We start from the raw sequence: 53,726 nt of genomic DNA on the forward strand, positions 1-53,726 counted from the left end.
GTTGCTGATAAGATCGATCTGCTTTATGAAGCATACGGCGAAATACAGAAGGGAAACCCTGAGCCCCTGTTTTTCCAGATTTATCAGGAAGCTCTGTCCTCGATTATCAAATTCAGAGAAATGCCGTCAGTCTCCTATTTTATCCATGTGATCCTGAAAGAATTGATTGAAGAGGAAACAACCGAGCAGAAACGGATCAAAGAAATTACGACAAATCTGCTTTCTGAAAACAAAGATAACCCCTGAGGCTTCTTCTTGCTTCCATTACGGTTCTCCCCTATCATAGAAAGTGAGATTGAATGTTAATCTGAAAGTTAAGGAGAGTCATAATGGATAAAAGGATACAAAGAGCAGACACTGAACGCATACATGACAAAAAAGGGAAGAATTACGCCCTCCCGATCATCACTTTCGCAATCCTTGCCAATGTCGCCATTTTGCTGTTGTTTTTTGCACCATTTATTGGCTATCAGGGGAAAGTGAACGACGATATTTATATTCTTCCTAAACTTAACGCCGTATTTAACAGTTTTACCTTTATTTTTCTTGTCGCCGCACTTATTGCCATTAAGAAAAAAAGGATTAATCTGCACCGCGGATTTATTCTTGCTGCCTTCACGACAACCTTTCTGTTCCTTTTGTCATATCTTTCCTTTCATTTTATTGCCCCGCCTGCACACTTCGGCGGTACCGGACCGGTTCGCCCGATTTACTTTTTTATTCTGATTACGCACAGTACACTTGCCGCCCTGGTTGTTTTCCTTGCTCCGTTTGCAACGGTCTGGGGCTGGACGATGCAGGTGCGAAAGCATAAACGGATTGTTCGCTGGACCATGCCAATTTGGCTCTATGTCAGCCTGACAGGCGTCGTTGTCTATCTGATGATGGCTCCTTATTATTAAGGAACATTGCTGACCGGCAAACCGCAGACGCCGCCAGAGGATTCGTTTTTCTGATACTTTAAAAAAGCAGCGGCAGCCTTTTTGGCTGCCACTGCTTTTTTATCTGTTTATTCCGCTGTATAGGGAAGCAGGGCCATCTGACGGGCGCGTTTAATCGCTCTGGTCAGCTGACGCTGGTACTTCGCACTGGTTCCTGTTACACGACGGGGCAGGATCTTTCCTCGCTCGGAAATGAACCTTCTCAGCAGATCAACATCTTTATAATCAATATAAGTAATGTGATTTACTGTGAAATAGCATACTTTACGGCGTTTACCGCGAGATCTGCGCATACCCATATCCGTGCACCTCCTCTTTTATTCGTCGGATGCCTGTCAGAACGGCAGATCATCATCCGATATATTGATTGGTTTGCTGTCATTTGCGAAGGGATCGTCAAAAGAAGGGGCATTCTGATCACTGTTGCCATTTTCATTCGGGCGCCTCGCTTGTTGTTTCTGCGAGGCGTAGCCGTTATGATCTCCTGTGGGGGCAGGAGCGGCATTCCCTCCGTTATTAGTACCATTGTGTCTTGCACCCTTGGGTTCAAGAAACTGAACACTGTCGGCAACGACTTCGGTCACATATACTCTCCGGCCTTCATTATTTTCATAATTGCGTGTCTGGATCCGTCCGTCGACACCAGCCAGACTTCCTTTGTTCAGGAAATTCGCCACATTCTCTGCCTGTCTGCGCCAGACAACTACCGGAATAAAATCTGCTTCACGTTCACCCTGCTGATTTGAAAACGGACGGTCCACAGCAAGGGTAAAACTTGTTACAGCCACTCCATTTGGTGTATAACGGAGTTCCGGAGTTTTGGTAAGCCGTCCGACAAGCACGACCCGATTAATCAACAGAATCCCCCCGATTCCTGTTTTATTTTACTTCTTCCGGCTTGCGTTCGTCTTTAATGGTCATAAATCGAATGACATCATCATTGATTTTCACAAGACGATCAAATTCATTAATTGCTTTATTGTCGGCTGTTACAAACAAATCAACATAGACACCGGTATTATAATCATTGATCTCATAGGCCAGTCGGCGTTTGCCCATTTCCTTGACATCATTGATTTCGGCGCCATTATCCGTCAGGATGGAAGCAACCTTTTCCTTAACGGCTTTTTCCTGATCGTCTTCCAGATCCGGACGCAGGATGTACAGTATTTCATATTTGCGCACGATTTTCACCTCCCTTTGGACTAAGCGGCCCCTCAACGGAGCAGAGAGCAAGTTTACTCACTCATAGATTGAAATGATAGCATACTTTATCTATCAATGCAAGAAAAATTGGGCGGTCGATTCTGTCGTGCCGGGTATTCTCATCGTTGTGTTGTTTTGCTGTAAACGGTGCAACCTTTCATATCTCATTTTGTCGTCGTTTTTTACGTGCTTTCTGGTGCTCATGGCAATCATCTCGATGCTTGCCACTATGGATGAGGTATTCGTCCGGAACGAATCAGCCACTGCCTTTACTCAGTGAACCGGTCGGATCGAAATCGGCGACTTCTTCCCGCCACATCTGTGCATTTACACGCAGCATCCGGAGAAACGCCTGCAGGGCAGAGGACAGCCACTTTGATTGATGATAGACGAGCTGGGTCGCCACCGGAACGATATCGTCCTGCCACGGCAGAACGACCAGTCTGTTTTGCCTGATTTCTGATTTCACCGTTACATAGGGCAAGTACGCAATGCCGAGTCCGCACATGACACACTGTTTGATTGCTTCGATATTCCAGAATTCCAGATCGGTCCTGACAGGCGCTCCGCACCGGTTCATGTAACTTTCAAACAACTCCCGATAGCGGCAACCCGGCTCCGTTGAAAGAATGGGCTCTTCCTGGAGATCGGCGGGCCGGAGCCGCGCCGATTTCGTTAACGGATGCTGTGGCGGGGCAATCAGCACCATCGGTTCGCGAACGAGCACTTCCGTGTGAAGATCGGGAAACGTTGCTTCTTCCTGCAGGAGAAAGGCAACATCCAGTTCACCATTTTTTGCTTCCTCTCTCAGTTGCTGGCACATCCCCGGCTTCAAAATGATTTTCACATGGGGATAGCGCCTGCGGTACGCGTCAATCACTGCGGGCAGTCGATAAGCAGCGAGTGATTCCGGGGCTCCGATCACGATCTTTCCGGACGGAATGCCGCTTTCTTTTGTCTGTGCCAGAGCCGAATCGTGCAGCGCAACGATTTGGCGGGCATAAGGGAGCAGCCGCTTTCCTGCCTCAGTCAGTGTAATTTTTTTACCGAGCCGGTTAAACAAAGGTATCCCGATCTCCGCTTCCAGCCCCTGTATTTGTGCCGTTATGCTTGACTGTGCGTAGCCAAGGCTGTCGGCAGCCCGGCTGAATCCCCTGACGTCGGTCACCGTGATAAACGTCTGCAGCTGGCGTATCTCCACGTGATGAGTCCTCCTTCCGCTTGTTTCATCGAAATTATCGATCGTTTTATTCGAAATTATCCGTTTTACCGATTGAAAACCCACTGTTACACTTACTATATTGCGAAAGATGAAAAGGTTCAAGAAAAAACAGGGGGGATGAAAGACATGCGGAAGAAAAAAATCGGCCCGATCCTGCTGAGCGGACTGATCATCGGTCCGATTCTCGGATCCGGCATCATCATTCTTCCACCGCTGATCTTCCGAACGATCGGAGATTACGCGCTCGTAGCCTGGCTTCTGACGATGATCGTCAGTTTTGTGTTTGCTGCCGTGTTTGGCAGATTGTACATTCGGTTTCCAGGTGATTCAGGGGCGGCGCAAGCCGTCGAACAGGCGCTCGGCAAACCGTTTCGAAATCTCGGTGCCATGTTTCTGATCATCGCGGTATGTCTTGGGCCGATTGCCGTGCTGAGCACCGCTTCGGATTATCTCAGCCTGTGGACCGGAAAAGACAGTCCCTTTATCTTATTAGCGTTGCTGATGCTTGTCTATGCGGGCGTTTCGATGAGCATCACGTCGCTGGGCAGGCTTTCGCTGATCCTGTCCAGTTCGATTACCGTACTCCTCGTCAGCGGTGCCCTCCATTCCCTGCTGTTCGCCCGCGGACGCATCGACTTTTCGACGCCGTTCCAGCTGCCGGCTTTTGGCTACAGCCTGCTGCTCCTGTTCTGGTGCCTTGTCGGATGGGAGGTTATCGGCAACTACACCGGAGAAGTCAGACAGCCGAAAAAAACGATTCACCGGGCAATTATATTTAGCTGTCTTGTTATCGCCGTTGTCTCGCTGACCGTCGCGGCGGCTGTGCAGTGGGTGGATCCGGAAAAGCTTCATGTTCCCGTCAGCGGAAAACTGGATCTCATTCTTAGCTCTCTTTTCGGCTCCCGGGCAAAACCGTTGATCGCCCTGATCACGGCCGCGTTATGTTTGAGCACCGTTATAATGGTCATCGGCGGCGTCTCCCGGCTTATCGCTGCTCAAGCCGACAAAGGTATCTTTCCGGCGCCTCTTGCTTATCGGAATAAAAAAGGTGTACCCGTTGCCGCGCTCAGCGTTATGTTCTCCGTCCACCTGACAGTTTTTCTGCTGGCCGAGTTGCGGCTGATCACCCTCGTTCAGATCATCGCCATCGCCAACACATTTTTTCTCGGCAATGCTTTTCTCGGCCTTGTGGCAGCTTTTCGCCTTCTGGAGGAAAAATGGATACGATGGAGCTCTGTTTTTCTTGGTATCGGCCTTCTGTCACTGCTGATCTTCACAGCTAAATGGGTGCTCGTCGCAATCGTCGGAATGACCGTCTGGACATGGCTTCGCACAGTACATGCCAGGCATCCTGCCTCTTCCATCCGGAAAAAAGAACATTAAAAGAAAGGACGGGGTCGTAGCGCTGGCGTAAGCAGAACGACGGATGCCAGCAATCGCTCTATTGTATGAAAATAAGCAGTTAAAAATCAGCCGCCGATAAACATCGGATCGCAACCGGCAATGTCTTTTCTTTTTCGGTTTGTCCCCGACCTTGCAACGACAGATCGATGCTTATTTTCGCCGCGCTTCATCGAGTATCCGCTTTCTTAAACTGGTAAAAACGGGCACGGATGGAAACAGCAGCGGATCTGTTATTGGTCTGCTAAAAAAGTTGACCCGATGTCAGAGAACGAGCGTCCCGTTTTCGAACAGAATCATGAACCCGAGTGCGACGAAAACGACCGGAACGATGAACTTTTCATATTTTTCAACGGTTTCTGAAACGCCTCTGATCGCGGTCAGGCTGCGGCTGAAGGCAAGCAGAACTGCCGCCATCAGATAATAGATCACAATAGTAAGAACGAGATCAAACAAATTTAAAGTGGTAAATAGCGGAATATATACCCCGAGATTATCGCCGCCCGCTGCCAGTGAGATGGCGGTAACACTCAGAGCCAGTTTGCTGAATCTATGGCTTGATTCAATGATTTCCTCTTCTTCGCCTTCGTCGTCTTCCCCGCCGCCGAACCAGACTTTCAGCCCCAGATACATCGGCACGAAGCCGAGCAGGCCGACCCATCGCTGCGGCACATAAGCGAGGCCGAATGCCGCCAGCACGCTGACCACAAGTAAAACAGTAATTCCTGCATATTGTCCGAGCGCGATGTCTCTTGTCGCGCCTTTTTTCTTCTTAAATTCCGAAAAAAGGACGACTAATATAATCACGTAATCGATGCTTGTCGCGATAAAAGAAAAAACGGCCGACAGAATCGTGGACATCACCATGCCTCAGCTCCTCCCAGATTGATTGTGAAAAGCACAGTGGAAAAGGTTTCCGTATCACAGAATTCAGTCATGCAGACTACGTTGATTGTTTGTTATGCCTCCCTTGCAATCGGAACCGGATCAGGCGGCTTACATAAAGGCGCAAGGCCCGACGGACACACAACCATAAAGCGCGCTGGGGAACTGAATGCCCGCCGCCTGTTTTTTGAGACGCATTTCCGGAAAACATGAGATATTTTTCAACGGCTGAATCATCCGAAAGTCCATCGGATAAGACGCACTTTCTTCATTCAGCATTTTCACAGATGCCTGACGGACGTTCTGTCGTCGTCGGTCAGCCGATAGCGGCAGCAGATCCTGTTTTCGTTGTTACCTTTTTGCTCGAGAAGGAAGGCATGTGTCAGGGTTTTCTCGGAATCTCGCATCAGACAGAAGATGAAACTTTCTGAAAATGTACACCCGCCAGATGGCCGGCGCACTGCGCTTACCCCTCCTGAGTCAGCACTTCACGTCAGCCAAACAGGTGCTCTCAGTACCGCGTCAGGTACGTTCAGAGTTTCTCCACCTGTTTGATCCGCTCATCCTCATCCAGCTGGCTTTCATACGTATCCAGTAAGGCCACGGTCTTTCTGATCCTTTTCCCGAATCGCCACGCGCTACTTCAGACATTAAATCTGAAGTTGACGATATCGCCGTCCTGCATCACATAATCCTTGCCTTCCAGGCGCAGGTGTCCCTGTTCTCTTGCTGCCGTTTCCGATCCGGCTGAAATCAGATCATCATATGAAACGATCTCCGCGCGGATAAATCCCCGTTCAAAGTCCGAATGAATGATTCCTGCGGCCTGTGGCGCTTTTGTTCCCCTTCTGAACGTCCAGGCACGTACTTCCTTTTCGCCCGCTGTAAAGTAAGTCGCCAGCCCCAGCAGCTGATAAGATTTCGCAATCAGTCGGTCAAGGCCGGAAGTTTTAAGCCCCAGATCCTGAAGAAAAGCCTGTTTTTCATCGGGATCCAGCTCGGCGATTTCCGATTCAATACGGGCTGAAATAGCAATGACTTCAGCACCGTCTTTTTCTGCATAATCTTTGACTGCCCGGACATGAGGATTCTCATCTGGTTTGGCCACATCGTCTTCTGAGATATTTGCGACATACAGAACAGGTTTTCTGGTCAGCAGGTTAAACGGCTTAATAGCTGCTTCCTCTTCATCCGTTAAATCAACATGACGGGCCGGCTTCCCTGCATCAAAAGCCGCTTTCAGCTTATTCAAAGCGGATAATTCAATGATCGCCTGTTTCTCTTTCTGATTGGCAAGTTTCTGGACCCGGTCCAGACGCTTAGTAATCTGTTCCAGATCCGCCAGAATTAATTCGAGATTGATTGTTTCTATATCATCAATCGGATCGATCTTGCCGGTTACATGTGTAATATTTTTATCATCAAAGCAGCGAACAACGTGAGAGATGGCATCAACCTGACGGATATTCGCCAGAAACTGATTGCCGAGTCCTTCACCTTTGCTTGCACCCTTCACCAGCCCTGCAATATCAGTAAACTCAAATGTTGTTGGAACTGTACGTTTCGGATGATACATTTCCGTAAGCTGATCCAGCCGGTTATCCGGTACACTCACAATCCCGACATTCGGTTCAATGGTACAAAATGGATAATTCGCCATCTCCGCACCCGCCTGTGTAATGGCATTAAACAGTGTTGATTTGCCAACATTCGGCAGGCCGACGATTCCTGTTGTCAAACTCATGAATAGTCACTCCCCGGATCACAAGATCCCTGTTTCATTAATCACGTTCGTCTGTTTCTGACCATTGCACGGTCCTCATCAGGTACAGACCCTGTCTGAAAGTCCAGCCGGTTCCCCATAAAAATGAGGATTAATCTGCATTTTTCTGATTTTCATCGGCTCCGTGTTCCAAAACTTTTTTAATCTTTTTCTGAAACTCTGCTCTGGGCATCATCACACTGTGCCCGCACCCCAGGCATTTAATGCGTATATCTGCACCCATGCGGATGACTTTCCATCGGTTCTCTCCGCAAGGGTGTACCTTCTTCATTTCAACTATATCATTCAGATCGAACGCTATCCTCGGTTTGGCCATAAATTCATTCCTCCTCGGATACAGGATTTCTCCTGTTTCAGAATGCTGTTTTCTCACTGATAAATGAGGCGACATCTTCTATTGGCAGACGCACCTGTTCCATTGTGTCACGATCACGTATCGTCACTTTACCGTCCTCCTGTGAATCAAAGTCATAGGTGACGCAGAACGGTGTTCCGATCTCATCCTGCCGGCGATACCTTTTACCGATCGAACCTGTCTCATCGTAATCAACCATGAAGTCCTTCGCCAGCTGCTGATAAATGGCCCGGGTTTTTTCACCCAGCTTCTTCGAGAGAGGAAGAACCGCTGCTTTATAAGGGGCCAGTGCCGGATGAAAATGGAGAACGGTCCGGCTCTCCTTATCATTAATTTCCTGCTCCTCATAGGCCTCAGTAAGGAAAGCCAGCGTCACACGGTCAGCACCAAGTGAAGGCTCAATGACATAAGGAATGTATCTTTCATTATTATTCTGGTCAATGTAATGAAGATCTTCTCCGGAAACATCCATATGCCGGCGCAGGTCATAATCCGTGCGTGAGGACAGACTCGACAGTTCTCCCCAACCGAACGGAAAGAGATATTCAATGTCAGTCGTTGCATTACTGTAATGCGGCAGTTCCTCTTTTTCATGATCACGCAGCCTGAGGTGATCCGGTGAAACATTCAGTGATTTCACCCATTCATAGCCAAACGTACGCCAATATTGAAACCATTTTTTATCATCACCCGGTTTGCAGAAAAATTCCAGTTCCATCTGTTCAAACTCACGCGTTCTGAACGTAAAGTTACCCGGTGTGATTTCATTTCTGAACGCCTTGCCGACCTGTCCGATCCCAAACGGTATCTTTTTCCTCATGGTTCGCTGGACGTTTTTAAAATTCACAAAGATACCCTGAGCCGTTTCCGGACGAAGAAAAATTTCATCTTTTTGTGTTTCGGTTACCCCCTGAAAGGTCTTAAACATCAGATTAAATTGCCGGATTTGTGTAAAATCATGTTCTCCGCATTCCGGACACTTGATGCTGTGTTCTTCAATCAATCGTTCCATGGTTGAAAAATCCAGTCCGTCAACCGGTCCGGGCAGCTTATCGGCTGGAATATATTCTTCAATCAGTTTATCCGCACGGAAGCGGGATTTGCAATTCTTACAGTCAATCATTGGATCATTAAAGTTTTTGACATGTCCTGAGGCTTCCCACGTTTTCGGATTCATCAGGATGGCGGCATCCAATCCAACATTGTACGGTGATTCCTGTACAAATTTTTTCCACCAGGCCTTTTTTACATTATTTTTCAGCTCCACACCAATCGGCCCGTAGTCCCAGGTGTTTGCCAGGCCCCCGTAAATTTCAGATCCTGGGAAAATGATGCCTCGCTGTTTCGCCAGCTTAACGACTTGCTCCATTGATTCTGCCATCTATTTTGCTCCTTTTCATCAAATATAAATAAGCTCTCATCCAAAGGCCAGTCTGACCCAGGGACGAGAGCTTTTATCTGCTCACGCGGTTCCACCCTAATTGATGCTATGAAAGCACCCACTCTAAAAGAGAAGCGAGACTCAGGAACGCCTTCTCCGGTGCTCTCCAGCCAGGTTCTCACCCTTCCTGGTTCTCTGTATGGATGCTTCTTCCGGATACTCTTTTCCTTCATTGTCTGATATAGATTCAGGGATTTCACCTGATTGTTTTCGATTTATAGTATAGCCTATTTTCTAAAAAAATGATACCCGCTGAATTTTTTCATTGATCATGTATAAGCTTTAAAAATCTGCCGTATACTTTACTACACCAATAAGGAGCGAAAACTATGAATCTGAGAACAAACAGCGCATTCATGAAAAACCGGCAGGAAGCTTTTTGTTATATCCATCCCGATGCCCATGTTTCTCTTGTCTCCGCCATAAACAGGCATCTGCCAAAAGAAGCGGACGCTTATTCTATTGTCATTGTCTGCATCGGGACGGACCGTTCAACAGGGGATGCTTTGGGACCGCTGGTGGGGATGCATCTCCGGCAATATACTCTGAATAATACACATATATATGGCACTCTCGATCAGCCGGTACACGCCGTCAATCTTCAGAATACCATGGAGGAGGTACAGGCGATGCATGATCATCCGTTTATCATCGCTGTCGATGCCTGCCTTGGCCACCGGCATCATGTAGGAAAAGTCTGTGTTTCTGAAGGACCTGTCAGACCCGGATCAGGAGTAAATAAGAAGCTTCCCCCCGTCGGCGATATGAATATCACCGGCATCGTCAACTTAAGCGGGTATATGGAGTATGCCGTTCTGCAAAACACACGACTCAGCCTCGTCATGAAACTTTCCAGGGCGATTAGTCGCAGTCTATATATTGCTCTCTTTTCCCGGGAAAAACGATCGATATTGACAGGCAGGGCGTTTTCCGATGATTCAGCACATTCCTTATGAGGGATGATTGATCAGTTCCAGCAGGCGGTACAGATCGTCTGCTGAGTAGTAGTCCAGTTCAATCTTTCCTTTTTCCCCTGCTCTTGCCGGTTTTATTTTTACCGAGGTACCCAGTCGTTCACGAATTCCGTCCACCTTTTCTTTCAGTTCCGGAGGCATGGTCCATGTTTTTTTCTTTGATGTTTCACGTGAAACATGATGATTGAGTTTTTGAATCAGTGCTTCAAGCTGACGCACATTTAATTGCTCTTTAAGGACTTTATTGACAACCGGAATCAGTTGCTTTTTATCTTTCAAACCGACAAGTGCCCTGCCATGGCCCATGGAGAGTTTTCCTTCCTCAAGTAATTTCTGAACTTTCCCATCCAGTTGCAGCAGGCGCAGCTGGTTGGCCACATGCGGTCTGCTTTTACCCAACTTTTTTGCCAGTTCTTCCTGTGTCAGCTTCAATCCATCGAGCAGTTTCTTGTACGCTGTTGCTTCTTCAATTGGATTCAGATTTTCCCGCTGCAGATTTTCAATCAGGGCAATCTGCATCATCTCATTATCTGATAGTTCTTTAATGACGACAGGAACTTTCTTGAGGTCTGCACGTTTTGCCGCGCGAAAGCGGCGTTCTCCGGCAACGATGTCATAACCTTTGATACTTTTTCTGACCACAAGCGGCTGAATGATTCCATGCATTCTGATCGACCGGGCGAGCTCATCCAGTCCCGCCTCATCAAATTGTTTTCTTGGCTGGTATGGATTGGGTCTGAGATCTTCCAGGGCAACACTTTCCACTGCATTGTCCAGATCACCTGAAAATGCAGTGGGGAAGAAGGCATCAAGTCCTTTCCCCAAAGCTTTAGTCACCAGTCATCACTTCCTTTGCAAAATCAAGATAAACCTCTGCACCTCTTGAGCGGGAATCATAGATAATGATCGGCTTGCCATGACTGGGCGCTTCACTCAGGCGGACATTACGCGGGATAATTGTGTGAAAGACATGATCCTGAAAGTACTTTTTCACTTCCTGGATCACCTGCAGTCCCAGATTAGTTCTGGCATCCAGCATAGTCAGCAAGACGCCTTCAATGGCCAGATGATGATTCAAATGTTTCTGTACTAACCGTACGGTATTCAGCAGCTGACTCAGTCCTTCCAGCGCATAATATTCGCACTGAACCGGAATGATGACTGCGTCCGAAGCAGTCAGGGCATTAATGGTCAAAAGACCCAGAGAGGGTGGGCAATCTATGATGATGTAATCATATGTATCTTTTACTTTATCCAGCGCCTTTTTTAACCGAACTTCGCGTGAAATGGTCGGAACAAGTTCGATTTCTGCTCCGGCCAGCTGAATGGCTGAAGGAAGTACATCCATATTCTCAATGGCCGATGGCTTCACAACACCCGCCACTTCGGTTTCTTCAACAAGGACATCATAGACACATTCATCCACTTCCCCTTTGTCCACACCCGAACCGCTTGTTGCATTTCCCTGAGGATCAGTATCAACAAGCAGGACCTTACAGCCAAGTGTCGCAAGACAGGCGCTCAAATTAACAGCTGTAGTGGTTTTGCCGACACCGCCTTTTTGATTGGCAATAGCCAGAATTTTACTCACACTTACACCTACTCTCAAATCTCGATTGCTATCTTTTATTTTACCATGAAAAGATCAATCGATGATCATTATTATTGAATCACAAAAATATCCAGCAAAGGGCTCGTCAGAATCTTTGCCGGATCACTCATTGTTCACTATTCAGTTCACAGATTCATCGTTTGATCAGATGTTCATTTATTTTTTGGAATTTTGATTGTAAATTGATAAAAGTCGCCCATATCCTCTTCTTCCGTATTAATTGGCATACCCGAACGGGTCACCATGTGTACGGATTGACGGATTGTATTTACGGCGATTCGGGTATCCCTGCTCAAGGATTGTCGCCTTTGTTTGCGGTTTTTCTTCTCGTTCTTTCCTTTACCTTCTTCAAGAAGCTTTCTTACACGAAATTCTGTCTGTTTGACGTTCAATTGTTTCTCCAGAATATCTTTCAGAAGCTTTTCCTGTTTCTCCGGATCTTTCAGAATAAGTAAAGCACGGGCATGACGTTCTGTAATCTTTTTTTCTAATATAGAGCTTTGAACGGATGAAGGTAATTTAAGCAACCTTAATTTATTGGCAATGGTGGACTGCCCCTTCCCCAGTTGCTGAGCCAGTCCCTCCTGTGTTAACCCGTTGATATCCATTAATCGTGCATAAGCCATTGCTTCTTCTATAGCTGTCAGTTCTTCTCTCTGGAGATTTTCTATTAATGCAATGGAAGCCGTCTGGTCTTCGTCAAGATGCTTAATGATGGCGGGAATCTTTTCCCACCCCAGATAAGAGACCGCACGCCAACGTCTTTCTCCTGCGATAATTTCAAAATGATCCCCTGAAGGGCGCAACACAATGGGTTGTATGACACCATGTTCCCTAATGGTAGCTGCCAATTCCCGCAGTTTTTCTTCATTAAAAATGGAACGCGGCTGATACGGATTTGGAACAATTTTATTTATTTCTATTTCCTGTACGTGGGTCTCATCATTTTCACTGTGAGTGAATGTAGCACTGTCTTCATGATCCTGATTAAAAAGATGAGATAAAGAATGTTTCATTTTGACACCACCCTTTTACGGCCGCCTTTTATCTATTTCGGCTGCACAGCTTTGAATTCCTTCCGGCAATTAACCCCAATGTTTCACGTGAAACATCACAATGGCTTCCTGGAAGGCGTTCCAGGCTTTCTTGGGTATTTTACAGGCGTTGTGCCTGTTTTTTTAATAAAAACAAGGGTCCTCTTACCGGCAAGATCAGGCAGATCCAGAGAAACGGATCGCTGAAGTGTTCCGCCGAGCTCATGGAGAGCATGGTCAGAACTGGAGATCTCCTGACTGGCATTTGCTCCTTTAAGAGCAATGAATGTCCCCCCTGTCCGATTGAGGGGCAGACAATATTCACAGAGTACAGAAAGAGGCGCCACCGCCCGGGCAGTCACAATATCAAAAGACTCACGAATACCCCTCCTGTGTGCAAACATTTCTGCACGGTCATGGTAGAGCCGGACATCATTCAGATTCAGTGTCCCTGTCAGTGATTCAATGAAAGACAGCCTTTTTTTCAGGGCATCAACCAGGGTCAGTTTAAGCCCGGGGTACATGATTTTCAAAGGAATCCCGGGAAAACCCGCCCCCGAACCGACATCACAGAGTGTCATGCCGCTACTGAAGGGAAAATAAAAGGCCGGTGTCAGTGAATCATAAAAATGTTTCACCGTGACCTCTTTTTCTTCGGTAATTGCTGTAAGATTCACTTTCTGATTCCATTTTACAAGTTTCTGGAAATACAGGTCAAATTGTTTTTTCTGAACTTCAGAAAGCTGCAATCCCTGATTTGACAGTATTGATTCGAGATATTTCATTTGTTCCTCCAAGAGCTGTCAGCCGGTTGTTTTCGCCAGTCTGCCCTGTTCCAGATAAACCAGCAGAATGGCAATATCGCTCGGATTCACGCCGGAAACCCGTGAAGCCTGACCTACCGATATCGGACGGACTTTGCTTAATTTCTGTCTGGCCTCCGTAGCCAGCCCGTCAATTACCTCATAGTCGAGATCCTGAGGGATCTTTTTCTGTTCCATGCGTTTCATTTTTTCTACCTGCTGCAGTTGTTTATTAATATAGCCCTCATATTTTATCTGAATCTCGACCTGCTCACCAACTTCTTCGGGAATCTGGTTCCCGTCATCCGGCAGCAGAGTGACCAGATCATGGTAATCGAGTTCCGGTCTCTTTAACAGTCGGTCAGCTCTGATGGGTTCCCGAATTGCTGTTGCACCTTTTTTCGCAAGCAACGCATTCACTGCTTCAGAAGGTTTGACAGTCAAAGAAGCAAGGCGTTTTCTTTCGTGTTCAATCATCTGTTTCTTTCTCAAAAATCTCTGATACCGTTCTTCAGGGATTAAACCAATTTGATGACCGAGCTCCGTCAGACGCAGATCTGCATTATCATGACGGAGAAGCAGGCGATATTCTGCACGTGAAGTCAGTAAACGATAAGGTTCCTTTGTCCCTTTGGTGACCAAATCATCAATTAGCACACCGATGTAAGCCTGCGAACGGTCAAGAATAATCGGATCCAGACCAGATGCTTTACGTGCTGCATTAATGCCGCCCATCAGCCCCTGCCCGGCTGCTTCTTCATATCCGGATGTCCCGTTAATCTGACCAGCCGTAAAAAGTCCTGAGATTTTTTTTGTCTCAAGCGACGGCCACAGTTGCGTCGGAACAAGAGCATCGTATTCGATAGCATACCCCGGACGCATCATTTCCGCGTGTTCCAGCCCGGATATGGACTCCAGCATCTTTCGCTGAATCTCCTCCGGCAGGCTCGTCGACAGACCATCAACGTATACTTCTCTTGTTTCCCGTCCTTCGGGTTCAAGAAAAAGCTGATGACGGCTTTTATCACTGAAACGGACAATTTTCGTTTCAATTGACGGACAGTATCTTGGTCCGGTACCGACGATGGCACCGGAGTAAATGGGAGAACGGTCCAAATTATCATGGATGATCTGATGAGTCACAGGATTGGTGTACGTCAGCCAGCAGGGAATCTGATCTTTGACAAATTGCTTGGTATCATAGGAAAATGCAAGAGGCCGCTTATCACCGGGCTGAATTTCCGTTTTGGAATAGTCAACAGTCCGTCCATTAACACGCGGCGGAGTGCCTGTTTTAAACCGGACCAGATCGAATCCCAGTTCTCGCAGACAGTCCGACAGCTTGACCGAAGCCTGCATATTATTCGGACCACTCTCATATTCCAGATCACCGATAATAATTTTCCCTTTCAGATAGACGCCTGTTGTCAGAACAACCGTTTTTGCCAGGTACTTTGCTCCGGTCGCGACTACAACTCCCCTGCAGACCCCGTCTTCCACAATCAGTTTTTCTACCATGCCCTGACGCAAGGTCAGATTTTCTGTTTCTTCAATAGTCTGCTTCATGGCACGCTGATAAAGCTGTTTGTCTGCCTGAGCACGCAGCGCCCGGACGGCAGGTCCCTTTCGGGTGTTCAGCATTCTCATCTGAATATACGTTTTATCTATATTGTGAGCCATTTCACCACCAAGTGCATCGACCTCCCTGACCACAACACCCTTGGCCGGGCCGCCGACAGACGGATTGCATGGCATAAAAGCGACGCCTTCCAGACTGATCGTCAGCATCAGTGTCTTCGCACCCATCCTTGCTGCTGCAAGGCCGGCCTCAACACCAGCATGTCCGGCACCAACGACAATCACATCATACGTGCCGGCCTGATATGTTTTCATAACTGTTCCACCCTTTTTGATTGATTTAAAAATATCTATTCAAAGGCGCTTTCTTATTTTCCAAGGCAAAACTTCGAGAATAATTCATGAATCAGACTGTCTGAAACCGTGTCTCCCACAATCTCACCCAGAATTTCCCATGTCCTTTTCACATCAATCTGAGCCATGTCGACAGGAATACCCTTCTCTGAAGCGCGGATCGCGTCAGTGATTGCCGCACGTGCCTTTTTCAGCAAAGCAATATGCCGCGTATTAGAAACGCAGACCTCTTCATTCTGTGAGAGGCCCCGTTCAAAGAACAGCGAAGAGATTTTGTTCTCCAGTTCGGAGAGTTCCTGATCCTGAGAGAGGGATGTCCGGATAATCGGATTTCCCTCTGCCAGCCGATTGACCTCTTCCAGTGAAACACCGCAGGAAAGATCCGTCTTATTCAGTATGATAATCGCCGGTGTTCCCTTAATCAACTGAAATAGTTCTCTGTCCCCCTCTGTCAGGCTCTCGTGATAATTAATCAGGAGCAGAACCAGATCAGCTGAACGAAGGGCCTTCCGCGACCGCTCTACGCCAATCTTTTCCACCACATCCTCAGTCTTACGAATGCCTGCTGTATCAATCAGTTTCAGTGGTATACCGTTGATATTCACATATTCTTCTATAATATCACGTGTCGTTCCCGGTACATTGGTCACAATTGCTTTATTTTCATGCACCAGCTGGTTAAGAAGAGACGACTTACCCACATTCGGCCGACCGATAATTGCTGTAGACAGCCCTTCTCTCAGAATCTTTCCCTGTCTGGCTGTTGCCAGAATGTGATCAATTTCCTTCCTGACTTTCTTTGAGCGGTCATCGAGCATTTGATTGGTTACGATTTCCGCATCATCATATTCCGGATAATCAATATTTACTTCAACCGAAGCCAGAATGTCCAGCAGCTGCTGCCGCAGTTTACGGACCAGTCTGGATAGTTTACCCTCCATCTGATCCATCGCTGTATTCATTGCCCGGTCTGTTTTCGACCGGATCAGATCCATAACCGCTTCAGCCTGAGATAAATCAATGCGCCCGTTCAGAAACGCCCTTTTCGTAAATTCACCGGGTTCTGCCATTCGCACGTCCTGGTCAAGAATCAGTTCCAGAACACGGTTTACACTTGTCATGCCGCCATGACAGTTAATTTCTACAACGTCTTCCCGCGTATAAGTCTTCGGTTTTTTCATGACCGAAACCATTACTTCATCGACGACGCGTTCTGTGTCCGGATCGATTATTTTACCATAATGAATCGTGTGCGAAGGAACTGCTGTCAGTCTCTTTTTTCCTTTATACAGCCGATCTGTCGCCTGAATAGCATCAGGTCCGCTCAATCGGACAATACTGATCGCTCCCTCACCGGCAGGTGTTGAGATGGCCGCAATGGTATCATAATCCAATTTTATCACCCCAATTCTGATAAGTCTCTCTCCCGGATGCAGGTTAGCTGATCCTGTTTCAAGAGACCACACTACGGCTATGCAAACAGAATCTACACGTCTAAGAACACTTGCCGACTGGCAGGACGCGGGCGCTGCCAGAGGCAACGTTTTTTCAACTCTTTTTTCCTCAAAAAATTTTATAGTGAGAAAAAAGCGCGCTGAATGCGTGCTTTTCCCCGAAAACTCTATAGATCTACCCTTGCGGTTATTTTTTCTTCTTTCTGGAGCCTTCAGCCGGTTTCTCTTTGTCATCATGCTTCTCGTAAATAATATACGTCTGGAAGATCATGAAGATATTACCGACAACCCAGTAAAGGGCCAGTGCTGATGGGAAATACAATGCCGGAATCGCAATCATCAGCGGGAAGACGTAAAGCATCATGGCCATCTGCGGATTCGCGTTCCCCGTTCTGCCCATCATGATCTTCTGCTGCAGGAAGGTTGTCGCTGCAGCAATCACAGGCAAGATGTAATAGGGATCAGGGGCACCGAGCTGGAACCACAGAAAAGACTGTGTTTTAATCTCCGATGTGCGCATGATGGCCTGATAAAAGGCAAACAAAATAGGCATCTGAATCAGGAGAGGCATACACCCGGCGAGCGGATTGATGTGATTTTCCTGAAAGAGTTTCATCTGTTCTTCCTGAAGCTTGCGCTGCGTATTCTGATCTTTGGAACTGTATTTCTCCTGAAGGGCTTTAATTTTCGGCTGCAGCTCCTGCATGGCCTGAGAACTTTTGACCTGCTTGGCCATCAATGGCAAAATCACGAGTCGAACAATCAACGTGGTGATAATGATCGCAATGCCATAGCTGTTCCAGAATATCTTGGCCACTTCAATAATAAACCATGAGAGAGGATATACGAAATAATGACTCCAGAAACCCCCACTCTCTGCGGTAATCGGTTCATTCAAATTCGTACAGCCTGTGAGCAGCACGACAATCAGAACAAGCAGTCCCGCACCAATTAATCGTTTACGCAAAATGTTACCTCCTCGGTCGATCCGAACGAAATGTTATCATACCTGTATGTCTGTGTCCGGTTTTTTTTTCCGGCACAGGATCAAAGCCTCCCGGATGAAAGGGCTGACACTTCAGGAGCCTCCTGACTGTCAGCCATCCACCGCGAATAACGCCGAACCGCGAAAAGGCCTCCAGCGCATATTGTGAGCAGGTTGGGTAAAACCGGCATGAAGGCGGCGTGAAAGGTGATATAAATTTCTGATAGATGCGGATCAAAAATATAAAAATATATTTCATTATAACTCGTCCTTATGTTCGGCTATTACGCCTGCTTTTCTGAGAACATGCATCAGGCTGCCCTGCATTTCATGATAGGACATGGTTCGTACCGGACGTCGAGAGATAATAATGTAATCATTTCCAGGCTCCAGTCTGTCTGCCATATCCCGAAAGATTTCCTTGATACACCTTTTTATATGATTCCGCATGACAGCATTGCCCATCTTTTTACTCACGGACAGACCCAGCCGTGAACAGGGCTGACCGGGATGCCGAAGTACGTAGACAACAAACTGTCTGTTGGCGAATGATTTCCCTTTTTTAAAAACAACCTGAAAATCTTCGTTCTTCTTTAGTCTCTGAATTGTCTTCATTTTGTCCCTCCAGTGGGACATCATTTTACCCTGTGTAGCATATTAATCATAGATCATCGAACTAAGAAATAACTGTCACCTCATTGCGTTATTGCCTGTCCCGCATGACCTGATGAAGAAAAACCGGCCCGCAGGCAAGCCCCTGACGCATCCGGGGGGTTCAGTTTTTCAACCCTTTTTCTTTTCGTAAAAATTTCAAACTCTATTATAGTGTGAAAAAAACCACTGCAATGCTGACAGTGGCTTTACGCAGACAAAACTTTCCTTCCCTTGCGCCGGCGGTTTGCCAGAATCTTGCGGCCCTTTGCTGTCGCCATTCTCGCACGGAAACCATGCACTCTTTTTCTGCTGCGTTTATTTGGTTGATAGGTACGCTTCACTTTCATACACCTCCCATACAAATCGATAAATAAAATCGGTGCCTCGTTCAAACATATAGGTCGGATCTCATTTTATCCATTCATTATTCTCTAATCAAAACCAGTCTGACTTATTATAATTATTTTTTTTGTGAAAGTCAACCGTCCTTCCAGGACGCCACCGTCCTGAAATGCGTCCCCACCTTCTGTGGATAATTATTTCTCCTCCTTCGATTTTTTTCACGTTTTATCGACATGTACCTAACAAATTACCAGGCTGTGTACAACGCCCATGTGCAAAAGTTATTCACTGTGGATAACTTTTGGCGATCATTGCTTTATCGGTGCTTTTTTGATATGATCATAGTACTTGAATCCGTCGAAAAGTCCGTTAATGCACAGATTTATCCACTGCCTGTGGATAAATCTTCAAGACGTTTAGCACAGATGTTAGTTGTTTTATCCACAGGTTGTTAACATCTGTTGATAACTTCAATCTGTTCGACAAAATACGCATTTTTCAACTGCACATTTTGTGGATAAGCAAAAAAAGCAGGGTATACAGGTGAAAGCAGTGAATCGTCCGCAGGCTGTGTGATCATCCAGTCTGACTGTTGGCGTTTGCTTTTTTTATGTATTTCATCAGACAAGGGGGGGCCGCAAAGCATTGAACAACCTGAAAGAAATATGGGATCAGGCACTGATCATCATTAAAAAGAAACTTAGCAAACCCAGTTTTGAGACATGGCTTAAAGAAACTCAGGCACAGGCTGTAAACGGACAAAACATGATTATCAGCGTCCCGAATGAATTTTCACGCGACTGGCTGGAAGAACATTATTCCCGTCTGATTTCAGATATACTTATGGAAATAACTGGAATTCGCTACAGCATCCAGTTTGTTATCCCGCAGAAAAATAAAGGGAGCCTCGGTCATAAAAAGGGAAACAGCACAACTCCAAAAAGAAAGAGTGAGCCGGCGAACTTCAGTCAGAGAAACAGCCCCGGGCACCCTGTTGAGCGTTCCGGTGCAACTGATCGAAGAAGTCTCGATGAGATTAATAACAGTATGCTGAATTCAAAAAATACATTTGAAACCTTTGTCATCGGATCCGGAAACCGTTTTGCTCATGCCGCTTCTCTGGCAGTCGCCGAAGCGCCGGCAAAAGCCTATAACCCGCTTTTTATCTACGGCGGGGTCGGACTGGGAAAAACGCACCTGATGCATGCGATCGGACACTATGTAATCGAACATAATCCGGCCGCTCGCGTTGTTTACCTGTCTTCTGAAAAATTCACTAATGAATTTATTAATTCCATTCGTGACAATAAAACGGTGGAATTCCGTAATAAATACCGGAACGTTGATGTCCTGCTCATAGATGATATTCAGTTCCTCGCCGGAAAAGAACAGACACAGGAAGAGTTTTTTCATACATTTAATGCGCTCCATGAAGAATACAAACAGATTGTCATCTCAAGCGACCGGCCGCCGAAAGAAATTCCGACACTGGAAGACCGTTTGCGTTCCCGGTTTGAATGGGGGCTGATTACAGATATCACCCCGCCTGATCTTGAGACCCGTATTGCTATTCTAAGAAAAAAGGCAAAAGCAGAAGGTCTGGATATACCCAATGAGGTCATGATCTATATCGCCAATCAGATCGACACCAATATTCGTGAACTGGAAGGCGCCCTGATCCGTGTCATCGCTTTTTCATCACTGAACAATGAGGATATCAGCGTCGATCTTGCGGCAGAAGCGTTGAAAGATATTATTCCTTCTGCCCGGCCGAAGCAAATCACGATCCAGGATATTCAAGTGGCTGTCGGTGCTGAATATCATCTGCGTCTGGAAGATTTTGCAGCAAAGCGCCGGACTAAGTCCATAGCCTTTCCAAGACAGATTGCCATGTATCTTGCCCGTGAACTGACGGATTATTCGCTTCCGAAAATCGGTGAAGAATTCGGGGGCCGTGACCATACTACGGTTATTCATGCTCATGAAAAAATCACAAAACAATTATCTGTCGACCGTGAACTTCAGAAAAAAGTCAATGGCTTAATTGACCAGCTGAAATCTCCAGCAAGAGTCCAATAGCTTGCGGATGGGGTACCAGTCATACACAGGACTGTGCATAACAGTAAATAACAGTATTCATTTTATCCACAGTTTATGAACAGGTGGATAACTGTGCTTTTCACGGTAGAAGCCATTTACCCACAAATCCACAGGTCTTACTACTATGATTACTGTATCTTATTTCTTATAACATATTGGGGGAAAGAATCATGCAAGAAATGCAAGACACGAATCAGGGCACAACACTGACAATGCATGTCAGTGTTCAGAAAAACAGGCTTGCTGAAGCCGTAAGCCAGGTGATGAAGGCTGTCTCATCAAAAACCACCATTCCTATACTCACAGGCATTAAAATTTCAGCAGATCCTGACGGCATTCGACTGACAGGAAGCAATTCCGATATTTCGATCATGTCCTTTATCCCTGCTGAAGATCAGGATCAGGAAGCAGCTGTTATCGATACGCCGGGAAGTGTCGTTCTTCCGGGACGTCTTTTTTCCGAAGTGGTTCGTAAATTCCCCAATGATAAAATTCTTATAGAGTCAGACAGCCGCCAGATTACTAAGATCACCTCAGGTTCTTCTGAATTTAACTTAAACGGACTTGATCCGGAGGAATATCCGAATCTGCCGGTCATCAATGAGAAAAAAGTCATCAGTATCCGAAAAGACCTTTTACGTGACGTCATCAGACAGACCGTTTACGCTGTATCCGTATCAGAAACGCGCCCGGTTCTGACCGGTGTCAAATGGAGTCTGAAAAACGGGAGACTGGCTTGTGTCGCAACGGACAGTCACCGCCTGGCACAGCGGTCTGTCCCGGTTGCATCCGGAAGCGCAGCTGAGGAATCCAGAGATGTTGTCATCCCCGGCTCAAGTTTAACTGAACTGGTAAAGCTTCTGGATGATAACGATGACGAAAATGCAGACCTTGTAATGACATCAAATCAGATCCTGTTTCAATTGAATAATGTCCAATTCTACTCCCGGATCCTGGATGGAAATTATCCGGATACGTCGCGGTTGATTCCTCAGGACAGTAAAACGACGCTCACCCTTCCAACCAGAGGACTATACCAGGCGATCGAACGGGCTTCCATCCTGGCTAAGGAGGAACGGAACAACATTGTGAAACTCCGGGCGGAGGATGGACACGTTGAAATTTCTTCCCAGTCCCTGGAACTGGGCCGCGTTTTTGAAACGTTACAGGTTGAAGAATTTGAAGGAGAGCCGATGCGTATTGCGTTCAGTGCCAAATTCATGATGGACGCCCTGGGGAAAATTGATGACAGTAATGTACGTATTTATTTTGTCGGTCCCATGCGTCCGATTATTATCCGTCCGATCGGCGATGATAATATTCTGATGCTGATTCTTCCCATCAGAACTTTTTAACCGTTGAGGAAAAAAAGTGAGGCGAAATGATGAAAACAGTCAGACTGAAGGTCAATGAGGCCTTCATCACACTGGGTCAATTGCTTAAACTTGAAGGCATCATTCAAACAGGTGGCGAAGCCAAATATTTTCTCTCATCGACAGAAGTTTATGTCAATGGAGATCATGAAATGCGCCGCGGGAAGAAATTAAGGGATGGCGACCTGATCAGAGTGCCCGGAATGGGTGAATTTGTCATCAGTCGTTCATGAGGGGGATTGCCCCGCGATGATACTTAAATCAATTGAATTAACAAATTTTAGAAATTATGACAGGCAGAAACTGTCTTTTTCGCCAATGGTCAATGTTTTTCTGGGAGAAAATGCACAAGGGAAAACCAACCTTCTTGAAGCTATATATGTTCTCGCCCTGGCCAAATCCGTGCGCACCTCCCATGATAAAGATTTAATCAAATGGGATGAAGATTATGGTAAAATAAAGGGAAGAGTGGCCAGGCGCGGAGATATTTTCCCCCTTGAACTGATTATTTCCGGAAAAGGCAAAAAGGCGCGTGTCAATCATCTTGAAAAAAGGCGTCTCAGTGAATATGTCGGCAATTGTAATGTTGTCATGTTTGCCCCTGAGGATCTGAATCTGGTCAAGGGCAGCCCTTCTGTCCGCAGAAGATTTATCGATATGGAAATGGGACAGATCGCTCCCGTCTATCTACATCTCCTCAGTGACTACCAGAAGGTGCTGCAACAGAGGAATGCTCTGCTCCGGGATGAGATGCGGCAGAAAAAAGGCCGGGATTCACTGCTGGATATTCTGACAGAGTCCATGATAACCCTGGCGTCGGAAATCGTCAGGCGCAGGCTGAGCTTTGTCTCCCGGCTGAATAAATGGTCTTCGGCAATTCATTCGGAAATCAGTGACGGGCGGGAACAGCTGTCACTTGTTTATGAGTCTTCCGTCCACGACGTATCAATAGACAGCGAACAGTCAAAAATAGAAGAAGCTTACAAGAACAGTTACCGGCGTTTAAAACAACGTGAGCTGGACAGAGGATCTACCCTGTTCGGTCCGCACAGAGATGATCTGCAATTCTTTGTCAACGGGCGTAACGTACAGACATTCGGTTCCCAGGGGCAACAGAGGACGGCCGCCCTTTCTGTCAAGCTGGCAGAGATTGAGCTGATTAAAGAAGAAGTGGGCGAGTACCCGCTTCTTCTTTTGGACGATGTACTGAGTGAGCTGGATGATGTCAGAAAGACACATCTTTTGAGTGTGTTCAGGCAGAAAGTCCAGACCTTTGTAACGACTACATCCATTGATGGTCTGGATCAGAGCCTGCTGGACAGGGCGACACTTTTCAGCATCAGCCAGGGGAAAGTGGAACCCATGCACAAGTAACGCTATGGCATTCAGCACCGGTAGTGGTGACAGATTTTAAGAGATTATGTGTCGGATGGCACCAAGTTAGGTGGGTTATCATGAGTGATCAGCAGAATGTAGAAGAACAATCGTATAATGCGAGTGAGATTCAGGTCCTCGAAGGGCTTGAAGCTGTCCGTAAAAGACCCGGAATGTATATTGGCACAACCGGGGTCAGAGGCCTGCACCATCTGGTCTGGGAAATTGTCGATAATTCAATCGATGAAGCGCTGGCCGGTTTCTGCCACCATATTCAGGTCATTATTGAGAAAGACGGCAGCATAACTGTAATGGATGACGGCCGCGGCATTCCTGTCGACATTCAGAAAAAGGTCGGCCGGCCGGCGGTCGAAGTCATTATGACTGTACTTCACGCCGGAGGAAAATTCGGAGGCGGCGGATATAAAGTATCCGGCGGTCTGCACGGCGTCGGCGCTTCAGTCGTCAACGCACTGTCGACAACGATGTGGGTAAAAGTTTATCGAAACGGTCATGTATACTATCAGGAATATCACCGTGGCAAACCGGTTGCGGATCTGAAGATTATCGGTGATGCCGACCGGACAGGAACAACCACCCACTTTATTCCGGATCCTGAAATTTTCAAGGAAACGACTCATTTCGATTATGATACACTCAGAGTCCGTGTACGTGAACTTGCCTTTCTTAACAAGAATATCCGCATTTCGATTGAAGACCGACGTGAAAAGGACAGAAAAGAGAGTTTTCACTATGAGGGCGGAATCCGTTCGTATGTGGAGTATCTCAACCGATCAAAAGAAGTGCTGCACGAGCCCATTGATCTTGACGGGGAAAAAGACGGCATCAAGGTTGAAATCGCCATGCAATATCACAGCGGATACTCCGGTCAGATTTATTCATTCGCCAATAATATTCATACGCACGAAGGCGGTACGCATGAATACGGTTTTAAAGTGGCTCTGACACGCGTGGTTAACGATTATGCAAGAAAGAATCAGCTGATTAAGGGAAATGATCAGAATCTTTCCGGTGAAGATGTGCGGGAAGGTCTGACCGCGATTATATCGATCAAACATCCGGACCCGCAGTTTGAGGGACAGACGAAAACCAAACTCGGGAATCCGGAAGTCCGTACGATTACAGATAACCTTTTTTCTGAGAGTTTTTCCAGGTTTCTTTATGAAAATCCGGATGTTGCCCGGATGATTATTGATAAAGGAATTGTCGCCTCACGTGCCCGGACAGCTGCCAAAAAAGCCCGTGAACTGACCAGACGTAAAAGCAGTCTGGAAAGTACGTCACTGCCTGGAAAGCTCGCCGATTGCACATCGCGGGATGCCTCTGTCTCCGAGCTGTATATCGTCGAGGGGGATTCGGCCGGCGGCTCGGCCAAACAGGGCCGTGACCGGATGTTCCAGGCCATCCTGCCTCTCAGAGGGAAAATCTTAAATGTTGAGAAGGCGCGGCTGGATAAAATTCTGTCAAACGCTGAAATCCGGGCGATGATTACGGCACTGGGAACCGGTGTCGGAGAAGATTTCAAACTGGAGAAAGCCAGGTATCACAAAATCATTATTATGACCGATGCCGATGTGGACGGCGCACATATCCGGACGTTATTGTTAACGTTCTTCTATCGCTTTATGCGCCCTCTTCTGGAGAACGGATATGTCCTGATTGCCCAGCCTCCCCTCTACCGGGTTCAGTACGGAAAGACACTTCGGTACGCTTATAATGATCGCGAGCTGGAAAAAATTCAGAAATCACTTCCTAAAAATGTAAAACCTGCCCTGCAGCGATATAAAGGTCTTGGTGAAATGAATCCTGAACAGCTCTGGGAGACCACCATGGATCCGCAGAATCGTGTGGTGCTGAAAGTCAATCTTGAGGATGCCATGGAAGCAGACCAGATTTTTGAAATGCTGATGGGAGACCGCGTTGAACCCAGACGCGATTTTATTCAGGAGAACGCCCATTTCGTTCAGAATCTGGATGTGTAAAACAACACCCTCATACTCAGACAGGAAACAGGTGACGTTTGGAAGCATACGGATTTTACGTTTATCACAATCATCGGGAAAAGGTTCATCCTGTGAAATAAGCATGAATCCGCCCGGTAAGGAGGAAAAAAGATGACAGATCAAGATGAATCAAGAATAAAACCCGTGGACATCGGGCATGAAATGCGCACATCATTTCTTGATTACGCGATGAGTGTCATCGTCAGCCGCGCCCTTCCTGATGTGAGGGACGGTCTGAAACCGGTTCACAGGCGGATTTTATACGCCATGAATGAACTGGGCATCACGTCTGATAAAGCTTATAAGAAATCGGCACGTATTGTCGGTGAAGTTATTGGTAAATATCATCCCCACGGGGATACGGCTGTCTATGATACGATGGTACGCATGGCGCAGAACTTCAGCCAGCGTTATGAACTCGTTGACGGTCATGGTAACTTCGGATCGGTCGACGGAGATCCGGCCGCAGCGATGCGTTATACAGAAGCAAGAATGTCAAAAATATCGATGGAAATGGTCCGCGATATCCGGAAAGATACAATCGATTTTCAGCCTAATTATGATGGATCGGAGCAGGAACCTGTTGTCCTGCCTTCACGTTTTCCAAATTTGCTTGTAAACGGTGCGTCCGGTATTGCAGTCGGGATGGCAACGAACATCCCCCCTCATCAGCTGGGTGAAGTGATCGACGCTGTACTGGCTCTGAGTAACAATCCCGATATAACAACAGAAGAAATCATGAAGTATATTCCAGGACCGGATTTTCCAACCGGCGGTCTGATCATGGGACGCGAAGGTGTCAAGCGGGCTTACCGGACCGGTCGCGGGTCGATTATCGTCCGGGCAAAAGTTAATATTGAACAGCAGGCAAGCGGAAAACAAAGCATTATTGTTACCGAACTCCCCTATCAAGTCAATAAAGCCAAACTGATCGAAAGAATTGCCGATCTGGTAAAAGAAAAAAAACTGGAAGGAATCACTGATCTGCGTGACGAATCCGACCGCCGGGGAATGCGGATGGTGATTGAGGTTCGCCGTGACGCCAATGCAAATGTCCTTCTGAATAATCTGTACAAGCACACGGGTCTGCAAACCAGTTTCGGTATTAACCTGCTGGCTCTCGTCGCCGGCAGACCGAGAGTGCTGACTCTTAAAGAGTGCCTGCATTACTATCTGGCGCATCAGGAAAATGTCATTCGCCGGAGAACAGCTTTTGAATTAAAGAAGGCAGAAGCAAGGGCTCATATTCTCGAAGGTCTGCGCGTCGCACTGGATCATCTGGATGAAGTCATTTCCCTGATCCGTCACTCCAAGACCGCCGATATCGCCCGCACGGGACTGATGAATAATTTCTCACTGACTGAAGTTCAGGCACAGGCGATCCTTGATATGCGTCTCCAGCGACTGACAGGACTTGAGCGTGAGAAAATTGAGCAGGAATACGCGGATCTGGTCAAACGCATTGCGGAACTGAAGGCGATCCTTGCCGATGAGCAGAAAGTACTGCAGATCATCCGTAAAGAGCTTGGAGAAATTAAAGAAAAATTTAATGACGAAAGGCGGACAGAAATCACCTTTGGATCCGATTTGCTGGAAGATGAGGATCTGATCGAAAGAGAAGATATCGTCATTACGGTCTCCCACAATGGCTATATTAAGCGGATGCCCGTCAGCACTTATAAAAATCAGAACCGCGGTGGACGTGGCATTCGAGGCATGGGGACAAATGAAGATGATTTTGTAGAGCATCTTTTCCAGACAAACACGCATCATCATGTCCTCTTTTTCACGAACAAAGGACGGGTTTATCAGCTGAAGGGCTATGAAATCCCGGAACTGGGTCGCACAGCTAAGGGCATTCCGATCATCAATCTGATCCAGATTGATAAGGGAGAATATATCACTGCCTTCTTCCCTGTCGAATCATTTGATGCGGATCATTATCTCGTCTTTTTAACAAAGAATGGAATTATGAAGCGATCGCAACTGAGTGATTTTTCCAATATCCGTAAGGCTGGACTGTATGCCATTACAGTCCGGGACGAAGATGAACTGATGGCTGTACGCCTGACCAATGGAAAAAGTGATCTCATTGTCGGGACAAAGAAAGGGATGGCGATCCGTTTTGACGAAAATGCTGTCCGTCCGATGGGCCGGACAGCTGCCGGTGTGAAGGCGATTTCCCTGGATCCCGGCGATGAAGTCGTTGGCATGGGGATTGCAGGCGATCAAAACGATGTGCTGATTGTGACAGAAAAGGGATTTGGCAAGAGAACGCCCTGCAGTGAATACAGAAGACAGACAAGAGGCGGAAAAGGACTGAAAACCTGCAACATCACCGAAAAAAACGGTGAACTGATTGCCATGCGAACCGTCGATGAAGATGAGGATCTGATGGTCATCACAGCGCATGGTGTGATCATCCGGATGCCGGTTTCAGGCATATCCAGGCTGGGAAGAAACACGATGGGGGTCACTCTGATTCGTGTCGATGAAGGAGACAACGTATCGACTATTGCCCGTATCCAGAAAAATGATGATGATGAAGATACGGAGGAAGTATCCGATAAAGAATAATTTAAGATCTCTGAGGAGTGAGGAGAGAGGATGCTGGTAAAAACGGATAAATGCAGGCCGGGTGACGTATTGAGAAGGGACGTCTTCTCAAAATCGGACAAACCGCTGATCAAGGCAGGAACAGTTCTTGAGGACATACATTTTGCTGTTCTCCATGCCTTTCTGATTGACCGTATCGATGTCCGGACAGCGGGAAAAAAGAAGAATACAGATCAGACTTCCGGACAACATGCCCGTCTCGCAGCAGACGCCCCTTCCTCTGCAAAGACAGACAATTCCCTGCTTGATGCCGTATTCGCACAGGCTGTTTCCTCTTATCGTTTCTTCTTTAAGCAGTGGCAGTCCGGTGAACCGGTGAACATCGGCTTATTCAGGAGAGATATGATGCCACTTTTGAAGCGCGGTCTGGCGGATCCCGTCTGGTTTGCCGGTTTTCTGTTACACTTAACTTCCCTCCACAGTTTTGAAGCGCGTTGTGTAGCAATGGGCTTGGTCTCTGGCTTTCTCGGGAAGAAGGCAGGACTTGATCCGGGCAATGTTTATCAGATGGGTCTTGCAGGGATGCTTGCTGACTGCGGCATGGCCAGACTTCCCCCTTCTCTTGTGAGGCGGGCAGATGATGTTCCCGGACAGGCACACGCCCTTTATGAAAGGCATGTTCTGGACAGCTATAATATGCTGAAAGGTGTCCCGACCTTGCGGGAATCACTGATACTCGCAGTTATTCAGCATCATGAGCGTGAAGACGGGAGCGGCTATCCCCTGCACCTGCGTGGAGAAAGGCTCAATATATACGGAAAAATCCTTGCTGTCTGTGACAGTTTTATCAGTGAAAAAGATAAAGCAGGCGCAGCAGGCTGGCCCGTCCGCCACCTTGATCATCTGGCCCGCTGCGCTTATGGCAGATTATCGGGATATGTCTTTGCTAAATTCTGTTACGCCGTGATGACTCTGTTTATCGGGATGAATGCCCGGCTGTCGAATCATCAGCACGGGGAAATTACCTTTGTACCGGATCATCAGCCGACTCGTCCGATGATCCGGCTTGATAACCAGATGATTTTTTCATTATCTGATCATCGGGAGATCACGATAGATCAGATTGACTTCAAATAAACGAACCAGGTTCACCATGCTTCATGTGGATTGGAGCGAAAGATGCAGGCTCCTGCCGGAAAGGCGAGCCAGGCCCGCAGCTCATGAACGGGGAAGCCTGCGGATCCCCGCAGAAAGCGGGCATGCGGGTCGGAAATCAACAGACGCTTGAAAAAAAGCGAATAAGTAAGGGTTCTGTGTCCCTTGACGGTTTCCGGCCCTGACCACGCCTGTGATTTAGAAAAATAGAATTTCAATGCGGATTCTTGACAGGTGCCTGGTGAGTTGTTACGCTAGCATTAAAATTTTCGGAAGCAAAAATCCAAAAATCAATTATCTCATGGAGGTAAATCATGTTGAGGGAAGACAAGTTTGCCAAGGAGTCGCTGACTTTTGATGATGTGCTGCTCATTCCGGCCGCTTCAGATGTCCTGCCACGCGATGTATCGGTAGGAACCAGGCTGACCGAAACCCTGAAACTTAATATTCCTGTTATCAGTGCGGGTATGGATACGGTGACAGAATCACAAATGGCGATTGCCATGGCAAGACAGGGCGGCATGGGTGTCATTCACAAGAACATGTCTATTGAAGAACAGGCGGAACAAATTGATAAAGTCAAGCGTTCCGAGAGCGGAGTAATTACGAATCCGTTCTTTCTGACCCCGGAAGATCAGATCTTTGATGCAGAACATTTGATGAGCAAATATCGCATTTCCGGAGTGCCGATTGTTGATAATCATAAAGATCAGCACCTGGTGGGTATCCTGACAAACCGGGATATGCGTTTTGTTAAAGACTATTCGGCTAAAATCGGAGATATGATGACGAAGGATCATTTAATTACCGCCCCTGTTGGTACCAGTCTCAAGGAAGCTGAAAAAATTCTGAACCGACATCGCATTGAGAAACTGCCGCTGGTTGATCAAAACGGTGTGCTGAAGGGACTGATCACAACAAAAGATATTGAAAAAGTGGTTCAGTTCCCCCATTCAGCAAAAGATGAGCACGGCAGACTCCTGGTAGCCGCTGCAGTCGGTGTTACGGGTGATGCTCTGATCCGGGTTGAAAAACTTGTTGATGCCGGAGTGGACGCACTGGTCATTGATACCGCTCACGGTCACTCCAAGGGTGTTCTGGAAAAAGTAGCTGAAATCAGAAATAAGTTCCCGAATGTCAGTCTGATTGCTGGCAACGTCGCGACACCTGAAGGCACAAAGGCGCTTATTGACGCAGGTGTTGATGTGGTTAAAGTCGGGATCGGACCGGGTTCCATCTGTACAACCCGTGTCGTTGCCGGAGTGGGTGTCCCGCAGATCACGGCGGTTTATGATTGCGCAAATGAGGCAGACAAGCATGGAGTAGCCGTGATTGCCGATGGCGGGATAAAGTATTCAGGTGATGTTGTTAAGGCGCTTGCTGCAGGAGCCAGTGCCGTCATGCTCGGTGGACTGCTCGCCGGAGTGGATGAAACCCCGGGAGAGAAAGAAATATATCAGGGGCGTCAATTTAAGGTTTATCGTGGCATGGGATCAGTCAGCGCGATGGAGCACGGCAGTAAAGACCGTTATTTTCAGGAGAACCAGAAGAAACTTGTTCCTGAAGGGATTGAAGGACGGGTTCCCTATAAAGGCAAACTGGCCGATACCATCTATCAGCTGGTCGGTGGTCTCAGATCCGGCATGGGTTACTGCGGTGCCCATACCATCAATGAACTGCGTGAAAATGCCAGATTTACTAAAATTACTAACGCCGGATTACTTGAGAGCCATCCGCATGACGTTCAGATAACCAAAGAAGCACCGAATTACTCTACTAAATAATGCCTTTCGCATTCATAATGATTATGCATAGTATAAATCTTTCCGGGCGCGGAATCGTCCGGATTTGTTTCTGTCATAAACAGGCTGAAACAGGAATTTTTTTCGGGGGTGTAGGGGTTGAATTTCAGGAAATCGCTGCGTTTTCTTGTAGCAGCAAGTCTGGCTTTAGTGCTCGTCGTCGCACTGTCTTTTCAAAATCAGCTGACACCAAAGGCACAGGCTGAAGACACAGTGGGAATAAAAGCAAAATCTGCTATTTTGATTGATGTAAACAGCGGACAGATTTTGTATGAAAAAAATGCAGATCAGGTGTATCCTCCGGCCAGTATGACAAAGATCATGACCGAATATCTCGTCATGCAGGCGCTTAATCAGAAAAAACTGACCTGGGATACAAAAGTGTCAATCAGTGATTACGCCTATCAGATTTCTCAGAACCGTGAGTTTTCCAATGTTCCATTAAGAAAAGATTATCAGTATACGGTCAGGGAACTGTATGAAGCGATGGCGATCTATTCGGCTAACGGTGCGACCATAGCTCTCGCTGAAAAAATAGGCGGATCTGAAAAAAACTTTGTTGATCTGATGAACAAGACCGCAAAAAAGCTGGGCATGACCCACGCATCCTATATTAACAGCAGCGGGCTGGAAAATATTGATCTTGGAGATTTTGCCCCCTACGGCGATGAAAAAGACAGTAATCTGCTGTCTGCGCGTGATCTCGCCAAATTAGCTTATCACATGGTCAGGGATTATCCGGAGGCACTGACGATTTCCAGTATCCCTCTGAAGAATTTCACAGCAGGTGTTGATTCACCCGTTCAGATGGTGAACTGGAATTACATGCTTCCGGGATTTGGCGCCAATATGAACCAGTATAAGTATGAAGGTGTTGACGGTTTAAAAACCGGACATACGGATCTGGCCGGATATTGTTTCACCGGTACGGTTAACCGCGATGGACATCGCCTGGCCAGTGTCATCATGGGGACGCCATCCGAAAATGAACGTTTTGGGCAGACACGGGCCCTGTTTGATTACGGCTATCAGCAATTTTCAGAGAAAACGATTGCCAAAAAAAATCAGGTCGTGAAAGGTCAGAAGGCTGTTAAAGTCAATAATGGCAAAAAGGATTCTGTCAGAGCGGCATTTGGTCAATCTGTGAATCTGACTGCCCGGAATGGCGAAGAGTCAAATCCCCGTTTCAAAGTGACGCTCAACAAGTCACTGCTGAATAGAGACGGACAGCTCGAAGCTCCGGTTAAAAAGGGCCAGAAGATAGGCTATGCGACGCTTTCTGCAACAGACGGTGCATACGGACATCTCTATAAGGAGAATAACCAGGTACCGGTTGTCGCTGCCGAAGGGGTGGAAAAAAGCAGCTGGATTGTACGTATGTTCCAGGGTATCGGAAACTTTTTTGCAGGGATCTTTTCATGGATCGCCGGACTTTTCTAAGGCGAAACGGGTCATAATACAGAGCCAGCAACCTGACCGGGACTGGCTCTTTTTCTTACAGTCGTGTGCCGGCCTGTTCAATTGGCAGATGCCCTGCATCATTTGTAATACACACGAAAACACAGTGGTTTACCAGAGATAACAGTAGCCTTATAATAGCTAATAAACAATAAAGATTTCAATGGAGGGTTAGTCATGGGCCAAAGGGGAACAGAAAAAGTAAAAAGAGGCATGGCTGAAATGCAGAAAGGCGGCGTGATCATGGATGTGGTCAATGCCGAGCAGGCCAAAATAGCGGAGGAGGCAGGAGCAACTGCGGTTATGGCACTTGAGAGGGTGCCCTCAGATATCCGAAAAGCCGGCGGAGTCGCAAGGATGGCAGATCCGAAAATTGTCGAAGAGGTTCAGCATGCGGTGACGATTCCGGTGATGGCCAAAGCGCGGATCGGCCATATTGTTGAGGCGCGCGTTCTCGAATCAATGAAAGTGGATTATATCGATGAAAGTGAAGTGCTGACACCTGCAGATGATGTCTTTCATATAGATAAAAAAGCATTCACCGTCCCATTCGTCTGCGGTTGCCGTGATCTGGGTGAAGCTGCGAGAAGAATCGGAGAAGGCGCAGCCATGCTTCGGACGAAAGGCGAACCTGGAACCGGAAATATTGTGGAAGCGGTACGGCATATGCGTCTGGTTAACAGTCAGGTACGTAAAGTTGTTGGCATGTCTCCGGATGAGATTATGGTTTATGCGAAGGAACTGGGTGCCCCTTATGAAATATTATTGCAGATCAAAGAAGCCGGGCGTCTTCCGGTCGTCAACTTTGCTGCCGGCGGTGTGGCAACACCTGCCGATGCGGCGCTGATGATGGAACTTGGAGCAGACGGTATCTTCGTCGGATCCGGCATATTCAAGTCGGAAAATCCGGCTAAATTTGCACGTGCCATTGTCGAAGCAACCACTTATTATCAGGACTATGAACGGATTGCCGAGCTGTCAAAAGGTCTGGGTGCGCCGATGAAGGGCATTGATATGGGCACGCTTCAGCCGGCAGACCGCATGCAGGATCGCGGAGAATGAGGTGAAGGTCCATGACATTAAGAATTGGAGTTCTCGCGCTTCAGGGGGCCGTCAGTGAACATATCCAGGCATTGAAGGAGTCCGGGGCGGAAGGCGTATCCGTCAAAAATACAGAGGATCTGAACGGGCTTGACGGTCTGGTGCTTCCGGGCGGAGAAAGTACAACGATGCGCCGGCTGATGGATAAATATGGTCTTTTTGAAGCCATAAAAACGTATGCTCAGACCCGGCCTGTTTTCGGTACGTGTGCCGGTCTGATTCTGATGGCCAAAAAAATTGAAGGGCGTGAAGGTCCCCATCTGGGGCTTCTCGACATTGACGTGAAAAGAAATGCTTTCGGCAGACAGGTGGACAGTTTTGAAGCGGAATTGAATATTAAACACGTCGGTGAACATTATAACGGCGTATTTATCCGGGCTCCCTATATTAAAAGTGCCGGGGATCAGGTGGAAGTGCTGTCCACTTATAAAGGACATATTGTTGCCTGCCGGCAGGGGCGCTTTCTGACCTGTGCTTTTCACCCGGAACTTACCGACGACCGAGGCATGCATCGATATTTTGTCAATATTGTGGAAGAATCTCGGTGAATACTTGCATTTTTACAGGGTTTATTGTAAATTCTTAGTAAGTAAACATACGCAGACTTGATGATGGGAATTAGTAGTGGTTATCATCCTTTTTCAGAGAGCCGCAGGAGATGAGAAGCGGTAAAGGATGACTCATGAATCCATCCCTGAGAGTGAAGCAGGCGTAAGATGCCTGTGCGGATCAAATCCGTTATCATGATTAAGGTGGCTGAATGAACGTCAGCGTTCAATTCAGCAATTTGGGTGGCAACGCGGGTTAAATCCCGTCCCTGATTTTTGGGACGGGATTTTTATTTATCAGGAGGAAAAACACATGCTGGACATGAAAGTTTTACGTGATCACTATGATGAGATTAAAAAGAAGATGGACAAACGCGGAGAGGATCTCGCTGATTTCAGGAAGTTTCCGAAGCTCGATAAGAAGCGGCGGGATCTGATCAGCCGGACAGAGGTATTAAAGGCAAAGAGAAATGAAGTATCGGCCCAGGTAGCTGCCAAAAAAAGGGCCGGGGAAGACGCTTCAGATTTAATTACCTCTATGCGCAAAGTCAGCTCGGAAATTAAGCAGCTGGATGGGGAACTGAATCAGGTGGAAAGTGCCCTTCACGAAGTCATGCTCTCCATACCGAATATTCCGCATGAGAGCGTTCCGGTCGGTAAAGATGAGCATGACAACAAGCCTATCCGCTTCTGGGGGGAACCGAGAAAATTCAGTTATGAGCCGAAACCGCACTGGGATATCGCAACCCGTCTTGATATTCTTGATTTTGAGCGCGCAGCGAAAGTGACGGGCAGCCGGTTTGTCTTTTATAAGGGGCTCGGCGTCAGACTGGAACGTGCGCTGATCAGTTTCATGCTGGATCTTCATGAAGATGAACACGGCTACACGACGATGATGCCGCCTTATATGGTTAATCGTAACAGCATGACAGGTACCGGGCAATTGCCGAAATTTGAAGAAGATGCCTTTAAGATCGCTGACGAAAGAGATTATTTTCTGATCCCTACAGCTGAAGTTCCTGTGACGAATTATTATCGTGATGAGATTCTGAGCGGAGACCAGCTGCCCATTGCGTATGCGGCATGCAGCGCCTGCTTCCGTTCCGAAGCGGGATCAGCCGGCCGTGATACGCGCGGGATCATCCGTCAGCATCAGTTCAATAAAGTCGAGCTTGTCCGCTTCGTCAAACCGGAAGACTCTTACAATGAACTGGAAAAACTGACCGGTCATGCCGAAGATGTATTGAAAAGACTGAACCTCCCATACCGGGTTGTCAGCATCTGTACCGGCGATCTTGGTTTTACTGCTGCCAAAAAATACGATCTTGAAGTCTGGATTCCGAGTCAGCATACGTACCGTGAGATTTCTTCCTGCAGCAATTTCGAAGATTTTCAGGCGCGCCGGGCCAATATCCGCTTCAGGCGTGCGCCAAAAGCAAAACCGGAATATGTGCATACGCTGAATGGTTCAGGACTCGCCGTCGGACGCACCGTTGCAGCCATTCTTGAGAACTGCCAGCAGGAAGACGGCAGTGTGGTCATTCCTGAAGCCCTGCGTCCCTACATGAGAAATCATGATGTGATCAGGCCTGTGAATTAATTCCATGTCCGGGAGGTTTTAAAACATGCCCTTTCATCAGAAAGTTGATACTGAGACCAGACTGACACGAATGATCGAGGATATGGGGATTACCCTCCATCCGAAAAAACCAGAGCAGGAAATGACGGCAAAGAAAAAAGTGAAAGAAAAAGCCAGCAGCAATAAAAAATAGACCATGAAAAAACGCGGGAGCATAAATGATGATCCCGCGCTTTTTGTACTTATCAAAAGGTATAAAATTTCAGCGGTTCACCGCCCCGCTGGTCAGTTTGTCTTTAATCAGGGGAATGATGCGGCTGAATGAATTGGGATCCCCGACGAGATCATAATCGTCAATATCGATCTGAAGCACCGGGCAGAAGTTGAAATGACTGATCCACTTTTCATAGCGCTGATGCATCTCGGTCCAGTAACTTACCGGCGTTTCTTTTTCCAGCCCCCGCCCGCGTCTGTTAATTCGCCGGATTGTCGCATCCAGTGATCCGCGAAGGTAGATCAGAAGGTCCGGATGATGAAAGTAAGGCGTCATGACCATCGCTTCAAACAGGCTGGTATATGTACGATAGTCTGCCCTGGACATGTTCCCCTTTTCATAGTGCATTCGGGCAAAAATATCGGTGTCTTCATAAATCGAACGGTCCTGGACAAATCCGTATGGTGATTCTTCGATTCGTCTCGACTCCTTGAATCGCTCCCCGAGGAAGTAGATCTGAAGTTGGAAAACCCATCGTTTGAAATCCCTGTAAAAGGCATCAAGATATGGATTGCCGTCCACTTTTTCGAGTGAAGTATGGTAATGCAGTTTATGGGCAAGGGCCTTAGTGAACGTTGTTTTACCAATACCGACCATTCCGGCAACGGTAATCAGGCATTTTGACGGTACACGCGTTTCTTCCATAAAAAATCAATCGCCTTTCTGAAATAAAAATAGCCGTCAGGAAGCGGCTGCTTAACAAGATCATTTACATTTCCATTAAGTCTATCATGACTGAAGTGGTTTGAAAAGCGAACAAAAATTAAAAGAATTCGGGTCAGTGAATAAAAAATAATAAAGCGGGTAAAATGGAACTGGTAAAAGCGGATGAAAGCATCATATCGTAAAATCGCGATATAGAAGGTTCGTTTCCGCTTTCAAATGATCCTGTAAAGCTTGACACTTTATGGGAGATGTGTTATATTTTAATAAACCATTTTACTACTTAATATAAGATCTGGACGTAAGAATGAAGACCCTTCCCTGAAGTGTAGTAGTTTTTACTTCTGGAGGGGTCTGTTTTCATGTAATCTGATTATGTGTTAGATGGTGGATGGTTTTATTTCACGCGCGGGCAGCGCAAGGTTTTAGGGAGGCAGCTATACTATGGCTCAGAACGGTAAAGTAAAGTGGTTTAACGCAGAAAAAGGGTACGGCTTCATTGAAGTTGAAGGCGGAAATGACGTATTCGTACATTATTCTGCAATCGAAGGCGACGGTTTCAAGACGCTTGAAGAAGGTCAGGAAGTTGAATTCGACATCGTTGAAGGCAACCGCGGACCTCAGGCAGCAAACGTTGTAAAACTGTGATCTTCGGCCATAGCCGGTGATACGGAAGCAGTCCTCTCTAAAAAAAGGGCTGCTTTTATTATGCACTGTTTTTTTAATAAAATTCTCAATAGAGGATGGCCTGGCCCCTGTTCAAAGCCTTCATCTTTTTGTATAATATAGAATGTCGCTTAAAAAGGCGTTAGAGTTTTGGCTCTGTAGCTCAGTGGATAGAGCGTCGGTTTCCTAAACCGTGCGTCGAGGGTTCGATTCCCCCCAGGGCCATTAAAAAATGCTTTTAAATCAAGGGATCCGATCAAACGATCGGATCCCTTTTGTTGATCTGGCATGATAGCTGGTGCCTGAATGGTGCCCTTAGTTTGAAAAAGCGATTATAACGGGTAAAAGATGCAACGATCGATCGGAAATGCGATGGCTCAAATTTGAGTACACTTTTTTTAGAGCGAGGGGACACGGCAAAATTGCCGACTTCCAGGCTTTCAGAATAAAGCCGTGCAGAAAGCGCCGGATGTAAAATTATTCCCCTGCCCTGAAGATGGCTGACGGAGAAAGCGAAAAAGTCTGTATACGGGCACATATGTTACACGTGGAACCTTCTGCCGAAAAAGAAGATTTTATACAGGTTACTGATCTGTGAAAATGCTCGAACAGGCGGGGATGAATCCGTATCTTCAGAATCCGTCAGTTTATCGACACAGCCTGACCGGTGTGCTATGCTCGTAGAAAGTCGAAAACCCGGATTTTTTTGATAAACAGGCGTCTCTTCCTAATTGCTTATAAAAAGCCCGTACATACTGTAAAGGAGCACGGACAGTGTGGATGGCATAGTCATTAGTGACTGAACATGAGAATAAGCTGGTGAGCATCATGAAATACGGATGGATAGTCTATTCCGAATCCGTGGTACATAACAGATATGGCAATAACGCGTTTGACTGGATGAAAGAGGAAGCAGGGACACATCATATTGATCTGGCGGTTATCTTTATTGAACAGCTGGTCATTGATATGGGACAGGAACAGGTTTTCTATTATCAGGGGAGGAAGCTGCAAAAGCCGGATTTTGTCGTGATGCGCTGTTATAACCGGATTGTCGGTTCGCAGCTTGAGCAGTCCGGAATTAGAGTCATCAATAAAACCCTGGCCATGTTTCAAGCCCGGAATAAGGTAGTCACCGCGCAGATCCTCAATCGGGCGGGAATTCCCACACCCGGGATGATCTATATGATGGAAAAAAATTATCCGTTTCTCCGTAAACAGTTTGACGGAAAGCCGTTTGTAATGAAGGCAGTTGAAGGCTCACAGGGAAAGAACGTCTTTCTGGTCAGAAACGAGAGTGATTTTGACGAAGCCTGGTCAAAGACTCAGGGATACTTTCTGTGTCAGGAGTTCATCAACAAAAGTTTCGGCAAAGATCTCCGGGTTTATGTGCTGGGCGGCCGGGTACTGGGCAGTGTCCTGAGAAAATCCGTCTCCGGTTTCAGAGCAAACTATGCGTTAGGCGGACATGCTGCACTTTATAAAACAACGGAAGAAATGATTTCCCTGTGTACCCGCACGGCAAAAGTGCTGAATCTGGAGTTCTGCGGCATTGATCTTCTGTTTACAGAAGATGGGCTTACGGTTTGTGAAGTCAATGGTAATGCGGGGTTCAGAACAATTTCAAAGGTATCGGATGTGGATATTCCCAGAGAGTTATTTAACTATGTGGCCACTTCCGTTTATCATGAGGTGCATGAACCGACTGTTCAAAAATAGTCAGTACGAACAAAATAATGTACTAACAGGGTAAAATCCGTTCTTCAAAAAAACACAGCTGCAAACAGCCTGCTCAGGCAGAAATTTTGGCGGGGCGGATTTTTTTTCAATAAAGCAGGCAGGTTTTCTTATCATGAACGGTATGATCAGGGGGAAGCGCAGTGAAACCATACAGCACATTATTTTTTGATGTAGATAATACCTTGCTGGATTTCCGGGCAGCGGAAGATCAGGCCCTGCATAAATTGTTTGCCAGTCAGCATGTCCCACTGAACGACGGGATCAAGGCCCATTACCGGAAGATCAATCAGGGCATCTGGCAGGCCATAGAGCAGGGAAAAGCGGATCGGGATTCGCTTCTGAATAAGCGCTTTTCCCGTCTGTTTCGACATTATGGCAAGAGGGTTGACGGACCGGCTATGGAAAAGAAATACCGTGAGTATCTGAGTGAAGGACATCAGCTGGTTGACGGAGCTCTGGAGATGATCCGCCTGCTTCATAACCGGTATAATCTGTATGTGATCACAAACGGTGTCCGAAGCACACAGCTCAGACGACTTCGTGACTCTGGTCTTCTGCCGCTTTTCAGGAAGATCTTTGTGTCAGAGACGGCGGGTTATCAGAAACCGATGCGGGCTTTTTTTGATTATGCCTTTGCGCGGGTTCCTGATTTTTCAAAAGACCAGGCACTGATGATCGGGGATTCACTGAGTTCAGATATAAAAGGCGGGTATCTGGCCGGACTGGACACCTGCTGGTTTAATCCGGACGGTGTGCAGAACACGGGTCAATACGCTCCGACTTACCAGATGAAACGTCTGGTCGAGCTGAAAGGGATTCTGGGCTGACCTGGAGGGGATCCGAAATTTCGGGATTTATGATGAAAGTCTTTTTCCCGATCCTTCAAAATTTCTGCGCTTCTGTGAAGAAAAAGTGTGGATTGGTCGCGGAGATCTCCGGCGTTATCACTCTCTTTCCATGTATGCTATTATGGATTCATAAAGAAATACCGGACAGCGTTTTTTCAGATGACTGCCTGATATGAATGACAGATGTTGCACACAGAGGAGGAAGAAACATGTCTTCATTTTTTATCCCGTATGTTATTGAACAGTCCAATCGCGGTGAGCGTTCGTACGATATATACTCTCGCCTTCTGAAGGACCGGGTGATCTTCCTTGGATCGGAAATTAATGACGAGTTGGCCAACAGCATTGTTGCCCAGCTGTTGTTTCTTGCTTCCGAGGATTCAGAAAAAGATATATCGATTTACATTAACAGTCCGGGCGGCTCCGTAACAGCCGGATTCGCTATTCTGGATACAATGAATTTCGTTAAGCCGGATATTCAGACGATCTGTGTCGGTATGGCGGCCTCTATGGCTTCCATTATTCTTACTTCAGGAACAAAAGGTAAACGCCTCTCCCTGCCAAATGGGGAAGTCATGATTCACCAGCCGCTTGGCGGCGCCAGGGGACAGGCGAGTGATATCGAAATCACTGCCCGGCATATTATGAAGACAAAAGAAAAGCTGAACAAAATTCTGTCCGAAACCTCCGGACGGTCTCTGGAACAGATTGAGAAGGACACGGACCGTGATCACTTCCTGACCGCTGAGGAAGCCAGATCCTATGGATTTGTTGATAAAATCATTCATTCACTGTGACTGATCACTTGGGTGCGCAAAGGACGCACCCGTTTTTTCTTGATCCGGCACGTTTTCTACAGTAGGATGAGTTTAAGAGAGAGAACGGGGAGTGGATGACAATTAAAAGAATACTGCTCATTGCCATTGGAAGCCTTCTCATGATTGGGTTACTTGTCGTGGCGGGTTATATTTTTTTTCAAAAGCAACAGACAAATGAAGTGCGACACCAGGTTACGCAAAAAATGCTGGAGGAAATTAACGCGGCAGATCCTGACGACAAAACCAATCCCTTTGGAGAAAATAAGGTGATCAATGACCTGACAGATGAGGATATGCAGATGCTGATACATGAAATGTCTCATCAGAAAATAAAGGCAGATCAGAAGTGGGGATTTATTCAGATAACGAAAGCCCGAATCAACTGGCTGCAGGAAGCACTTGGTCAGAATGAGTTCATCAATGAAGCGGTTTATCAGGAAATAGTGACGCGCTGGGAAAAAGGCGACTTTTCCCGTGCGGACAAGGATCATAACGCCATCTGGGAGCTGCAGGGCGGAACAGTGGGTAAGGCTGAAGGGCTTCTGACGAAACAGGAGGAAAAGGATTATGTGGCTTCGCAGCTGAAGAAAAAATAGGGTCCATCTGCCGTGTCGGCAGGTGGATGTTGCCTGTTCGTAAACCATTTTTTGTCCCGTGTGTATATTTTTACAGTGCAGAAGCATAATAAGACCACCCTTTCAGAGAGGAGATTTTAAAAAATGACGGATCGTCCGGGAACAACCTACAGCGTTCAGAATGAAAATGAGCTATGGCCGGGAGCAAAAGAAGAGCACGCGTCGAAACGTGCAGAGGGTTCAATTAAGGACCGTCCGGCTGAGCGTATGTTTTCTGCGCATCGTAATGATCAGCGCAAGTAACGAATCACCAGCACGCGGAGGGATGATCGTGAAAAAGGAACCGGTTATTAACGGCAACACAAATGATCTGTTTCAAAAATCCCATGCTACGCATTCGTCAGTCCAGGTTAATGGCGAAACGGAAATGACGCAGGCGGGAAAGATTCTGAAAGTGAGCGCAAGGCGCCGTCAAAAGTAAATCCTTGATGGAAGGGCAGGAAAAAGCGGTTCTCTGATTAGAGGGACCGCTTTTTCATACTTAAATTATTTTGTTTTTTCCGACGGTAAATGTATAATGAATATAAGCTTGTTAGAAGTGATCCATTTTAAAGTATAAACCTCTGCTTAAAATGGAATTCTGTAAAAATACTCTGGCTTTGGAAACTTTGATGGTGACATATACGTAAGTGATAACAGGATAAACAGGAGGGTATCTGTTATGGAAACATTCACAAGTCGCACGTTACGGAAGCCTTATTCTAAACTGTTTGGGGTCTTCTTCACCGGTCTTCTGGCCACAGCTGTCGGTCTGTATGCCGGGCAGTACCTGCCTGATGCACTGAGGCTGCCGCTCTGGATTGCGGAAATCGGTCTGATTGTATTAATGATGTTTGTCAGAAAACGTCAGTCGGTCGGCTATATGCTGATGTATACTTTTATGTTCATTTCCGGCCTGGTTCTGTATTCGGCGGTTGCCTTTTATACCGGTTTACTCGGAGGGACTCTTGTCCTTCAGGCGTTTACTGTAACGACCGCTTCATTTGGTGCGATTGCCGTCTATGCGATGGTCAGCAAACGTGATTTCTCTTTTCTGGGAGGATTTCTGTTTCTTGGCCTGATCGCTCTGATTCTCGTCGGACTCGTTGGCATTTTTGTTCCCTATTCAAGTACGACCATGATGGCCTTTTCAGGCTTTGGCATTCTGATTTTTATCGGCTATACCCTGTTTGATTTCAGCAGACTGACTATACACGGGTTCAGTGATGAAGATATTCCAATGATTGTCGTATCGATTTATCTGGACTTCATCAACCTGTTCCTTTATATCCTTCAGTTCATCGGCATTGGGTCGAAGAACTGACTGATCTGAATAAGTCACCTGCAACAGGAGGTATTCGATTGGATATCTCTTTTTTTTTGCCCTTTTTTGCCTGCCTGTAATCGGGTATACTAGACAGGAAAAAATAAATATGGGGGGATTGAACGTGTCGCAGCGCGAGATTCAGGTAGATGAAAAGCTGCCGCTGCTCGAAAGTATTCCTTTAAGTTTTCAGCACTTATTCGCTATGTTTGGTTCAACCGTTCTGGTTCCGATTATCTTCAAAGTCGACCCGGCAACCATACTGCTGATGAACGGGATTGGTACACTGATTTATCTTTTCATCTGTCGGGGAAAGATTCCGGCTTACCTCGGTTCCAGTTTTGCTTTTATCTCCCCTGTGCTCTATGTCATCGGAGGCAAAGGTTATGAGGCGGCGCTCGGAGGGTTTATTGCCGTTGGACTGGTCTTTATTATCATTTCACTGATTGTTCACCTGGTCGGGACAAAATGGCTGGATGTTGTCTTTCCGCCGGTAACGATGGGATCGATTGTCGCCATTATTGGCCTGCAGCTGATTCCGACGGCAGCGCAAAGCGCCGGACTGATTGCAGCCGCCGGGCAGAAATGGTCACCCGACGCGGCGACGTTGATCACATCGATGCTGACTGCGTCGATTACGCTACTCGGCTGGGTGCTGTTCAGAGGATTTTTCAAGATTATTCCGATTCTAATTGGCATGGTCTCCGGTTATGTCATTGCCATAGGGGTCGGACTGGTGAATTTCAAACCGGTTGCTGAGGCCGGATGGATTTCCCTGCCGACGTTTTATCAACCGACCTTCGATTTTTCAAGCATCTCAATTATTCTTCCGGCCGCCCTTGTGGTGATTGCCGAACATATCGGACACCTGATTGTGACCGGGAACATTGTCGGCAGGGACCTGATGAAAGACCCGGGGCTTGACCGTTCCATTTTCGGTAACGGAATCTCCACGGTGATTTCCGGGTTTGTCGGTTCCACTCCGAACACCACCTATGGAGAAAACATTGGTGTTCTGGCAATCACACGTGTTTATTCAACATGGATCATCGGCGGTGCGGCGGTGATTGCCGTCCTGCTGTCCTTTATCGGAAAGCTGTCCGCACTGATTACAACCATTCCTTCGGCCGTTGTCGGCGGTATTTCGCTGATTCTGTTTGGGGTAATTGCGACGAACGGTTTTCGAATTTTCGTTGAATCAAAAGTTGATTTTGCAAAATCCCAGAACATTATTTTAGCCACCGTTATTTTTGCGGCGGGTATCAGCGGGGCGACGATCCAGATCGGTCTTGTTCCATTCAATGGTATGGGGCTTGCAACGCTTGTCGGCATTCTGCTCAGCCTGTTCTTTGCCTTAATGAACAAGCTGCACTGGTCAAACGAAGAATAACAGTATGTCGTGTGAATGATTCTATAAACGGGCATCCGGTTTACGGATGCTTTTTTGTATGGTGGACAGATGTTCGCTATACTTTAATCAGGCAGGAAGGGAGGTCGTGCAGATGGCAGCTGAATCAGATGAACGGTTTATGAGGCTTGCGATTGTCGAAGCGAAGAAAGCGGAGACCCTCGGTGAGGTTCCGATCGGTGCGGTGATTGTCAAGGACAATCAGGTAATCGCGCGTGGACATAACAGACGCGAGCAGTTGCAGGAGCCTACCGCTCATGCCGAATTACTTGCGATTATCGAAGCGAGCCGGAAACTTAGCTCGTGGCGACTGACCGGATGCACGCTGTATGTCACGCTGGAGCCCTGTCCGATGTGTGCCGGGGCGATTGTTCTGGCGCGTGTGGACCGCCTGGTCTACGGGGCACCGGATCCGAAAGCAGGCTGTGCCGGAACATTGATGAATCTCGTGCAGGAGGCGCGTTTTAATCATCGAGCGGAGGTGGAAAGCGGCGTTCTCCGCGAAGCATGCGGCAGGCTGCTGTCTGATTTTTTCCAAAAACTGCGCAGCAGGAGAAATCATTCCTGATCCGTGAAGCGTCGGGGGATTGAATTATTATGGCAGTCCGGGTATGATAGGAATACAGCTGAGAACAGAACAGTTCAGTTTGAGCAGAGTATAGAAGAGCAGAGTTGAGAGAAGTAAAGAATACGTATGAAACAGGGTTCAGTGCGAACCTCTTTTTCCCCTTTTCTTCATTCTGAATAACCATGCTCTTCTGTATAAAATCTTTTATACAGGAGGACCGTAAATGAACTTTTTCTCACGGGAAGACCACAAGCAGAAGACTGTCGTCTATTCGGCAGGTGCCGGCCTTGAAATCACGCGTACTCAGATCCCCGTTTCAGCCGATCAATCCCTCTTAAATTTAATTGATGCCCTTGATGAGCACAAAGGGGCTCTTTACTCCAGTACGTATCATTTTCCAGGACGCTATTCCAGATGGGACGTTGGTTTTCTCAATCCGCCTATTGAACTGACAGCAAAAAAGGATACCTTTGTGATTCGATCACTGAATGCCCGCGGACGGCTTATCCTGACTTATTTGGAGAATAATCTGAGCAGTCCTGCCTTTTCTATTGAAAAACAGGATCCGGACTGTCTGTCGGGCACCATAATGAAAAGCAGAGCACAAACCATCCTGAAGGAAGAGAACAGGACCAGGCAATCCTCGCTGTTTACCCTGTTGAGACAGATTCAGAGCCTCTTCCGGACTGACGATGATTTTCTTGGATTATACGGAGCGTTCGGATTTGATCTGATCCTGCAGTTTGAATCGTTCCCGCTCGCAAAGGGTCGGGATCCCGGGCAGAATGATCTTCAGCTTTATCTGCCGGATCAGTTGATTGTTGCCGACCGGGAAAAGAATGAAGCATTCCGCATTTCCTATGAATTTCGTGTGGGCGGGAGGACTACGGAAAACCTGGCACGGGAAGGAAAAACCTTTCCGTTTCATCCGGATGGCGCGAAGGCGCAGTCAGCAGATGCTGACAGAAAAGGAGATTATGCCGCTATGGTGCGGAAAGCCAGGCAGGCCTTCAAACGGGGCGATCTGTTTGAAGTCGTTCCCAGTCGGTTGCTCGTACAGCCTTGTCAGAGCCGGCCATCCGAAGTTTTCCGGCGCCTTCAGAAGATTAATCCGAGTCCGTACGGCTTTCTGATACACCTGAATCAAGGAGAGTTTCTCGTCGGCTGTTCACCGGAGATGTTCGTTCGGGTGGATGGGGCGACGGTCGAGACCTCTCCGATTTCCGGAACAATCAGAAGGCGCGGATCGGTGATCGAAGACGCCGAGCAGATTAAAACGCTGCTGGGTTCGCCTAAAGAGGAGTCCGAACTGACGATGTGCACGGATGTGGATCGTAATGATAAATCACGAATCTGTGTACCGGGATCCGTCGAAGTCGTCGGACGCAGGCAAATTGAAGCGTACTCCCATCTTTTTCATACAGTGGATCATATCAAAGGACTGATTCGGCCGGAATTTGACGCCATCGATGCCTTTATCAGCCACATGTGGGCAGTGACGATTACCGGAGCACCGAAACTTGAAGCGATCAAGTGGATCGAACATCATGAGAAAACCCCACGGGGCTGGTATGGCGGCGCGGTCGGCTGGATCGGTTTCGACGGCAGAATGAATACAGGGCTTGCACTCCGGTGCCTGAGCCTTCAGAAAGGGATAGCCAGAATTCGTGTCGGGGCGACCCTGCTGTATGATTCCGATCCGGAGAGGGAAGAGCAGGAAACACTGACCAAGGCGGCGGCACTCCTTGAAGCGCTCAAACCACAGGGGGAGCCTGCAGGGCCAGTCATTAAGGAGAAAAAGAAGGTGCCGGGCCGAAATCTTCATCTGCTTTTTGTCGATCATGAGGATTCATTCGTCCACACGCTTTCAGGTTACTTCCAGTATCTTGGCGCTGATGTTACCGTGCTTCGCAGTTCTGCCGCCCGCCGGATGATTAAAGCAGGCGGTGAACCGATTGATCTGGTCGTTCTCTCGCCGGGGCCGGGCAGGCCGGAACGCTATCATATGGATGAGACGATCCGGCTCTGTCTTGAGCGGCGGCTGCCGTTATTCGGTATCTGTCTTGGTCTGCAGGGACTGGTCAGCTATTTTGGAGGCAGTCTGGACCTGCTTCCGGCTCCCGTGCACGGCAAGCCGTCTGCCATTATCACTGCTCCTCATTCGATGCTGTTCAGGGGAATCCCGCATACGTTCACAGCCGGGCGGTATCACTCGGTTCATGCGCGCGTGGTATCCGATCCGCTGAAAGTGACGGCTGAAACGGAAGACGGGATTGTGATGGCTGTGGAACACAGGAGTTTGCCTGTAGCTGCTGTGCAGTTTCACCCGGAGTCGATGATGACAATGGGAGGAAATGTCGGTATGAAGATTCTGGAAAACGTCATTCGGATGGTCAGCGCCCAGCCTGTATGATGGCGCGGCAATGAAAACAAAGTGGACGCCCGCTGCCGGGTGCGGTCTCATCTGGTGCTTGTATCGGGTATCAATTTATGTTAAACTAGTTCCCGTTACGGATTTAATCAGTGGAGGCGTACCCAAGTGGCTGAAGGGGACTGACTCGAAATCAGTTAGGGCGTCGTTCGGCGCCGCGGGGGTTCAAATCCTCTCGCCTCCGCCATTTGTTATGTTATCAAATTAGCCGTGCTAGACGGGGAGGCAGCGGTGCCCTGTAGCCCGCAATCCGCTATAGCGGGGTTGAATCCCTTTTCGAGGTCTGTGCACTGTAAGGCAGCCTTAAGTACGTGGTGTTGACGTTCAGGTCCTGCGCAACGGAAACTCGCGAACCCTGTCAGGTCCGGAAGGAAGCAGCAGTAAGTGAGACCTTTCGTGTGCCGCGGGGCTACCTGGGCTGAGCCGGCGGCTTAAGAAACGCTTATGGCGCTCTCATCGACAAAAGGTGCACGGCGTTAAAAATATCAGCAGGAGCTGTTGGAAATCTTCCGGCAGCTCCTGTTTATTATTGACATCTTTTTACTTCATGCTCTGAAATATGGCACAGCAGCACTATTCAATTAGACGGAATCATGTTATCGGCTTAAAGATAATAATCCCGTTTCTTGTTCAACTTCTTCTACTATTGCATTGGCGAACTTCACGTTATCCAATGTTCTATTAATAGAAATGGCTTTGTCAATTAATGATTGACCTTCTTTAATCAGACCCAGCTGAATTAAAATTATTCCCTTTCGTTCCAAAGCTATTGTAATTAAATCAATCCATTATTATACTATTCACAACAATTTGATGAAAGTGATCGGCTCATTTTCTATGAAAAAATGAGAGATCGACAAGGACTTAAGCTGTTACCTCAGTACGTTAATGGCCGATGCCCTTCCGTCAGAATTTAAAAAAGATTGACTAATAAAAAGATTGGGAGAATGGTAGCATGCTCAAGCTTTTTAAAAAGGATCGGGACTTATTTTATTTGATGGGTTCGGTTATTATCTCGCAGCTTGGTACCTGGTTTACCTATATGCTGATGATTGTAGCCGTCTATAATCACACACAGGATGTACTGGTGACGATGATCCTGACGGCTGCCGAAATGATTGCAGGACTGATCGGCGGCCAGTTTTCCGGGATCTATATCGAACATAGAAACCCTAAAAATATATTAATTGCGGCAGACTGGTTAAGTGCGTTAGTTATTTCGCTTGTTATTTTCTTCCCCCTGAATGTTTGGCTGTACGCTCTTGCCGCTTTTTGGATTGCCTTTATCAATGCGTACCGGGACCCCGCTTTTCAAAAATACCTTGTCGCTTCTGTTGAAGAGGAGAACAGAATGACGGCTAATTCTTCTTTCCAAATGGCAAATGAATGTGTCAAAATTATCGGGCCGATGTTGGCCGTTTCCGTTCTGGCATTGCTGCCCGATCATCTTAAGCGTATGGGGTTTCTCATTGATGCTGTGACCTATGTACTCGGTGCGCTGATCTTGATCAAACTGGCAGATCAGGGAAAATTAAATGAATCGGGGAAGCAAATGCATGGCGGGTTTAAGAACAAATCGTTCTATCAAATATGGCAAGAAGGGATGTCCCCGCTTCGCGATAGCGTGATGGTCAATCTGCTTGTTACTTTTCTTTTGATTTTGTTCGGCGTGGCGGGCGCAGATGTGATGCTGACGGCACACATAAACGATGCCGGGTTAAACACGTATTCCGTCGGCTATGTCGTAGGCGCACTGAGCCTCGGAATCCTGGTGACGAGTATGTTTGCCGCAAGATGGGTTGTGAAATGGCCCCTGAAAATACAATTAGGTCTCTCCGGTTTGGTTCTCGGACTATGCTACGGTATGATCGGCATCGGCCATTCGATCCTGTCAATGTGCGTTGCCGCCTTCCTGACGGGCGTTGCAAATGCCGTGTTTAATATGTCTTCATCAACATTCTGGCAAAAATATATTCCCTATAATCAGCTTGCCAGATTTATTGGATTAGTGGGTAGCCTGGCTTCAACCGCCACATTAATCGGTATGGGAATCAATGGGATTTTAAGTGAGTGGCTGACGGCGGGATACACAATCATGCTTTGCGGTCTGCTCATTGCCGTCGCCGGAACGTTCTTGACGATAAACTTATCCGTTAAGAAGAAGTATAAAGAAAATGCCGGCATAAGCACCGGGCAGAGTGAGAATCAGGATATGAGATGACAGCGGGTCCGGCTGAGAGCGACGAGGTCCGTACCCCCTCTGACCGAGGGACTGAGAAAAACTTGATACATACAGTGATGAGGTTGCAGTTCACTTCACGGCCTGATACCGTTATAATGAATTTATGATCTAAAAGAGCCGGAATACGGCAGCGGAAGGAGGGGCACTTTTGGCTTATCAGGCTCTTTACAGAGTATACCGGCCCCAGACTTTTCATGATATAGCCGGACAGCAGCATATCACACAGACACTGCAGCACGCCCTGGTCAAACAGCAGTTTTCACATGCCTATTTATTTACCGGGCCACGCGGGACCGGGAAAACCAGTGCTGCAAAGATTCTTGCCAAGGCCATCAACTGTGAGCATGCGCCGGTCGCTGATCCCTGTAATGAATGTGCAGCCTGCCGCGGCATCACGGAGGGCCGTATTTCTGATGTCATCGAAATTGATGCCGCATCAAATAATGGGGTCGATGAAATCCGTGAGATTCGTGACAAGGTTAAATATGCACCAAGTGAAGTGCGTTATAAAGTCTATATTATTGATGAAGTGCACATGCTGTCGACAGGGGCGTTTAATGCACTGCTGAAAACACTGGAGGAGCCCCCGGAACATGTGGTGTTTATATTGGCGACGACAGAGCCGCAGAAAATACCGCTGACGATCATCTCGCGCTGTCAGCAGTTTGATTTCCGCAGAATTCCCTCGGCGGCGATTGCCGGACGTCTGGAGTTCGTTGCACATGACCAGCATATCGAGGCGGAAGACGCGGCATTACAACTGATTGCCAAAGCAAGTGAAGGTGGTATGCGTGATGCGCTGAGTGTTCTGGATCAGACAGCAGCCTACAGTGATGGGAAAATTACTGTTCAGGATGTGCTTGATGTTACGGGAATGGTATCCGACCAGCTGATCTGCGAACTGGTCGAAGCGCTTGACCAGCAAGATGCGGCTCGGGCAATCAGCAAGACAGGTGCCCTGCTTGATCAGGGCAAGGATCCGCTCAGACTGATTGAACAGCTGCTTCTCTATTACCGGGATCTTTTGCTGTATCAGACCTCGCCAAGTCTGGAAGATATACTTAGCCGGCCGCGGGTAGACGACGCCTTCCGGAAACAGGCGGATCAAATACCTGCCAGTCGGCTCTACACGATGATTGATCAGCTGAACAAGGCTTTTCTGGAAATGAAGCGGACCAACCACCCGAGGATTTTCCTCGAAATGGCCATTGTTAAACTGTGCCGGGCGCCGGCAGATCAGGCGACCGGACCTGCGCCCGACCTTGTTCCTCTGGAGAAAAGAGTGACGGCGATTGAAAAGAAAATGGACAGTCTGTCTTCATCGCCTGCCGGTACAGCACATGCCGCACCGGGCGGATCACGCAGGCGGACATCGTCGCACGGCAATCTGAAACTTCCAGTGACGCAGTTGAATCATGTACTTGATACAGCAACCAGAGACGATCTCATGGAGCTCCGGTCGGCGTGGGGAGAAGTGATGGCGAAAGTCCGTGCCAAAAATGTGGCGGCACATGCCTGGCTGCTTGAGAGCCGACCCGTCGCCAGTTCTCCGGAGGGCTTCATCCTGTCCTTCAAATATGATTTTCACTGTCAGATGGTCATGGATAAAAAGAGTCATATACCTGAACTGGTGCAGTCGGCCCTGCAGCAAGTCATCCATAAGCAGAAAACCATGTACCCGGTTCCGGAAGAAATATGGAAAAAGTTAAAAGCAGAATATATTCAGCGGTCGAAGGAGCAGGGAGAGGACAACGACCAGAAACCTGCAGAAGACCCAATGATTGAGGAAGCAAAAAAAATAGCAGGTCCCGATCTTCTGGATATACGGGACTAAGCAGGCAAGATTAATCAGGAGGCGATCAGAATTATGCGTGGAAATATGAACAATATGATGCGTCAGGTACAGAAAATGCAGAAACAGATGGCCGAAGCGCAGGAAAAACTGAAAGACGAAATAGTGGAGGGTACGGCGGGTGGCGGTGTCGTGACAGTCAAGGCCAACGGTCATAAACAGATTGTCGATGTGGCAATCCAGCCTGAAGCAGTGGATCCGGATGACGTAGATATGCTGCAGGACCTGGTCCTGGCCGCGGTTAATGATGCACTGACAAAAGCGGATGAACTGACCGCTCAGCGCCTTGGAAAATTCACAAAAGGGATGAATTTACCGGGTTTCTGACGATCAGTGACGAAACAGGCTGAAGCGGCGAATTCCGTAAACCGGTGGATCATCGGATCGCGGGATTCGCTGCTCATTCTTTATCCGGATTTTCCAGGGAGGAAAATGTATTATGCAATACCCTGAACCGATTGCAAAATTAATTGACAGTTATATGAAGTTACCGGGAATAGGGCCGAAGACTGCTCAACGTCTTGCCTTTTTTACCGTGGATATGAACGAAGAAGATGTGATGTCATTTGCCCGTTCACTGGTTGATGTGAAAAGGAAACTGGTTTACTGTTCTGTGTGCCAGAATATCAGTGACCATGATCCCTGTTCCATTTGTGACGACTCTTCCCGCGATCATTCGACCATTTGTGTCGTACAGGATCCGAAAGATGTCGTCGCACTGGAAAAAATGAGGGACTACCATGGTCTGTATCATGTGCTCCACGGCGTCATCTCACCAATTGACGGGATCGGGCCTGAAGATATCAGGATCGCCGAACTGATCAGGCGGCTTAAAGATGAACAGATTAAGGAGATTATTCTGGCGACAAATCCGACAGTCGAAGGCGAAGCGACGGCGATGTATATCTCCAGACTGGTCAAACCGATCGGTGTGAAAACCTCAAGAATTGCCCACGGTCTGCCTGTCGGGGGGGATCTGGAATACGCTGATGAAGTGACCCTTTCGAAAGCCCTTGAAGGTCGCAGGGAATTGTAGCCCCTTCAAATTGCCCTGCTCGAAAAAAAGACTGATCAGAATTGGGGAGGATTGACCATGTTTGGAAAGAAGAAAGGGCTGCTTCGAAAACAAATGACCGACGCCCTGATTGATGCCCTGTATCGATGCAAAGATGACTGGATGAATAAGAAGCGGGTGATTGAAGCCAGTATAGATCCTTCTGATGAAGTATTGTATCAGCTTAAACTGTCAGAAGTCAGATACCTGTTTCTGTTAAAAGAAGTACGTGAACAGCATGTGCGGATAAACAACCGGTAAAGGTTCTTAAATGGACAGGTCTCCATATACTTTTATAACAGGTAAGAGAGGAGGTCTGTTCTGATGCAACAGTTTTTACTTATTGCCGGTTGTGCTGTTGTTCTTTTTTTGCTGATGCTTGTCCTGTCGGGATCCTTACGTCCGTTAAGATGGCTGGGAAAACTGGCTGTCAGACTGACAGTAGGGGTATTTATGCTCTTTCTTCTTAACGTGATCGGAGAATCATTTAATCTGCATATACCTATTAATCTTGCTACAGCGTCGATAAGCGGAATTCTTGGACTGCCTGGCGTAGCCGCACTGGTCTTCATTAAATTATCCGGCTGAAATGAAGGTTCAGGTGTTGACGGATAGAGTGCGGGGTGTTAATATACTCATTGCCGCATTTTTTCAGGATAAAGAAAAACCTGCTGACTGGTAAGCAGGCGCTACCCGAGAAGGCATCGTTTTTCTGAAGGCTTTTTCTTCAAAATCTGCAAAAAAGTTCTTGACAGAATGTCGGTATGATAATATAATGGTTTTTGTCGTCGAAAAAGACGAAAAAAGTTATTGACTTTCTTGAAACAACATGATATACTTTAAAAGTTGCAGTCGAGAAAGGCAACACGGAATGTTCCTTGAAAACTAAACAAAAGCCAAGCGTGATTTGAGGGGTTTATCCCCTGATCAATTCAATTTGCTATGGATCTTATGAACGAAAAAAGTCTGACCCGGATGCCGAAAGGGATCTGGAAGAAGCAATACTTTTTTGGAGAGTTTGATCCTGGCTCAGGACGAACGCTGGCGGCGTGCCTAATACATGCAAGTCGTGCGCACAGAGGGGAGCTTGCTCCCTGAGGTGAGCGGCGGATGGGTGAGTAACACGTGGG

Annotated in this window: 54 protein-coding genes, 2 tRNA genes, 1 rRNA gene, 1 other RNA gene and 1 other annotated feature (1 of these 59 only partly in view); of the genes, 39 read left to right on the forward strand and 19 right to left on the reverse strand. The window is 47.3% G+C overall.

The annotated features are described in order from the left end of the window. Both EWH91_RS03185 and EWH91_RS03190 read left to right on the forward strand, forming a co-directional pair. Positions 1-246 carry the final stretch of an HD domain-containing protein gene (locus EWH91_RS03185; protein WP_129928564.1) on the forward strand. 402 nt of this gene lie to the left of the window's left edge, so 246 of the gene's 648 nt are visible here — the last part of the coding sequence; its start codon lies beyond the left edge, outside the window; it ends in the stop codon at positions 244-246. Positions 247-329: 83 nt separating this feature from the next. Beyond that, positions 330-902 (forward strand): DUF420 domain-containing protein, encoded by a 573-nt coding sequence (locus EWH91_RS03190; protein WP_129928565.1) that lies wholly within the window; start codon positions 330-332, stop codon positions 900-902. A 107-nt stretch (positions 903-1,009) separates the two neighbouring features. Here the strand turns inward: EWH91_RS03190 and rpsR are convergent, their stop codons facing one another. The 4 genes from rpsR to EWH91_RS03210 form a co-directional block, all read right to left on the reverse strand. Then, positions 1,010-1,240, reverse strand: coding sequence for a 30S ribosomal protein S18 (gene rpsR, locus EWH91_RS03195; RefSeq protein ID WP_129928566.1), 231 nt, complete (start codon positions 1,238-1,240; stop codon positions 1,010-1,012). Between the two features lie 36 nt (positions 1,241-1,276). Continuing rightward, a complete protein-coding gene (ssb, locus tag EWH91_RS03200) occupies positions 1,277-1,798 on the reverse strand; it encodes a single-stranded DNA-binding protein (RefSeq protein ID WP_129928567.1) in 522 nt (173 codons plus the stop codon). Positions 1,799-1,820: 22 nt separating this feature from the next. Further along, on the reverse strand, positions 1,821-2,126 hold the full coding sequence (gene rpsF / locus EWH91_RS03205; protein ID WP_129928568.1) for a 30S ribosomal protein S6: 306 nt from the start codon (positions 2,124-2,126) through the stop codon (positions 1,821-1,823). A 277-nt stretch (positions 2,127-2,403) separates the two neighbouring features. After that, positions 2,404-3,348, reverse strand: coding sequence for a LysR family transcriptional regulator (locus EWH91_RS03210; protein WP_129928569.1), 945 nt, complete (start codon positions 3,346-3,348; stop codon positions 2,404-2,406). Positions 3,349-3,495: 147 nt separating this feature from the next. Here EWH91_RS03210 and EWH91_RS03215 point away from each other — a divergent pair, with 147 nt between their 5' ends. Next, entirely contained in the window at positions 3,496-4,752 is a 1,257-nt protein-coding gene (locus EWH91_RS03215) for an APC family permease (protein ID WP_165364221.1), read from the forward strand. A gap of 282 nt (positions 4,753-5,034) precedes the next feature. Here the strand turns inward: EWH91_RS03215 and EWH91_RS03220 are convergent, their stop codons facing one another. Further along, entirely contained in the window at positions 5,035-5,637 is a 603-nt protein-coding gene (locus tag EWH91_RS03220) for a CadD family cadmium resistance transporter (protein WP_129928571.1), read from the reverse strand. Between the two features lie 305 nt (positions 5,638-5,942). On the opposite strand from EWH91_RS03220, the gene EWH91_RS14415 reads away from it, so the two are divergent. Beyond that, positions 5,943-6,086: a hypothetical protein gene (locus EWH91_RS14415; protein WP_165364222.1), complete on the forward strand. Its 144-nt coding sequence runs from the start codon at positions 5,943-5,945 to the stop codon at positions 6,084-6,086. Positions 6,087-6,298: 212 nt separating this feature from the next. Here EWH91_RS14415 and ychF read toward each other — a convergent pair whose 3' ends face one another. From ychF to EWH91_RS03235, 3 genes are all read right to left on the reverse strand, one after another. Then, entirely contained in the window at positions 6,299-7,399 is a 1,101-nt protein-coding gene (ychF, locus tag EWH91_RS03225; protein WP_129928572.1) for a redox-regulated ATPase YchF, read from the reverse strand. A gap of 130 nt (positions 7,400-7,529) precedes the next feature. Continuing rightward, a complete protein-coding gene (locus tag EWH91_RS03230) occupies positions 7,530-7,754 on the reverse strand; it encodes a DUF951 domain-containing protein (protein WP_129928573.1) in 225 nt (74 codons plus the stop codon). 37 nt (positions 7,755-7,791) lie between these two features. Then, positions 7,792-9,174: a glycine--tRNA ligase gene (locus EWH91_RS03235; protein ID WP_129928574.1), complete on the reverse strand. Its 1,383-nt coding sequence runs from the start codon at positions 9,172-9,174 to the stop codon at positions 7,792-7,794. Between the two features lie 389 nt (positions 9,175-9,563). On the opposite strand from EWH91_RS03235, the gene yyaC reads away from it, so the two are divergent. After that, positions 9,564-10,190, forward strand: a complete 627-nt coding sequence (yyaC, locus tag EWH91_RS03240; protein WP_129928575.1) for a spore protease YyaC — start codon at positions 9,564-9,566, stop codon at positions 10,188-10,190. Here the strand turns inward: yyaC and EWH91_RS03245 are convergent. The 10 genes from EWH91_RS03245 to rpmH all read right to left on the reverse strand — a co-directional run bounded on the left by EWH91_RS03245 (position 10,185) and on the right by rpmH (position 19,023). Beyond that, positions 10,185-11,045, reverse strand: a complete 861-nt coding sequence (locus tag EWH91_RS03245) for a ParB/RepB/Spo0J family partition protein (RefSeq protein ID WP_129928576.1) — start codon at positions 11,043-11,045, stop codon at positions 10,185-10,187. The two genes, yyaC and EWH91_RS03245, sit on opposite strands and share 6 nt — an antisense overlap. Further along, complete coding sequence (locus tag EWH91_RS03250; protein WP_129928577.1) at positions 11,038-11,799, reverse strand: ParA family protein; 762 nt, start codon at positions 11,797-11,799, stop codon at positions 11,038-11,040. The genes EWH91_RS03245 and EWH91_RS03250 overlap by 8 nt, the downstream gene beginning before the upstream one ends. A 173-nt stretch (positions 11,800-11,972) precedes the next feature. Beyond that, positions 11,973-12,836 (reverse strand): nucleoid occlusion protein, encoded by an 864-nt coding sequence (gene noc / locus EWH91_RS03255; protein WP_129928578.1) that lies wholly within the window; start codon positions 12,834-12,836, stop codon positions 11,973-11,975. Positions 12,837-12,931: 95 nt separating this feature from the next. After that, positions 12,932-13,639, reverse strand: coding sequence for a 16S rRNA (guanine(527)-N(7))-methyltransferase RsmG (rsmG, locus tag EWH91_RS03260; protein ID WP_129928579.1), 708 nt, complete (start codon positions 13,637-13,639; stop codon positions 12,932-12,934). Between the two features lie 18 nt (positions 13,640-13,657). Next, positions 13,658-15,550: a tRNA uridine-5-carboxymethylaminomethyl(34) synthesis enzyme MnmG gene (gene mnmG, locus EWH91_RS03265; protein ID WP_129928580.1), complete on the reverse strand. Its 1,893-nt coding sequence runs from the start codon at positions 15,548-15,550 to the stop codon at positions 13,658-13,660. 53 nt (positions 15,551-15,603) lie between these two features. Continuing rightward, complete coding sequence (gene mnmE / locus EWH91_RS03270; protein WP_129928581.1) at positions 15,604-16,983, reverse strand: tRNA uridine-5-carboxymethylaminomethyl(34) synthesis GTPase MnmE; 1,380 nt, start codon at positions 16,981-16,983, stop codon at positions 15,604-15,606. A 247-nt stretch (positions 16,984-17,230) separates the two neighbouring features. Further along, a complete protein-coding gene (gene spoIIIJ / locus EWH91_RS03275) occupies positions 17,231-17,965 on the reverse strand; it encodes a YidC family membrane integrase SpoIIIJ (RefSeq protein WP_483315819.1) in 735 nt (244 codons plus the stop codon). A 49-nt stretch (positions 17,966-18,014) separates the two neighbouring features. Next, positions 18,015-18,287, reverse strand: coding sequence for a membrane protein insertion efficiency factor YidD (gene yidD, locus EWH91_RS03280; RefSeq protein ID WP_129928583.1), 273 nt, complete (start codon positions 18,285-18,287; stop codon positions 18,015-18,017). Then, complete coding sequence (gene rnpA / locus EWH91_RS03285) at positions 18,287-18,643, reverse strand: ribonuclease P protein component (RefSeq protein WP_129928584.1); 357 nt, start codon at positions 18,641-18,643, stop codon at positions 18,287-18,289. Before rnpA ends, yidD begins: the two co-directional genes overlap by 1 nt. A 245-nt stretch (positions 18,644-18,888) precedes the next feature. Beyond that, positions 18,889-19,023 (reverse strand): 50S ribosomal protein L34, encoded by a 135-nt coding sequence (gene rpmH, locus EWH91_RS03290; protein ID WP_129928585.1) that lies wholly within the window; start codon positions 19,021-19,023, stop codon positions 18,889-18,891. Positions 19,024-19,669: 646 nt separating this feature from the next. On the opposite strand from rpmH, the gene dnaA reads away from it, so the two are divergent. From dnaA to EWH91_RS14420, 13 genes are all read left to right on the forward strand, one after another. Continuing rightward, positions 19,670-21,103, forward strand: a complete 1,434-nt coding sequence (dnaA, locus tag EWH91_RS03295) for a chromosomal replication initiator protein DnaA (RefSeq protein ID WP_129928586.1) — start codon at positions 19,670-19,672, stop codon at positions 21,101-21,103. Positions 21,104-21,336: 233 nt separating this feature from the next. Further along, a complete protein-coding gene (dnaN, locus tag EWH91_RS03300; RefSeq protein WP_129928630.1) occupies positions 21,337-22,479 on the forward strand; it encodes a DNA polymerase III subunit beta in 1,143 nt (380 codons plus the stop codon). Between the two features lie 29 nt (positions 22,480-22,508). Beyond that, entirely contained in the window at positions 22,509-22,730 is a 222-nt protein-coding gene (gene yaaA / locus EWH91_RS03305) for a S4 domain-containing protein YaaA (protein WP_129928587.1), read from the forward strand. A 16-nt stretch (positions 22,731-22,746) separates the two neighbouring features. Beyond that, positions 22,747-23,871, forward strand: a complete 1,125-nt coding sequence (recF, locus tag EWH91_RS03310) for a DNA replication/repair protein RecF (protein WP_129928588.1) — start codon at positions 22,747-22,749, stop codon at positions 23,869-23,871. A gap of 80 nt (positions 23,872-23,951) precedes the next feature. After that, a complete protein-coding gene (gene gyrB / locus EWH91_RS03315) occupies positions 23,952-25,874 on the forward strand; it encodes a DNA topoisomerase (ATP-hydrolyzing) subunit B (RefSeq protein ID WP_129928589.1) in 1,923 nt (640 codons plus the stop codon). A gap of 132 nt (positions 25,875-26,006) precedes the next feature. Then, positions 26,007-28,472, forward strand: a complete 2,466-nt coding sequence (gyrA, locus tag EWH91_RS03320) for a DNA gyrase subunit A (protein ID WP_129928590.1) — start codon at positions 26,007-26,009, stop codon at positions 28,470-28,472. 30 nt (positions 28,473-28,502) lie between these two features. Next, positions 28,503-29,588, forward strand: a complete 1,086-nt coding sequence (locus tag EWH91_RS03325) for an HD-GYP domain-containing protein (RefSeq protein ID WP_129928591.1) — start codon at positions 28,503-28,505, stop codon at positions 29,586-29,588. Positions 29,589-29,923: 335 nt separating this feature from the next. Continuing rightward, positions 29,924-31,390 carry an IMP dehydrogenase gene (guaB, locus tag EWH91_RS03330; protein WP_129928631.1) on the forward strand — a complete coding sequence of 489 codons (1,467 nt, stop codon included), beginning with the start codon at positions 29,924-29,926 and terminating at the stop codon, positions 31,388-31,390. A gap of 117 nt (positions 31,391-31,507) precedes the next feature. Beyond that, on the forward strand, positions 31,508-32,848 hold the full coding sequence (locus tag EWH91_RS03335; RefSeq protein WP_129928592.1) for a serine hydrolase: 1,341 nt from the start codon (positions 31,508-31,510) through the stop codon (positions 32,846-32,848). Positions 32,849-33,043: 195 nt separating this feature from the next. Continuing rightward, positions 33,044-33,928 carry a pyridoxal 5'-phosphate synthase lyase subunit PdxS gene (pdxS, locus tag EWH91_RS03340; RefSeq protein WP_129928593.1) on the forward strand — a complete coding sequence of 295 codons (885 nt, stop codon included), beginning with the start codon at positions 33,044-33,046 and terminating at the stop codon, positions 33,926-33,928. A gap of 11 nt (positions 33,929-33,939) precedes the next feature. After that, positions 33,940-34,515 carry a pyridoxal 5'-phosphate synthase glutaminase subunit PdxT gene (gene pdxT, locus EWH91_RS03345; protein ID WP_129928594.1) on the forward strand — a complete coding sequence of 192 codons (576 nt, stop codon included), beginning with the start codon at positions 33,940-33,942 and terminating at the stop codon, positions 34,513-34,515. A 51-nt stretch (positions 34,516-34,566) separates the two neighbouring features. After that, positions 34,567-34,789: a binding site (T-box leader), on the forward strand. A 39-nt stretch (positions 34,790-34,828) separates the two neighbouring features. Next, a complete protein-coding gene (gene serS, locus EWH91_RS03350) occupies positions 34,829-36,115 on the forward strand; it encodes a serine--tRNA ligase (protein WP_129928595.1) in 1,287 nt (428 codons plus the stop codon). 25 nt (positions 36,116-36,140) lie between these two features. Further along, a complete protein-coding gene (locus EWH91_RS14420; protein WP_165364223.1) occupies positions 36,141-36,287 on the forward strand; it encodes a hypothetical protein in 147 nt (48 codons plus the stop codon). A gap of 69 nt (positions 36,288-36,356) precedes the next feature. Here the strand turns inward: EWH91_RS14420 and EWH91_RS03355 are convergent, their stop codons facing one another. Then, complete coding sequence (locus EWH91_RS03355; RefSeq protein WP_129928596.1) at positions 36,357-37,013, reverse strand: deoxynucleoside kinase; 657 nt, start codon at positions 37,011-37,013, stop codon at positions 36,357-36,359. A 462-nt stretch (positions 37,014-37,475) separates the two neighbouring features. Between EWH91_RS03355 and cspD the strand changes: the two genes are divergently transcribed. From cspD to EWH91_RS03455, 21 genes are all read left to right on the forward strand, one after another. Next, the gene (cspD, locus tag EWH91_RS03360; RefSeq protein ID WP_129928597.1) at positions 37,476-37,679 is read left to right on the forward strand and encodes a cold-shock protein CspD; all 204 of its coding nucleotides are present in this window, start codon (positions 37,476-37,478) and stop codon (positions 37,677-37,679) included. Between the two features lie 170 nt (positions 37,680-37,849). Continuing rightward, positions 37,850-37,922, forward strand: a tRNA-Arg gene (locus EWH91_RS03365). A gap of 603 nt (positions 37,923-38,525) precedes the next feature. Next, entirely contained in the window at positions 38,526-39,416 is an 891-nt protein-coding gene (locus EWH91_RS03370) for an ATP-grasp domain-containing protein (protein WP_129928598.1), read from the forward strand. 161 nt (positions 39,417-39,577) lie between these two features. Continuing rightward, positions 39,578-40,264: a YjjG family noncanonical pyrimidine nucleotidase gene (locus EWH91_RS03375; protein WP_129928599.1), complete on the forward strand. Its 687-nt coding sequence runs from the start codon at positions 39,578-39,580 to the stop codon at positions 40,262-40,264. Positions 40,265-40,494: 230 nt separating this feature from the next. Continuing rightward, complete coding sequence (gene clpP, locus EWH91_RS03380) at positions 40,495-41,082, forward strand: ATP-dependent Clp endopeptidase proteolytic subunit ClpP (RefSeq protein ID WP_129928600.1); 588 nt, start codon at positions 40,495-40,497, stop codon at positions 41,080-41,082. A gap of 95 nt (positions 41,083-41,177) precedes the next feature. After that, positions 41,178-41,699: a DUF6241 domain-containing protein gene (locus EWH91_RS03385; RefSeq protein WP_129928601.1), complete on the forward strand. Its 522-nt coding sequence runs from the start codon at positions 41,178-41,180 to the stop codon at positions 41,697-41,699. Between the two features lie 123 nt (positions 41,700-41,822). After that, positions 41,823-41,981 carry a small acid-soluble spore protein K gene (gene sspK, locus EWH91_RS03390; protein ID WP_129928602.1) on the forward strand — a complete coding sequence of 53 codons (159 nt, stop codon included), beginning with the start codon at positions 41,823-41,825 and terminating at the stop codon, positions 41,979-41,981. 28 nt (positions 41,982-42,009) lie between these two features. Then, positions 42,010-42,159: a YpzG family protein gene (locus tag EWH91_RS14425; protein ID WP_165364225.1), complete on the forward strand. Its 150-nt coding sequence runs from the start codon at positions 42,010-42,012 to the stop codon at positions 42,157-42,159. A 240-nt stretch (positions 42,160-42,399) separates the two neighbouring features. After that, positions 42,400-43,041 (forward strand): Bax inhibitor-1/YccA family protein, encoded by a 642-nt coding sequence (locus EWH91_RS03395; protein ID WP_129928603.1) that lies wholly within the window; start codon positions 42,400-42,402, stop codon positions 43,039-43,041. A gap of 124 nt (positions 43,042-43,165) precedes the next feature. After that, complete coding sequence (uraA, locus tag EWH91_RS03400; RefSeq protein ID WP_129928604.1) at positions 43,166-44,431, forward strand: uracil permease; 1,266 nt, start codon at positions 43,166-43,168, stop codon at positions 44,429-44,431. Between the two features lie 112 nt (positions 44,432-44,543). After that, positions 44,544-45,017, forward strand: a complete 474-nt coding sequence (tadA, locus tag EWH91_RS03405; protein WP_206184266.1) for a tRNA adenosine(34) deaminase TadA — start codon at positions 44,544-44,546, stop codon at positions 45,015-45,017. A 223-nt stretch (positions 45,018-45,240) separates the two neighbouring features. After that, the gene (locus EWH91_RS03410; RefSeq protein WP_129928606.1) at positions 45,241-47,430 is read left to right on the forward strand and encodes an anthranilate synthase component I; all 2,190 of its coding nucleotides are present in this window, start codon (positions 45,241-45,243) and stop codon (positions 47,428-47,430) included. 112 nt (positions 47,431-47,542) lie between these two features. Next, positions 47,543-47,635: transfer RNA gene (locus EWH91_RS03415), tRNA-Ser, on the forward strand. Positions 47,636-47,656: 21 nt separating this feature from the next. After that, positions 47,657-47,922: signal recognition particle sRNA large type (gene ffs / locus EWH91_RS03420), an RNA gene on the forward strand. Positions 47,923-48,403: 481 nt separating this feature from the next. Then, positions 48,404-49,669, forward strand: a complete 1,266-nt coding sequence (locus tag EWH91_RS03425) for an MFS transporter (protein WP_129928607.1) — start codon at positions 48,404-48,406, stop codon at positions 49,667-49,669. A 169-nt stretch (positions 49,670-49,838) separates the two neighbouring features. Further along, on the forward strand, positions 49,839-51,524 hold the full coding sequence (dnaX, locus tag EWH91_RS03430; RefSeq protein WP_129928608.1) for a DNA polymerase III subunit gamma/tau: 1,686 nt from the start codon (positions 49,839-49,841) through the stop codon (positions 51,522-51,524). Between the two features lie 33 nt (positions 51,525-51,557). Beyond that, the gene (locus EWH91_RS03435; protein WP_129928609.1) at positions 51,558-51,869 is read left to right on the forward strand and encodes a YbaB/EbfC family nucleoid-associated protein; all 312 of its coding nucleotides are present in this window, start codon (positions 51,558-51,560) and stop codon (positions 51,867-51,869) included. Positions 51,870-51,981: 112 nt separating this feature from the next. Beyond that, entirely contained in the window at positions 51,982-52,578 is a 597-nt protein-coding gene (recR, locus tag EWH91_RS03440) for a recombination mediator RecR (protein WP_129928610.1), read from the forward strand. Positions 52,579-52,635: 57 nt separating this feature from the next. Continuing rightward, complete coding sequence (locus EWH91_RS03445; RefSeq protein WP_129928611.1) at positions 52,636-52,857, forward strand: YaaL family protein; 222 nt, start codon at positions 52,636-52,638, stop codon at positions 52,855-52,857. Between the two features lie 63 nt (positions 52,858-52,920). Next, positions 52,921-53,184 (forward strand): pro-sigmaK processing inhibitor BofA family protein, encoded by a 264-nt coding sequence (locus tag EWH91_RS03450; protein ID WP_129928612.1) that lies wholly within the window; start codon positions 52,921-52,923, stop codon positions 53,182-53,184. 418 nt (positions 53,185-53,602) lie between these two features. Next, positions 53,603-53,726, forward strand: a 16S ribosomal RNA gene (locus tag EWH91_RS03455); the annotation flags it as partial.

This window comes from Sporolactobacillus sp. THM19-2 (assembly GCF_004153195.1).
Classification (GTDB): domain Bacteria; phylum Bacillota; class Bacilli; order Bacillales; family Sporolactobacillaceae; genus Sporolactobacillus.

Excerpts from the sequence above, each read along its gene's own strand:
- EWH91_RS03190 (WP_129928565.1), top strand. The coding sequence starts at position 330 with ATGGATAAAAGGATACAAAGAGCAGACACTGAACGCATACATGACAAA.
- rpsR (WP_129928566.1), bottom strand. The coding sequence starts at position 1,240 with ATGGGTATGCGCAGATCTCGCGGTAAACGCCGTAAAGTATGCTATTTC.
- EWH91_RS03215 (WP_165364221.1), top strand. The coding sequence starts at position 3,496 with ATGCGGAAGAAAAAAATCGGCCCGATCCTGCTGAGCGGACTGATCATC.
- EWH91_RS03220 (WP_129928571.1), bottom strand. The coding sequence starts at position 5,637 with ATGGTGATGTCCACGATTCTGTCGGCCGTTTTTTCTTTTATCGCGACA.
- EWH91_RS14415 (WP_165364222.1), top strand. The coding sequence starts at position 5,943 with ATGCCTGACGGACGTTCTGTCGTCGTCGGTCAGCCGATAGCGGCAGCA.
- ychF (WP_129928572.1), bottom strand. The coding sequence starts at position 7,399 with ATGAGTTTGACAACAGGAATCGTCGGCCTGCCGAATGTTGGCAAATCA.
- EWH91_RS03230 (WP_129928573.1), bottom strand. The coding sequence starts at position 7,754 with ATGGCCAAACCGAGGATAGCGTTCGATCTGAATGATATAGTTGAAATG.
- EWH91_RS03235 (WP_129928574.1), bottom strand. The coding sequence starts at position 9,174 with ATGGCAGAATCAATGGAGCAAGTCGTTAAGCTGGCGAAACAGCGAGGC.
- yyaC (WP_129928575.1), top strand. The coding sequence starts at position 9,564 with ATGAATCTGAGAACAAACAGCGCATTCATGAAAAACCGGCAGGAAGCT.
- noc (WP_129928578.1), bottom strand. The coding sequence starts at position 12,836 with ATGAAACATTCTTTATCTCATCTTTTTAATCAGGATCATGAAGACAGT.
- rsmG (WP_129928579.1), bottom strand. The coding sequence starts at position 13,639 with ATGAAATATCTCGAATCAATACTGTCAAATCAGGGATTGCAGCTTTCT.
- mnmG (WP_129928580.1), bottom strand. The coding sequence starts at position 15,550 with ATGAAAACATATCAGGCCGGCACGTATGATGTGATTGTCGTTGGTGCC.
- yidD (WP_129928583.1), bottom strand. The coding sequence starts at position 18,287 with ATGAAATATATTTTTATATTTTTGATCCGCATCTATCAGAAATTTATA.
- rnpA (WP_129928584.1), bottom strand. The coding sequence starts at position 18,643 with ATGAAGACAATTCAGAGACTAAAGAAGAACGAAGATTTTCAGGTTGTT.
- dnaN (WP_129928630.1), top strand. The coding sequence starts at position 21,337 with ATGCATGTCAGTGTTCAGAAAAACAGGCTTGCTGAAGCCGTAAGCCAG.
- yaaA (WP_129928587.1), top strand. The coding sequence starts at position 22,509 with ATGAAAACAGTCAGACTGAAGGTCAATGAGGCCTTCATCACACTGGGT.
- recF (WP_129928588.1), top strand. The coding sequence starts at position 22,747 with ATGATACTTAAATCAATTGAATTAACAAATTTTAGAAATTATGACAGG.
- gyrB (WP_129928589.1), top strand. The coding sequence starts at position 23,952 with ATGAGTGATCAGCAGAATGTAGAAGAACAATCGTATAATGCGAGTGAG.
- gyrA (WP_129928590.1), top strand. The coding sequence starts at position 26,007 with ATGACAGATCAAGATGAATCAAGAATAAAACCCGTGGACATCGGGCAT.
- EWH91_RS03325 (WP_129928591.1), top strand. The coding sequence starts at position 28,503 with ATGCTGGTAAAAACGGATAAATGCAGGCCGGGTGACGTATTGAGAAGG.
- pdxS (WP_129928593.1), top strand. The coding sequence starts at position 33,044 with ATGGGCCAAAGGGGAACAGAAAAAGTAAAAAGAGGCATGGCTGAAATG.
- pdxT (WP_129928594.1), top strand. The coding sequence starts at position 33,940 with ATGACATTAAGAATTGGAGTTCTCGCGCTTCAGGGGGCCGTCAGTGAA.
- serS (WP_129928595.1), top strand. The coding sequence starts at position 34,829 with ATGCTGGACATGAAAGTTTTACGTGATCACTATGATGAGATTAAAAAG.
- EWH91_RS14420 (WP_165364223.1), top strand. The coding sequence starts at position 36,141 with ATGCCCTTTCATCAGAAAGTTGATACTGAGACCAGACTGACACGAATG.
- EWH91_RS03355 (WP_129928596.1), bottom strand. The coding sequence starts at position 37,013 with ATGGAAGAAACGCGTGTACCGTCAAAATGCCTGATTACCGTTGCCGGA.
- cspD (WP_129928597.1), top strand. The coding sequence starts at position 37,476 with ATGGCTCAGAACGGTAAAGTAAAGTGGTTTAACGCAGAAAAAGGGTAC.
- EWH91_RS03370 (WP_129928598.1), top strand. The coding sequence starts at position 38,526 with ATGAAATACGGATGGATAGTCTATTCCGAATCCGTGGTACATAACAGA.
- clpP (WP_129928600.1), top strand. The coding sequence starts at position 40,495 with ATGTCTTCATTTTTTATCCCGTATGTTATTGAACAGTCCAATCGCGGT.
- EWH91_RS03385 (WP_129928601.1), top strand. The coding sequence starts at position 41,178 with ATGACAATTAAAAGAATACTGCTCATTGCCATTGGAAGCCTTCTCATG.
- sspK (WP_129928602.1), top strand. The coding sequence starts at position 41,823 with ATGACGGATCGTCCGGGAACAACCTACAGCGTTCAGAATGAAAATGAG.
- EWH91_RS03395 (WP_129928603.1), top strand. The coding sequence starts at position 42,400 with ATGGAAACATTCACAAGTCGCACGTTACGGAAGCCTTATTCTAAACTG.
- tadA (WP_206184266.1), top strand. The coding sequence starts at position 44,544 with ATGGCAGCTGAATCAGATGAACGGTTTATGAGGCTTGCGATTGTCGAA.
- EWH91_RS03410 (WP_129928606.1), top strand. The coding sequence starts at position 45,241 with ATGAACTTTTTCTCACGGGAAGACCACAAGCAGAAGACTGTCGTCTAT.
- EWH91_RS03425 (WP_129928607.1), top strand. The coding sequence starts at position 48,404 with ATGCTCAAGCTTTTTAAAAAGGATCGGGACTTATTTTATTTGATGGGT.
- EWH91_RS03435 (WP_129928609.1), top strand. The coding sequence starts at position 51,558 with ATGCGTGGAAATATGAACAATATGATGCGTCAGGTACAGAAAATGCAG.
- recR (WP_129928610.1), top strand. The coding sequence starts at position 51,982 with ATGCAATACCCTGAACCGATTGCAAAATTAATTGACAGTTATATGAAG.
- EWH91_RS03445 (WP_129928611.1), top strand. The coding sequence starts at position 52,636 with ATGTTTGGAAAGAAGAAAGGGCTGCTTCGAAAACAAATGACCGACGCC.
- EWH91_RS03450 (WP_129928612.1), top strand. The coding sequence starts at position 52,921 with ATGCAACAGTTTTTACTTATTGCCGGTTGTGCTGTTGTTCTTTTTTTG.